The sequence below is a fragment of the Corynebacterium rouxii genome, from assembly GCF_902702935.1.
In the GTDB taxonomy this organism is placed as follows: domain Bacteria; phylum Actinomycetota; class Actinomycetes; order Mycobacteriales; family Mycobacteriaceae; genus Corynebacterium; species Corynebacterium rouxii.
This window is the reverse complement of sequence record NZ_LR738855.1, coordinates 744,812-802,251: the sequence shown is the minus strand read 5'-3', so window position 1 is coordinate 802,251 and position 57,440 is coordinate 744,812. Positions and strand designations below refer to the sequence as shown.

Below are 57,440 nucleotides of genomic sequence, written 5' to 3'. Positions count from 1 at the left end.
GTGCAGCGATTTCCCGCAGAAATCCCACATTTTCGGTCGCCCAACACATATCCACATCACCCCCGACCTACCGCGTGCAGACACCCAGACAATCACCAAATCCCCGCAGCGCATAAGCACGCAAACACTATAACCGGCGTCACATAAGCAGAAGTTTTCACCCCTGCTGCAACTGTACTTCCTCCTCCGTGGGGAAACTCCCCAACACCCCCTTCCATCACCAATCGAGTCTTCGTTGGACACCCAAACCTCGTAGACTAAACCGCGTGACTTCTCATTCGGCTCCGGATACCGCCAAGGCCCAACCACGCAGTCGCCTCGTAGCAGCGCTGACTAGGAGGCGTCGATACGCGCCCCGCTTCCCCAGCGCCACCTACCCGCACGCGCCTCACGCGCTGCAATGGTCGCGATACGACACCATCTCGACCGCGATCATCACCATCGCAGCATTTCTCATGCGTGCCATCGGAATTACCTCAGCAACCTCCGCACATACCCCCGTGTTCGACGAGAAACACTACGTGCCACAAGCCTGGGACATGGTCGAATCATGGATCAACCCCATTACCGGAGGTATCGAATCGAACCCAGGCTACGGACTTGTCGTCCATCCCCCGCTCGCCAAACAACTCATCGCCTATGGTGAAGCACTATTTGGGTACACCCCACTCGGCTGGCGGGCAGTGACCGCTCTATGCGGCACCTTGACCATTGTGGCCATCATGGCTCTGACCCGACGCGTGACCTTATCTTCACGGGCAGCAACTATCGCCGGCATCATCGCGATTTTCGACGGCGTCCTCCTCGTCACATCCCGATTCGGAATGCTCGACATTATCCAAGTGCTCTTCATTGTCACCGCCGCTTGGACGCTATGCCGTGACCACCAGCAAGTCTATGCCCGCATGTATAACGCCTGGTCGCAACAACTACTCGACACAGATCTTGGACCTCGAATAGGCTTTCGTTGGTGGCGTTTCGCCACGGGAGTGTTCCTCGGCTGCGCGGTATCCGTGAAATGGTCCGGCCTGTACTACATCATGTTCTTCGGCATCCTAGCCGTAGTACTCGATGCTTGGCGACGCCACATCTTCGGTGCTCGTAACGCCACGCTGGGCATGCTAGTCAAAGATGCCTTCCCCGCTTTTGCGTCCCTCGTTCTCGTTCCGCTGGCCGTTTATACGTGGAGCTGGCGCGCGTGGTTTGCTTCAGAAACCTCTGTGTTTAGGCATGCTGTTGCCACTGGAGATGTGGAGAACAACAGCATTCTTCGGCTGTTTCCAGACACGGTAGCAAGCTGGCTTTACTATCACGCTGAGGTCTTAGAGTTTCACGCTTCTTTGACAACGTCCTCCGGGCACAGTCATCCGTGGGATTCCAAACCATGGTCTTGGCTAGCCGCTACTCGCCCGATTCTCTATTACTCCAGTACGGATATTTCTTGCGCGTTTGGCTCATGCCGACGCATGATATATCTCTTTGGCACTCCTGCGATTTGGTGGCTCACCGTACCCGTAGTGTGCTGGGCACTGTGGGAAATGATCATTCATCGCCGCGCAGCATATCTCATCCCATGGGTCAGCTTCATGGCCGGTTTTTTGCCGTGGCTGGTAACTTATGACCGCCAAATGTATTTCTTCTACGCGACTGCGCTCGTCCCATTCACCATCGTCATGCTGGCTATAGCCCTTAACTATCTCATGGACGCAGGAGCGTATCGACGCCTCCGCCCGGCCGCATTCTGGAAAGGCCGAGTTTTCCCCACGGGGAGAATTCTTGCCATTTGCTATCTCGCGATCGTGATCGCAATGTTCTTTTACTTCTCACCACTGCTGTATGGGTTTGTAATTCCAGACGCATGGTTTAACGCCATGATGTGGTTACCAAGCTGGCGTTAACGAGGACTTACCGTGGATCGGACGATAAGCTGCGCACCATCTCTCGCACGATGACCCAGCCTTTGTCCGATATCCACAGCCACGACAATGTCACCACTGCGAGAAATAGCAGCCCGAGTTGGATCATGATGTCGCCGGCTTCCGGAGCTAAGAAGATGTCACGAATTCCAAAGCCTACTTCGAAAGTCCACACGGCAGCGACAACAGGCAAAAGTCCGCCCACCACACGAGGCTGCCAAGCAGCAAAAAAGAGGCTGAAAGCTATAGCGAACCGAAGAGATGCCGCCTCCATGGAAACTCGGTTTACTAGCGGATCTATTTCCGTCGATGTGATGGCAATAAGGTTTATCGCCCACGCGAGCCACAACAGCCCCACGACCACAATGCTTACCCGAGATAGTGCGGTATTCCATGCACGCGTAGCAGCTTGTTTGCGCCACTGGGGTTCTACATTCGCGAGGATGTCGTCGATAAGATCAGGTGCCTCGGTATCGGCCGCCTCGGGAATCCTAAACGCAAGCGATCGGTTAAGAGCTACGGCCTGATCAAAATATGCTTGGCAGTCGGGACACGAGTCCAGATGCGTATCAATGACATCGTCGTCAATGCCTGGTGTTTCCCCGTCAAGCCGCGCCGATAGCGCAGCCTGGATTGTGCTACAAGTCAGCACGGCTGAGTACTCCATCTATGCTGGCGCGTCCTGCACCAAAAACGACGATCATCAACAACGCCACCACCATGACCAAGGGATATTCCATTCCAGAATCGGCCACAAAGAAGCCATGATCAAGGTGAACAAAGTAGATTGCAGCCACAACTAACAAAGCCAGTGCGCCGGCAACAAAGGTGGTCAGTATCCCCACCACAAGTAACGAACCGCCGAGGAGTTCTCCCGTGGCAGTGAGGTAAGCAGAAAGCTTGGGCTGGGGCACTCCCATAGCGCTAAATTGTCCGGTTGTTTCTACCAACCCAGTACGAAAAAACCGCTCGAAGCCATGTGCAACAAACACGATGCCCAACACCGCACGAAAAACTAGCAGGGCAATATCACGCACTATGGGCTGATCCATGAATCCCGTTTCCCCTTGTCAGTTGAACTAAACAACACCTTAGCCCACGCGACGGTGATGATCAGCACCGTCAAAGTGTGGTGTTTGCCCGTCGCGTCGGGAATCAGCAACTACGTCAAGATATTCAAAATCAGGAGACTCGTCGTCGATCTCTAGCACTACTGCCCCTGGACGACGCAACCGGTTCGGGATACCAAGTTCCTCATCAGCCGAGTTGCGCACGCCCCAACGCGCACGACGCAACTGCTGAATACGACGACGGCGCAGCGCTTGCTCCGCAATAACTTGACGACGCAATGCCCACAGGTACAATGCCAGCAATCCTGCGCAACCACCTGCGCCCGCCCAAGCCCAGCCGCCAAACACGACCGCAGCAACCAACGAGACGATCACTGCGGCACCGAGCCCCATGACTGTCCGCTGACGACGCTGCTGACGGGTTGCTACCGCCTGAGCCTCAGATTCTGGGTCCCAGCTACCGCGATGGCTGCGTCGTTCTGCAAACGCACGCTCCTCATCGGTGAGATCAGAGTCATCATCGAGCACAGGTTCCGCTGTGGCCTCGCTGCGATCGAGAGAGGTAACCATATCGTCATCGGAGGGGTACATCAAATCATCAGGACCGACGTAAGCATCATCGAAGTCATAACGCGCGATCTCATCGTCGCCATCAACCACATCAAGGCTTGCCTCGTCGCGAACATCGTCTTCGTCCGCTACAACCTGAGGTGCTGGTAGCTCTGCAACAATTTCGCCTTCAACGACCTGTGGCATCACAGAAGCATGCGGAGTTTCCCCACGGGAGCGTTTAGCTCCAATCTTTTCTTTTGCGTGTGCGAATACATCACCCAACGTGGTTGCTGGATCTTGATCGATCAGTGGTCCTTGAGTGTCTTCTTCCTCGACTTCGGCAGATTGGTCAATAACCTCAGTTACTTCGGCGTATTCCAACTCATGTTCAGCCGAATCGGCCTCATATCCAGTGTGCACATCGTGGGGACCAACCTTTGGGTGATGGCGTGGTTGCAGCTGTTCACTGCCGCCTTCATACACCACGCGGGTGTCATCGAATCCCTCACCGGCTTTACGGATCGGCTTTTGGCCACGCAGCAGCCATGGTGCGAGCACGAAGAGCCACACCAAGACGATCAGGACGATCACGACGGTTCCGGACACGTTGTAGGCCTTTCCGGGTTGTTGTACTTGTGATGAGCGTAAAGCACTGAGGCTTAACTCGTCTAGTGAGTTAAGAGTCAAACACTGTAATTTTCTAAGGCTATCCCCCGTCTGTTACGGATGGGGTCAGGCGCGCCGCAAAAATCTTGATGCGATCAAGCGATCAACGCACGGTGAGGTGAACTCATCGTTAGTTTGCGCCATAAGGTAATGATCCCGCCACATTCCATTGATGTGCAAGTTTCGTTCCAAATATCCTTCGTGCCTAAACCCGCAGCGCTCCAGAACTATCTGGGAGCCAATATTGTGAGGCAAATAGGTCGCCGTCAAACGGTGCACACGAACGCGTCGAAACGCATGATCCACGCCTAACGCGCACGCGGCCGTGGCAATACCTTGGCCAGTAACGGAACTATGCACCCAATAGCCAATCCATGCGTCAGAGCTGATGCCATGTTGGATTGAGCCAATTGTCAGCTGCCCGACAAATTGCCCATTCGCCTCAATACTCATAGGTACCAAAGCCCCTGCAAACGCGGCTTCTCTTAACGAGAATATATAAGAACGCCAGGCAGCAGAAGAATGCGCGGATTGCCACGTATCCTCAACCGTAGGTTCTACCGGCTCCAAAAATCGCTGGTCAGAAAGCCGCATCATACGCCATGCCGATTTATCGTTCTTATCAAGCGGGCGGAGGCGAACATGAACATCTGCGGAAGTAAACACCGCAGGGGTGGCCTCTGGCCAACCAGGATGGCGTGGATGGATAGCAACGCGATCAGAGCGCATCTCCTTGACCCGAGAAAACAAGCGAGACATACGCGCTAGCGACCTTGGGACATAAACAGAACTTCGACGATGTCTCCTGGGCGGACCTCATTGACGTCCTCCGGAATCTTGATCATCGCATTTGCCTCGGCCAAGCCCGCCAGCAAGTGGGCCGGTGCACCGTTCGCACCACCTAAGCCTTCCACCAAATAATCCTGAGTCTGGGCATCACGCATCAATCGAGCACGAATATAGCCACGACGCCCCACCTTCGAGCCCACATGGTTAAGCGCACGCGCACGCACCAAACGGCGTTGCGACGATCGCTTACCCAAACTCATGCGCACGACTGGACGGATGAACATTTCAAAAATGACCAACGACGACACAGTATTACTAGGAAGCAAGAAGACGGGGGTCTGATTTTCTCCCAGCAGTCCAAAACCTTGGACAGAACCGGGGTGCATAGCAACGCGTGTGGTATCAATTTCTCCCAAATCCGACAAAATACGACGAATCTCCTCGGATCCAGAACCACCAACTGCTCCAGCGATAACAATGATCTCACTGCGTAGAAGCTGAGATTCCACAATTTCGCGGAGGCGACGTGGTTCACCAGCTGCGATACCAACACGGTGCACATCGGCACCAGCATCACGTCCTGCAGCCGCTAACGCATAGGAGTTCACATCAAATACTTGCCCCAAACTAGGCTCACGGTCAATATCTACTAACTCATGTCCTACGGAGATCACCGACATGCGCGGACGCGGATACACCAACACCTTGGAACGACCAACAGCTGCCAGCAAGCCAATATGGGCAGGGCTTAGAATTGCACCATCGCTTACCGCAACATCGCCGGGACGAATGTCATCGCCAACATGACGCACAAACTCTCCAGAGCGCACCGGCCGATGCGCCGTCATGCGCTTACGGCCACAATCTGTCCACTCCAGTGGGATAACAGCATCAGATAGCGTGGGCAACGGCGCACCCGTATGTACTCGCACAGCTTGTTTGGGTTGCAGACGCAACGGACGCTGCGACCCCGCAGGGACCTCACCGACAACTGGCAAGGAGGTTTCAATCGGACCAATAGGGGCGTCGATAGGCCGGCCAAGGCCACGTTCACCGCCGACGTCGACCGCACGGACCGCATATCCGTCAATCGCAGCCTGGTCGAAGCCGGGAAGCGCACGCGATGCCTGCACTTCCTCAGCACACATAAGCCCCAGTGCCTCAGCGATAGCGATGCGCACAGGCTCTGGCGCTACCGCAGATTGGGTGACAAGGGCTAGCTGCTGCTCCACTGAGCGCACGTCCGACTCCTTTAAAACTGGTAAACTTCTCTCCTAGGCAGTGTGCCCTTTCTCACGAAAACACACAACAACCGCGCTTACCCCGCAGGGTAAATCTTAAGCGCCGTGCTCTTCCAAAATGGTACGCAGCACCTTCTTCAAATGTGGGCCATACGTCGGATCCGACAAACCAAAATCCACCACTGCTGGGATATAACCGCCAGGATTACCCAAATCATGACGCTTACCGTCATGGACCAAGATGTGGACTGGATGGCCTTCATCAATAAGCAGAGCAATAGCATCAGTAAGCTGCAATTCGCCACCAGCACCAGGAGTTATGCGACGAAGCGCATCAAAAATCGCACAATCTAAAAGATAACGACCCGTTGCAACAAACGTCGAAGGTGCATCTTCAACGGCTGGCTTTTCCACCATGCCTTTCACGCTCTTGACCTGGTAAGGGCCGTCGTAATCGCACTCCTCAATGTCAAAAACACCGTAGTTATACACATCTTCCCGAGGAACATCGAAAGCGCACAGCACCGATCCCCCCAGCTGGCGACGCACCTCCACCATCTTTTCCACAACGCCCATGGGCAGCACCAAGTCATCCGGAAGCATGACGGCCACAACATCTTCATCGTCATCCAACACGCTTTCCGCCAACCCCACTGCATGCCCTAGACCAAGCGGGGTCTCTTGAACCACAGAAACCGGCTGAATCAGTTCAGCAGCACGCACAACCTTTGCCAGCTGATCCTTCTTGCCACGACTTTCCAACGTTGCTTCCAGCTCTGGGAACCTGTTGAAGTGATCCAACACTTCCTGCTTTTTCGGTGCCGTAATCACAGCCAAACGCGTTGCCCCCAACTGCGCGGCCTCCTCAGCAATCAGCTCGATACCTGGCGTATCGACGACCGGAAGAAGCTCCTTAGGGACGGTCTTTGTGGCAGGGAGAAACCGTGTACCCAAACCAGCAGCTGGGACGATCACGGTTTTGACGGCACACGAATTACCACTCTTGGGTGAAGTCATAAAGAAAACAGTACCGCGAACTACGCCCCAGATAGGTTTCGGCACCAAGGAAAACCGAAATTAAAAGTCACATTCTGAGCCCCTCCCCGTGGGGAAACGACCATAAACACCCTCTAAGCTGGTGGCTATGTCTGACACCGCAACGCTCACTGCCGCCAAAAAAAATGCCAGAAATCGCATACGTACTGCTCGATTAGCCCGTACCACAGCCGATTTGCACGTCGATAACGCTGCCATCCTTGCTCATCTGACAGCCCTCATCCGCGCCATTAATGCCACACGCGCCGCAGCATATATGCCCGAAGTCACAGAACCTGGCGGGGCTGATTTTGCCGACAATCTCGCAGGTATACTGTCCGAACTGTGGATACCCAAATCCCTCCCCAACCGCCAATTAGCATGGGGACGCTACTCCGGCGCTGATTCAGTTGAACGTGGCACATTCGAAATATTAGAACCCACCACGCCATCACACAGCAGCGATATCCTTCACGACTTAGATCTCATCATCGTCCCAGCTCTTGGCATAACACCCGGCGGGCGACGGCTCGGTCAAGGAGCCGGCTATTACGACCGCGCACTAGCCGGAGTTGATACCCCTACTGTTGCAATACTCTTCGATACCGAAGTCAACAGCGCTATTCCCTTCGAGCCTCACGACGCCACCTGTAATTGGATCGTCACCCCCGAGGGAACCAAACAGGTTACTTAATACGTCGAAACTTACGTGACCTCCATTAGATCTATCCTGCGCACTCCAGGAAGGCGCAGAGAAACATTTCTCCGACGAAGCCTTGCATTAAGCCTGATCATTCTTGCCGTGGCACTCGCAGTTTTTCCCCGCACCGAATCCACAACAGAAGTGTTGCGCTACGCCACTACCATCCAAGCCGGCACCGCCGTCAACCGCACACATTTCACCACCGCCCACGTCCCCGAGCACTTAGTACCCGAAAACGCATTGCACCCTGACGATCTTTTATCATCAGACCCCAACGAGCGCATCACTATTTCTGCGCACACCGCCGGCAGCATCGCCACGGCGGTTGATTTTCTCGATTCCAGTCACACGCTTTCCTCCGTAGGGAACCAGTTGCCTTTCGCCGGAAACCAACCCATCAACATCGTCCCTATCCGCCTTGCTGAACAATCCGTCTCGCGTGTGTTGCATCCAGGAGATGTGGTTGATGTTATTGCTGCTAACGATGCTCACGACCCGCATGTTGTCGCCGCCGGTGGCGTCATAGTTTTTATACCTGTGTCAGAGAAAAATACCTCAAGTTACGGTTCTGACGCTGTCTTATCGCACTTCCAGCTGATCAAGCACGAATCGTTGCCGCCCAATCTCTCGCTATTCCGCTCACAGTTGTTATCGCTGGAGCACGAGTGCGCTTACCAAAGGCGGAGTAGATTAAATGGCCTGTTGAAAAAAGAATACCTCAATAGTTTTGCATTGGAACTGTAACAATAATTCCGGTAGCATGACTGGCGCACATTTATAGAAAGAGGTTGTAAACCATGCTCAAAGGCTTTAAAGACTTTATCCTACGCGGCAACGTTGTCGAACTCGCCGTCGCAGTCGTTATCGGTACTGCTTTCACCGCTATCGTGACAGCGTTTTCCCAGCATCTGATCAACCCAATGATCGCTGCCCTTGGCGGCGCTGATGTCTCCGGTCTAGGCTTCTACCTGCGCTCTGGCAACGACGCTACCTTCATGGACTTCGGCGCCGTTATCACCGCTGCACTGAACTTCCTGATTATCGCAGCAGTTGTGTACTTTATCCTCGTTGCGCCTATGAACAAGCTCAACGAAATGGCAGCACGCCGCAAGGGCGTTGTTGAGGAAAAAGACGCACCAGCTTCCATCGAAGCAGAACTCTTGGAAGAAATTCGCGACCTGCTTAAAAACCGCAATATGTAATTAATTTCAGCGGAAAATAGCAGCCGCCTTCTCTCCCCCGACGTTACGACCTTTCTAGGGCGCAGCAAGGGAAAGAAGGCGGTTTTTTGTTATGAAGCACCATAATGCGGCGGCATCTGGTCCTTCCAAAAAGCTAATCCTTGAAGTTGGTCTTCTTCTCCGTCTTCCAACGGGACTACAACGTCAGGGATAGCTGAGATGAACTCGTCTGTATCTGCTCTACGATCGTAATCTTCCGCATCAGACAGCCTTACTACTCTCCTACGCGATTTTTTCACTGTAAAGTGTCATCCCCTTGAATCATTCATCAACACGGTATTCACGCAGCTGGTCGATCACATGATGAACAAGGGGCGTAACAGTTGCCATTCCATCACGAATTGCCGAACGCGATGCTGCCATGTTCACAACCACGGTCGATGCAGATACACCCGAGATGCCACGCGATGTACACGCATCGATCACACCACACGCCAGACCAGAAGCACGAATGGCTTGCGCAATACCTGGCACTTCTTGGTCGAGAACCTCGCGTGTCGCTTCAGGGGCGCGATCCCTAGGCCCTACTCCCGTTGCGCCGATAGTCAGCACTAGGTCCACGCCGCCAACGACTGCCGTTTCGATGGCATGACGGATGAGGTATTGATCCGCACGTACATCGACCACCGCGTCGACGGTAAAACCGCCTTCGCCAAGAAGCTCTGCAACAACCGTCGCCGTGTTATCTGCAGCATCTTCAGAATGATCTCGGATGAGTACTGCAAGGGCACGACGCGGACCTTCCAGAGTCGAGCTATTCTCTGCTGCTTCAGTGGCGCGGAAAAACTCGGGATCGGGTTCGACATAATCAAACATGCTATCCATCTGGGTGGTATCCATAGCGCCTCTTCTCGTGATAGATGTTTTGTTTTAGCAGTCTATTCGCCTGTGAGGGTTACGTCGACCTGCCGCTCGTTTTGGCCGTTTTCCCCACGGACGGTGAGCTTAACTGTTTGACCAAAATCGCTGCTTCGTACTGCAGCGATCAAAGCATCGGCACTATCAACATAGCGGTTGTTAATCTTAGTGATCACTTCTCCTGCCCGCAGCCCAGCATGAGCACCGGGGCCATCAGGCTGTACATCGGCAATCACAGCACCTTTAGCGTTAGCGTTCGAGATGAGCTGAATGCCGATCATAGGCTGGGTGGCATGGCCCTTCTCAATGAGCTGGCTAGCCACGCGTCGAGCAAAGTTGGAAGGGATAGCAAAGCCTAGGCCGATGGATCCAGATTCCGACTTGCCGCCTGCGCTGAGCGAAGCGATCACGGAGTTCATGCCTATGAGGGCTCCGTTGGCATCAACCAAGGGACCACCGGAGTTGCCTGGGTTGATTGCTGCGTCGGTTTGGACGGCGTCGATAAGCGAGGATTGGCCGGTCTCCGATCCGCCTGCACGCACCGGACGGTTCAGCGCTGACACGATGCCGGAAGTAACCGTAGCGGAAAGCCCCAGCGGCGAACCCACGGCCACCACTTGTTGCCCGACGGTGAGGTTGTTGGAATCACCGAACTTCATGACAGGCAAGCCACTGACGTCCTTAATCTTGATCACTGCAACGTCTGTGTTTGGGTCGCCAGCGATCAGTTCAGCAGGATGCTCAGAGCCATCGTTCAGAGTCACAGATACTCGTGCTGCCCCCTGCTCAGCCCCTGCCACCACGTGATTGTTGGTCATCACGTAGCCGTCTTCGGAAATAATGGAGCCAGACCCTTCAGCGGAGCCGTTTCGGGTAGACACCAAAATCGATACGACAGAAGGCAATACCTTTGCTGCGACGTCTTCAACCGATCCCTCAACGGGAGCTGGATGATCTTGAGATACTGGCTGACGCAAGGATTCCGCTACTTGCGTGCGAGTAGCGGAGCCGGAATTACCCGCACGGTTTGCGGAATAAACCCCAGTCAACGTGCCGGAAGCAATCGCAGCAACTAGCGTCATAGCAACAGCGGTGCCGATGCTGACGCGTCGCTTTTCGCGTTTCGACGTTTCCGGCTCCAGCGGTACCGGGGGTTCCTGAGCCCCCAACGGCTGCGATTGCTCAGTTAGTTGTTCTTCTTGCACGTTGTGAGCATTTCCGTAAGGATTCTCCACCCGATCAAACGCTGCGGTCTGATTGGTGGTGGGTGCAGTGCGGGCGTCATCATGGTTCTGTGGATTTGTCATAGTAAATACTATCGAACCATATACTGGTGACGTTCTGGAACCTCACTGCGGGTAGCGTCGTGAATCGCTGGGAGATTCCTGTGAACGTATTATTTGCCGTTACGACGATCCTCGCGACGTTGGCGTGCCAGATCAAGGCGCTCTGCAGTGCTGCTTGGCTGAACCACACGAGTCTTTGCTGAAGAATGGAGTTCTTCATCCGTAACAGATCCTGGCAACTCGACGCGCATGCGCGCACCTCCGTCGTCGGATTCTCCAGCTGTGACAGTTCCCCCGTGTCGAACGATCGTGGAATGCACAATGGCAAGTCCCAAGCCAGAACCTGGGGTTGAACGCGCGCTCACCGATCTATAGAAGCGATCAAAAACTTTTTCACGATCTTCGACCGGAATACCTGGACCAGAATCAGAAATGTCCATATGCAAGACGCGATCGCCGTCTTCACGCTCTACGACCTGCATGGTGAAACGAACAACACCATCAGCAGGTGACCACTTTGATGCATTATCAAGGAGGTTCAAAATTGCGCGCCCCAAGGCAAAACTGTCGCCTTCGAGGTACCACGGAATCGTCTGGATTTCGAAGCGCACATCGGGACGACGACGCCGCACGCGCTCGACCGAAGAATTGACCACATCAAGCAAATCGATGGGTTCTAAAGTTTTCTCCGAGGTTTCTTGGCGTGCCAGATCGATGAGATCACCGATGAGCGTGGAAAGCTCCTCCATCTGCGCAATCACATCAGACTGCAATGCCTGCTTATCTTCTTCACTGATCGAAGCAGAATCCGCGTTGTGCATCATCATCAACAATTCAATATTGGTGCGCATAGAAGTAAGAGGCGTCTTCAGCTCATGGCCAGCATCGGCGACGAGCTCGGTTTGACGCTGACGCGAACGTCGTAACGCCTCAAGCATCTCGTTGAAACGAATCGTAAGCTCCGAAAGCTCGTCATTACCGTCTACTTGGATAGGTTTGAGATCGTCTGTTTCCGTAATATAACGAACTCGGTTGCGCAACCGCTGCAATGGACGAAGCACTGTTGTTGCTACGGCTACGCCGGTCGCAATCGCCATTAACACACCAAGACCTGCTACTAGCAACAGCGTGATCGCCAAGCTGGTAATCATCTTGTGGGTGGCTTCCATTCCACGCGCCAAAATCACGGTGGCACCGGAATCCGACACCTTAGTTAAGACTCGCTCACCGTTGATCGTGGCGGCACTGTACCCCTCAACATCGTCGCCGCCACCCTTGACCGTCGGCAAATCATCGCCGACAGAATAGTTCCAGCCAGGCATTCGCAACGAGATACGGGTATCCGCGTTATACTCACGAAACTTGTCGATCTCGTGCTGAGAACGGAAGAAAAAATCAGGCTGATCCATCCGACTAATCAACGCCGTTGCCTTGGCATTCAAAGTACGGTCCATCGAACTACGCAGCGTGCCAGAAACGGACCAATACGACACGATAAGCATCATGCCCACAGCGATTGCCACCATCGATGCGGTAAGCAGCGAGATTCGTGATTTAAGCGACGCACGCGAAAAGTGCGAAGTGCGGGCATCCCCAGACATGCCTAAAAAGCCTGCCCCTCCCGGCAGGCTTTCGCGGAAACGGCGCAGCATCACGGCGCAGTTTCCCTCAGCACGTAGCCAACACCGCGAACGGTATGGATCAAACGTGGCTCCCCTTCTGATTCAGTCTTGCGACGCAAATAGCCAATGTAGACTTCCAGCGCGTTTCCAGAAGTTGGGAAGTCATATCCCCACACTTCTTCCAAGATAGACGCACGCGACAGTACGCGACGAGAATTCGCCATGAGCAACTGAAGCAGCGCAAACTCAGTACGCGTCAAGCTAATGGGGCGACCACCGCGGGTGACGTCGCGCGTATCTGGGTTAAGGCGAAGGTCCTCGAAGGAAAGCTCACCTTGGCTGCCCGAACCCACAGACTCTGCAGCGGCACGGCGAAGCAAGGAACGCACACGAGCGAGTAGCTCCTCAAGTGCGAATGGCTTAGGAAGGTAGTCGTCAGCACCAGCGTCAAGGCCGGCAACACGATCAGACACACCATCGCGAGCGGTCAGAACCAAGATCGGACGGTCGTCACCGCTACCGCGCAGGGTACGGCAGACCTCAAGACCATCCATGCGTGGCATCATTACATCAAGGATGACCAGCTCTGGTTGTTCACGTTCAATTACTTCAAGTGCCTCGACTCCATCTTGAGCCAGATGCACTTCATATCCGTTAAAGGACAACGAACGACGAAGCGACTCGCGCACCGCCTGCTCATCATCTACGACCACAATCTTCATTCAGTCTATTCTGCCTTGTCCCGCCGAAACCGACCCTCAAGCAACGCCCAGAGTCAGCTATGAATAATTACATTTAGTGCAACAATTTTATAGTGCGTTAAATGTTGACAATAGCAGCCAACCGAAACACACTCCGAAAGAAGTCTTCTGAATTACAAATGAATGAAGGCTGACTTCGATCTAACCGAAATCAGCCTTCATTCATAGTGGAATCATATCCACAAGAGCTTAGAACTGCTCAACCTCAACGAGACCAAGCTGAGCTGCCTTAACTAGACGACGTGGGATACGAACGGTCTGACCGTTGATCTTCACTTCTTGGAGGGCAACGTTATCTGCCTTCCACTGGGAACGACGTGCGTGGGTGTTTGCACGCGACATACGACGCTTTGGAACTGCCATTTTTGTTTCCCTCCTTTATTACTTGTTCTTCTTACGGCGAGCGAGTGCACCGTAACGCTGGTTGAACTTCTCAACACGGCCTGCGGTGTCCATGACACGCTGTGCACCGGTCCAGAATGGGTGAGATTCACTGGTAACGTCAACGACGATCAGTGGGTACTCGTTGCCATCTTCCCATGCAACCGTGCGGTCACTGGTAGCGGTTGACTTGGTGAGGAACTGGTGGCCAGTACCTGCATCCTGGAATACCACTGGGTGGTAATCAGGGTGGATATCTTTCTTCATATTCTCTCGATTTCCCTCAGGATTGATACTTCGAGTCGGTTCTCCACACCACGGTGAAGATCGTGCTCGAGTTGGGTTTCGCGATGCTCGCCGACACTATATAAGTGTAAGCAACCTGACAAAGTGTACACCCAACTCTTCCTTTGAGAAAATCCACCCCTCCTCCACCCCAACAAATGACGCGTTAGCAATACTTTTATATAGAGGTATTTCACCACCTCTCGAATCACATTCGAGCAGCACACATACCTTCTCGCACGACATTTTCCGACAACACACGCAACAAATCTAAATTTTTTTCGGAATTGATTAGGATTTTCGCCCCACCACAGGTATGGTTGTCTCTTGCTGTTGTCGAAATTGTTCGTTTATCGCCCCGTCAGCACTTGCAGCACAGGCAGTTCCACACACCGTGGCCCTGTTACTGCAGCAGCAGGTTTGAATGTGGGCGGCTAGGAGAAAGAAACCTATGTCGGCTATTTGCCAGGTTACGGGACGCCAGCCGGGTTACGGCAAGTCTGTCTCGCACTCGCACCGACGCACGTCTCGCCGTTGGAACCCCAACGTGCAGCGTCGTAAGTTTTACCTGCCCTCTGAGGGCCGTACCATCACCCTGAACGTATCCACCAAGGGCCTGAAGGTCATTGACCGCGACGGCATCGAGTCCGTTGTGGCCAAGATTCGCGCACGTGGGGAGAAGATTTAAAAGATGGCACGTAACGATATCCGCCCAATCATCAAGCTCAAGTCTACGGCTGGCACCGGTTACACCTACGTCACCCGCAAGAACAAGCGCAACAACCCAGACCGCATTTCTTTGAAGAAGTACGATCCGGTAGTCCGCAAGCACGTCGAATTCCGCGAGGAGCGTTAATCTATGGCTAAGAAGTCCAAGATCGCCAAGAATGAGCAGCGCAAGGAAGTCGTCGCCCGCTTTGCGGAGCGCCGTAACGAGCTCAAGGCAATCATCAAGAACCCGAACACCTCTGATGAGGATCGTCTCGATGCACAGTTCGAACTGAACCGCCAGCCTCGTGACGCTTCCCCAGTTCGCGTCCGTAACCGTGACTCCCACGATGGTCGCCCACGTGGCTTCCTACGTAAGTTCGGTGTTTCCCGTGTCCGCATGCGCGAGATGGCTCACCGCGGTGAGCTTCCGGGCGTCCGTAAGTCCAGCTGGTAATCAGGGAGTTTTCAATGAAGCGCAATAACATTAAGAAGGCGCGGATGGAGCAGTCCCGCCGCCCCAAGAAGAACCCTCTTAAGGCCGCAGGCATCGAGAAGGTTGACTACAAGGACATCAACACCCTTCGTCAGTTCATCTCCGATCGCCACAAGATTCGCTCTCGCCGCGTAACCGGTCTGACGCCGCAGCAGCAGCGCCAGGTTGCAACCGCAGTGAAGAACGCCCGCGAGATGGCTCTCCTGCCGTTCACCAGCCGCTAAATCGACTGGGAGAACAAACAACGCCTTCGAAAGTTAACTTCGAAGTGCGATGACAGCACAAGGCACCCACTCTTGTAAAAAGAGATGGGTGCTTCGTCATATTCTGGATAGTTTTCTGCTGGTAAGTGGCATGTTTACCGCGTGCGCCACGAGGCTGGTAGCTTAGGTACTTGTATATTTCATCTGACGGGAAGGCAAGTGACCTTGTTGCATGAGTCTTTAACTGAGCTCGCCGAGCTCGCACCTCAGTGCTCAGACACCCCCACTGTTCGCGGTGTCCTCGCCGAAAGCCAAGATCTAGTACGTAATGCCATCGATCACGGCGAACGCCCACAAGCACTCGTCGAATGGTTTTCCCGTCTCGTCACCGATGTCTTACACAGCGAAGCAATCGCCGACATGACTGGCGGTGCGCAACTAGTGCTTACAGGGGCAATCGGACGCGGCGATGCCCTTCCGTCATCACCAATCAAATGGCTTACCGTCGGAGAAAGTCATGTAGATACCACTCCGGTATCTGACCTGATTACGAGCGTGGGGCTTGTCGCCGAACACACCCATCTTGGGCCTACTGCACGCACGAAACAAGAGTGGTTATCGATGATTGGCACAGCACAAGGATCCGACCTTGCGGTTTTTGCCGATGCTGGAACGTGGTGCCTCGAGGAGGTAGTAGCTCTCCCCGACCACAGACCACTGCTTATCGACGCCATCGAACATCGCCCACCAACGTTGCGGATCCACGATGGTTTACCGTCACGCGACATGGCCGTTGACATCCGTAAAGACCTGCTCTACCCCATCATTGCAATCGCCCGCTGGGCTGGTGTGGCAGCTCACTCCACGGACTTTTCCACGCGTCGTAGAATCCCAGCTGCTGTGGCGGCAGGAATACTGACCACATCGCAAGCTGACTTCCTGCGCCAAGCATGGGATGCTGGTTTACAGTTGCAGTTCCGGCGCTGGACTGACCGCGTGCATTCTCACGCGGCCACGGCAGAAAGCCTTCCTGCCATCCAGCGCAGCATCTACGGCGCATCGTCTCGTTTGGTTTCTGATGTCATCCGAGCGCTCGCTCAACAGTATGACATTCCCCTAAAATCCTAAGGTTTCTAGGTTTTAGTGGCCGTCGATAGTAGGCTTTGAGCCCACGTCGTATAACATTTATTCGTTCATGGCGCTTTGCGCGCATATTTAAGGTTTTGTGAAAGGAAAGGGGCAGGTACTCGTTATGGCAGGAGCTGTAGGTCGTCCCCGTAAAAATAGTCCTCGGCGACGTGGAAGTACCGCCCGTGAGGAAATCCTTGATGCCTCAGCGGAGCTGTTTACTACACAAGGTTTTGCTACCACGTCTACCCATCAAATTGCCGATGCCGTAGGAATTCGGCAAGCCTCGCTGTACTACCACTTCCCGTCCAAGACGGAAATCTTTCTCACTCTGCTTCAGTCCACCGTGGCGCCTTCAACTGCTCTTGCAGAGGCCTTCGTGGATAATGAGGCACCAGCACCGTTACGCTTGTGGGCATTAACGGCCACAGAATGCCGCCTGTTGCTTTCGACGCGTTGGAATGTCGGGCGCCTCTACCAGTTACCGGTTGCGGCTTCCGCGGAATTCGCTTCCTACCAAACACAGCGCGATCAGCTACGCCAGACGTTTAAAAACATTGCTTCCGAGATCCTCAACCCCGATGATCCACGTACAGATCTGCCATTCCACATCGCACTATCGGTGATTGAAATGCGCAGCAACGATGGTGTTGTACCCGAACCATTGCGCGATGAGGAACTTCCTGCTCTAGCAATCATGCTTGCCGACGCCGCACTCGCTGTCGTAGGTGCGGAACTGCCCGATGACCGCGTGGAATGGACACTGAACCTGATCCGCACTCTAAACGACTAATCTACTGCGGCGTGGCGCTGCAGCAATCGATGCGCCAACGCAATAAGCGGCGTATCTACCATCTCCCCGTCGAGCTGAAAAGCTCCGGGGTGTTTTTTCGTTTCCTCAGCAATACGCTGCGCCCACTCCAACTGCTCTGCGCTAGGAGTGAAAGCCCGCCGAACCACATCAACTTGGTTCGGATGAATACATGGATATGCAGCAAATCCCATACGTGCAGAGTCCAAAGCCTCTGTATAGAGGCCATCTAGGTCTTTGAAATCCTGATAGACCGCATCCAATGCCCATTTACCATTCGCAGCAGCGTGCAGCAGAGTCTGCACGCGTGCATACTCGATGGGTGCCCTGTAGGAGGAAGGCTGGGGTTCGTCGATACGCCGACGCGAGTACAACCCGCCGAGCGCGATCGTAAGATCATCGGCACCCCAGTACAACCCGACCACGTGGGGATCCACAGCAATCGAGGCTATATTGATAACAGCCAATGGGGTTTCAATAATCGGTACAACATTGAGGCCATCAAGGCCTTCGGGAAGAACAGCGCCGATCTTCGGCACGATCACGTTGTAATACTCTGTGGTCTTAACAAACGCGAGATCCGCAGCATGGTGAGGATCTTCCGGTCCCACAATCCGAACAAATGTTGTTGTCGGATCCAAACCCGCGTTACGAATATTGGCATACGCTTGGTTGCGATCAATAGAGCCCGCCCCATCCTCTAAATCTAGGATGACCATATCTGCACGAGCGGCAGCCTTGGGAATAATCTCAGGCCTATTCGCTGGGGCAAACAGGACCGCGGGCCGTAATGTCAGCTCTCGATTCGTCATAACGACAATTCTAGCGACGAACCGTTAGCCAATGATGCCCAAAAAGATCACACACATTCCGCTGACGGAACACTTCCATTAAATCTAGCAAGCTTGGTCGCCATCCGAGTAAGAAGCTGCTGTACGTCATAAGAACCCGCAAGATTAGGCCCCCTCCCGCCTTTAAAACGAGAACCAGGAATCGATCCCAAACCATAGCGTTGGCTACTTGCGATCTCACCCATGGCATCCAACACTGGCCCAGAACCGGCAACGCATCCCATATGCCGTGCAAACATTACCTGAGGCCCTAACGCCCATTGCGTTTGGCCGAAAACACTGAATTCAGGCCGGACAGGCTGATCGTTAACCTGAGTTTGCGGATCACCGCCTTGTGCTAGGATAGCCCCAACTTTCCCGTGGGGAACCAAGCGAATCCCACAAAGCACAAGCTGCATCATTATCCGAGACTGTGATAGCTTGGCGCATCAATACATCGTTGCCGGAATTGGCACGCAACGCAGCAATACTGATGGGTACTTTTATGGTCGACCATGCCGGAACGCCTGCCTGAGTGCCGGCCGTCACTACGCCTTCTGGGCCCGCAATAGCGATACCTACACCCCACCCAACTCGTTTTGGGTATCAGTAACAATGCTTTCTAGGGCCGCAGCAAGATCACTTGGCAGGACTGTTGCATTCGACCCAGGGGCAGGTGCCGGAGCTGGCGGTACGTTGAGCTGTTGGGGTGCCACATAGTTCGAGGCATAAGCATCACGAACCGCACGAGCATATTGGGGACTGGTTACTGACGATCCGATCCAAACATTGTTGAAGTTACCTGCAGGTTCTCCAGCTTTTGCTGCGCCATTAGCAGACATGGCGCCTGCTGGCAGTGTTGGGTATTGGGGACGCGCAGCCGCCTGCTCAGGTGCATCGTTTTCTTGAATTCTGGTGCGCTAGCTGCTGTAGCAGGAGTTTTGTCATTGATGCAGGGACATCGGCGTCTGCAGCGGGGGTTGCGGATCGTAAGAATTTGATGGCTGCTGAGAGATCACGGTGGCAACAATCACCAAAAATTGGAAAGAGGGGCAATAGAAAAAGGATGCAGAAAGTCGTTCAAGGGGTCAGCTGATATAGACCACGGCATTATCGCCGCCAGTGCACGTTGTGGTGTCACCGCTGTAACCACACCACATGTCGTAATAGCCTCCAGTTACTGGACTATAGGCACGTATGCGGAGTACACATTTGCAGCGAATGCTGAAGAAGTATTTCGGTTACCAGCCCAGTAGGTAGAAAAACACGCCACGGTGCAGTCGTGCATCGTGGCGTGTTGATAAGAAATTAGTGAGCGAAGTGACGTGCACCTGTAAGATACATGGTCACACCAGCCTTGTTAGCGGCCTCGATCACTTCAGCATCACGGATAGATCCACCAGGCTGAACCACAGCACGAACACCAGCTTGTGCTAGCACCTCGAAACCGTCAGCGAATGGGAAGAATGCATCAGATGCTGCAACCGACCCATTGGCACGCTGCTCGTCGCCGGCAAGAGAGTTAGCGCGCTCGACAGCAAGCTTGGCTGCGTCGACACGGTTAACCTGCCCCATGCCAACACCTACCGTTGCCCCACCTTGTGCGAGCAAAATAGCGTTAGACTTCACGGCACGCACAGCACGCCATGCGAACTCCAGCTCTGCCAGCAATTCCTCAGATGCGGCTTCACCGGCAGCGAGTGTCCAGTTAGCTGGGTTATCACCTTCGGCATCGACGAGGTCGCGTCGCTGAACAAGGACGCCACCGGAAATCTGACGTTGTTCGAGTTCGTCGCGCTGTGGCTGAGGAGCCACAAGGATTCGGATGTTCTTCTTCTGCGAAAGAATATCCACTGCACCATCTTCGTAGGAAGGGGCGATGATGACCTCGGTGAAGATCTCGGAGACCTGCTTTGCCATATCTACGCTAACTTCGCGGTTGGAAGCGATCACGCCGCCAAATGCGGAGACTGGGTCACAAGCGTGTGCAGTGCGGTGAGCTTCAGCAATGGAGACGTCGGAAACTGCGATACCGCAGGGGTTTGCGTGCTTGATGATGGCCACACATGGGCGCTCGTGATCCCATGCAGCACGCCAAGCTGCGTCGGAGTCCGTGTAGTTGTTGTAGCTCATTTCCTTGCCGTGTAGCTGCGTTGCTTGCGCAAGGCCAGCGGGTGCTGCTGGGTCAGTGTAGAGGGCCGCCGCTTGATGTGGGTTTTCGCCGTAACGCAGGATGTTAGCGCGTTCGTAGCTAGCCCCGATCCACTCGGCGAATGGTTCATCGGCGTCCGCGATTTGCTCGCCCATCCACGTTGCTACGGCGACGTCGTAAGAAGCGGTGTGTCGGAAAGCGTCGACAGCCAAAGCCGTGCGCTCAGCACGGGTAAAGCCACCGTTGCCAATTGCTGCAATGACCTCAGAGTAACGAGATGGAGATACCACGACTGCTACCGATGGGTGGTTCTTGGCCGCTGCACGGACCATGGATGGTCCTCCGATGTCGATCTGCTCGACGCAAGCGTCGAAATCGGCACCCGAGGCAACGGTCTGGGTGAATGGGTACAGGTTGACGACCACGAGCTGGAACGGCGCTACGTTGAGCTCGTCTAGTTGCTTGAGATGGTCCTCCTTACGCGTGTCAGCAAGGATTCCTGCGTGAACCATAGGGTGTAGGGTCTTCACACGGCCTTCAAGGCATTCTGGGAAGCCGGTGAGTTGCTCTACGGGAGTTACAGGGACTCCGAGATCAGCGATTTTAGCGGCGGTCGAGCCGGTGGAAACGATCTCCACACCCGCATCATTGAGGGCACGGGCCAGATCTTCCAGTCCGGTCTTGTCGTACACACTAATTAATGCGCGCTTGATCTGCTTGCGGTCATCACTCATGAGTGAAGGAAACCTCTCCTGATTCTTTCTCCGTCACGGCGGAGTTCAACACGGACACGATGAGCTGGCGCTCAACTTGTTTGATTCTTTCATGAAGATGTGACTCGTCTTCTCCCCGTTCGATGGAAACGGGCCGTTGCGCAATAATGGCGCCAGTGTCAACGCCACTGTCTACAAAGTGAACAGTGGAACCGGTGACTCTGACGCCATAGTTCAACGCATCTCGCACGGCATGTGCTCCTGGGAATGCGGGGAGCAAAGCCGGGTGCGTATTAATGGTACGACCTTCGAACGTTCGCAGGAATCCTTCGCCGAGGATCTTCATAAATCCAGCGGAGACTACGATTGTTGGCTCATAGCGTTCTACGGTGCGTGCGAGGGTGAGGTTCCATTCATGCCGATCTGCACCTTTTTCTAAGGGCACAATGTGCGTTGGTATCCCCGCTTGTTTGGCTCGTTCGAGTGCAAAACACTCGACGTCTGCCACGACAGCGACCACGCGATATCGTCCCTGATTGTCGATGATGGCCTGCAAGAGGGTTCCGGAACCTGACGCAAGCACCACGATCGGTGTTGCTTCCTCCGTACTGGATAAACTCGTCACAGCCACCATCGTAACGGTTCAAGCCCGTTATGCCCTATTCCGTGTCATCCTTTGGCTTCAAATCAGACTTCTGATCGCTTAGCGCTGTCTCTTCTTCCCCTTCACTTTCGACATTTTCGTCGTCGGCAGTAGGCGGATTGATCTCAAGAGACTCGAGCATTTCTGCGTTATCTAGGCCGTCATCAACCAGCTCGTAGGTCTCAGGCTCTTCGGCTTCCACCACATCTTGTTCTTCTTCAGGCTCGCCCGTTTCGAATTCTTCCTCTTCTTCCGGCGCGTTTTCTTCGCTCTCGTGCGCTATCACCGCAGAAGCTTCTGCTCGGTTTTTGAGGAATAGCTCCACGGCAAAAATAGCGAAGCCACAGATAAGCGTCCATGCCATCATCAACGCCACCGCAAGCCAGAGCAACACGCCCACATAACCATAAACACCCAGCTGACCACTGCTTAAAGCACCCAGCACCGCTAGAATTACTGCAGCCCACGCCGCAGTCAGAAGAATATGCGCAGGTCGTTTTACCGTCCCGCGAAGCGTGACGACGACCCCTGCAAACGGAATCACCAGAGCTCCAAGGGCATAGTGCGAGATTTCCCCAGGAATTGCCGCAAAAAGTGGTACCGCTGGCGCAGGTACCAGTCCTACGCCCATGAGCGAAACAAAACCTTCGCCAATCTCAAATGAAGCGCCCAAAAGAACCGCTAGAACGGCGATGACAGCATTTGGTAGGTAGAGCAGACTAACGATTATTACCGCCAGCATTCCAGCCGGGGTGTACCCTTCCAAGGATTTCGCCACGTCAGCGGCATGGAATCCCAGTAGTACAACAAATACGGCCAATGCGAGCAGCAATAAGTTTCGTACCAAACGAGCAGCTAAACGGGCAGCGTCGACAACGTCTTCGCTTACCCCGTAGCGTCGTGCAAGCGCCTTCCATAGTCGCGTCCGCATGCCAATGACCAATGCTGTGCCATGAACAAGAAAAGTAGTAGCCAAGGCCATGGCGACATTAGGTGAGGCAACGTCAAACACCGAAGAGGCGTCATACAGCATTGCACACGCAGTAGCAGTAAGTAGTAAAGGGAAGCCTAAAACACCGAGCGTAACAACCGCTAAATCCGCAAGGCTTACCCGTTGTTTTACCGCACGAAAAACTCTCTGTGACACAACCCACATAAAAAATATTGCAGGTACCAGAGGTAACGCCCCAATGGTCACACCCCGTCCCGTTGCTGGCCCCAGATTGAGCACTAACCAACCTTCTGCGATGGTGGCCGATAACCCTGCCATTGTTGTATTTGTAGCCAAGAGCACAACAAGGGAAGCAATGATGATAACGATTACGGCCACCACGCTCGGCAGTAACACAATAGGAAAGTAGGCCCGCACCCGAGACTTAAATGTCGGATCAGCCGGTTTTACCGCCTCATCAGTACCTTTCCGCCCAAAACGACGCAGTTTTCTGCCTGGACCTTGTACAGAATAAGAAGAGTCTTTCGGCGATTGACGTACTCCACTACTCGAGGGACGCGTACGTGGGCGACGGGTAGGACTCGATTGCGGACTGGACTTCTTGTTCATCCTTTAAACTGTGCCACGATTACACTCAGCGAGTGGCTAAGCACCCGCGCGTTTTATACTTTTGCCCCCGCCGCTAGGCAATTCACATGCGCCACATAAGTCATCTCACGGCCCGAATTTTTATGTAACTCGCCATATTTTTCTTCAAATCCCCAAAACAGGTTGCCCTCACTGTAACGACGCGCTATCGTTACCCCTCGGAACATAACGAGTTGGTTACAAAATCGAATGGGTTGTAACAACCTAGAACCGAGATGCCAACTAAGAATCGTTACACAAAGTTTTTACAGAAAGTTGAGCCTCATGCAGCAGACGCAGCGCACAACCGGTGGTAAGCATCGCAAGCAAGCATCACCAGTTAAAGGCCGCGTTGCCGTCGTCGCTTTGGCTACAGGTGCAGTTTCGAGTGCAGGCGCTACCGGCGCTTCCCTTGCACACGCTACGCACGACAATTCCACTGTAGAAATCAATCTTGCGTCGGATTCCACCACACAGACCAATAACGATTCTCCCCAAGTTCTTTCCATCGCAGAGTTTAAACCTGCAGCTTCTGATCTGAATCAGCAGCTTTCCAAAGCAATCCATTACAGCCAAGTAGTTGCGGAAAAAGATCTCGAAGCTCGTACGCCTAAGATCAGCATTCATACGCCTGCAGAGGGCACGCTTACTTCACCATTCGGTATGCGTTGGGGCACGCTACACTCCGGCGTTGACATCGCCAATGCGATGAATACCCCAATCTACTCTGTCATGGATGGCGTTGTTATCGATTCCGGCCCAGCATCCGGTTATGGTCAGTGGATCCGTATCCGTCACGAAGACGGCACTATTACCGTTTATGGCCACATGGAAACTCTTAACGTTTCTGTTGGTCAGACAGTGACTGCCGGCCAGCAAATCGCAGGCATGGGCACTCGCGGTTTCTCCACTGGCGTTCACCTCCACTTTGAAGTTCACCCAGGCGGTGGCGATGCCGTAGATCCACAGGCTTGGCTTGCAGAGCGCAATATCTTTATCTAAATAATCTAAATACTTTTGTGTGGGCGCTTACAGGACTATCTCGTAAGCGCCCACACACGTCTCCCCATTACGTTCTAAGTAGTTCCACCAGAAGGCCCCAAGGATTCATTACGTAGTCCCCTAATCGGGGCGGGTTATGTTTACTCCGTTCCCTCATTCCCTTCGGGACTGGAGGAACTAGTCGCTGGCTTCGGTATGGCTCTTATTCGCCCTGTTAAGAAAATGATCCGGGGGGTGATGCCGCCGAAGGCAGTGACATACCCCAACTAATTAACCAAATACACCCAACACTAGCCACAACCTATCCTAAGCCCGAACAAGTTCTGCGCGGGCAGGTCATCCACCGCAAATGGATACTTCAGCTACTCGCCAAGTATGGCGGCCCCACCAAGATCCGCAGACTCGGCAAAGCCAGAGTCAACGTCTTCGCTAGACGCCATCGGGCACGGAATCCAAAAACCATCGTTGATGCCATGTTCGCAGCGTTTACCAGCCAAACAGTGCAAATACCTGGGTCGGAATACGCCGAACTCGGTGTTGCGATGTCAGCCGCTGATGCTCTTGCGAAAAAGGAGCACCACAAAGAAAACAAAAAACACAACACCACAGCCATCGCCTTACCCCTAAGCACGGCTCCACGTCTTATACGCCATAACACGCAACGAAAAGCCCTACCACAAAACCACACCGGAGATCACCGCAGCAGCATAAAACCACAGATACAAAAGCCGACTGGGTAAACCCCAGTCAGCCCCTCAGCGTGCCGTTAATCAAACAAAGTCAAACACCGCGATCACCCCTGAAAACTCCACCCACGGACCTGACTAACTAAATAGCAACACCCCCATAAGACGTCCTAGAGCTTTTCCATGGGCACGGACCCGATTAGCATAAGACGCACTGTTCCTGACGAACCAAAGTCGATGGTGACAGAATCAGCGGGAGCCATCTTATCTACCTTGGTCACTGTGCCAAGCCCATACTTTTCGTGATTCACACGATCACCAATGTTGAGGGCCATTGTTGGCTTGTTGGAATGCTTAGGTAGCTTGGGAGTTCGCGGAGAGCTATAAGAGCGAGAATTCTGGGATCCATAAGAACGCGAACTAGACGAACCGTAGCCCATACCCCAGCTGTTGTCATAGGAATTTTCCGGTTCTTCCCTACGCCAATCCATTAGGTCATCAGGTATTTCTGATAAGAACCGTGACGGAGGGTTAGTCACTGGATTTCCCCACGAAGAACGAAGCATCGCTCGCGACAAGTAGAGGATTCTGCGTGCACGCGTGATACCCACATATGCTAGTCGACGCTCCTCCGCCAGCTCCTTAGGATCTCCTAGAGCACGCAGATGCGGGAACTGGCCATCTTCCCAACCGGTTAAGAATACGACGGGGAATTCAAGGCCCTTTGCGGTATGGAGCGTCATCAATGTGACCACGCCTTGTTCGTTATCTGGGATCTGATCGGCGTCGGCCACCAACGACACTCGTTCAAGGAAGGCCATGAGGCTACCTGGCGCCGCTTCGCCTTCGCTTAACTCTGGGGCTTGATTCTCAGCCCCCATGCGCTCATAGGCAACTTGGTTGGCAGCTTCTGAGGAGAATTCTCGGGCTACGGATACTAATTCGTTGAGGTTATCGAGCCTTGCACCGTCTTGGGGATCGTTGCTCTTTTCTAATTCGGCTTTGTATCCGGTGACGTCCAAGATGTAGGACACCATGTCTCCGATATCAGGCATTCCGGTCACCTCATTGACGTTGTTTGATGCCTCCTCACGAATCCTCTTCATCATGTCAACAAATCCAGTGACAGCATTTCGACCACGTGCACCCAGCATGGAAACTTTATCGTCGATGGCATCCAGCAATGCTTGGTGGAATCCCACGTTGTTATTTTCAGCATGCAATGAGAGGAATGCCACGGCTTTGTCCCCAATACCACGGCGCGGAGTATTAATGATGCGCCGCAAAGACACCGCGTCATCGGGGTTATCGATCAGACGAAGATAGGCGATGATGTCGCGAATCTCTTTACGCTCATAAAAGCGTGTACCGCCTACAACTTTGTACGGAATTCCGGTGCGCATGAACACGTCTTCTACTGCACGTGAGGAGTTATTCGTGCGATACATGACAGCAATATCGGAATATGCCACGCCTTTATCCGCCAACGCGTCTACCTCATTGGCAATAAAACGGGCTTCGTCGTGTTCATTGTCGGCGACATAGCCGACAATGGGATCACCGCTGCCGAGAGCTGTCCATAATTTCTTTTCTCGACGATTCTCATTTTGAGCGATCACCGAATTGGCAGCATTAAGAATCATTTGAGTGGAACGGTAATTTTGCTCTAGAAGAATCGTCTCAGCGTTAGGGTAATCGCGTTCGAATTCCTCAATATTTCGAATTGTGGCACCACGGAACGCATAAATTGACTGGTCCGAGTCACCAACGACGCATAACTCGCTAGCATCAGGTCCACTACCAACAAGCTCATGAATTAATGCATACTGCGCGTGGTTAGTGTCCTGGTACTCGTCGATAAGCACGTGCCGGAACCTACGCCGATAGTATTCGGTAACCGGCGGGTGCTCACGGAAAATCCGTACTGTCTCCCCAATGAGGTCATCAAAATCGACAGCATTAGATGCCCGCAGACGCTTTTGGTATTCGGCAAAAACGTTAGCGATCGTTGTCTCATAGGGATTCTTCGTGCTTTCTGCGTCAGCACAGGCTTGGTCAGCGTCGATCAGCTCATTTTTAAGATTAGAAATTCCAGTTGCGAGCAACCGTGGCGTGAACTTCTTAATATCTAGGCTGAAGTCCTTAGAGATCATGGACAATAACCGTTTGGAATCGTCCGAGTCGTAGATCGTGAAGTTAGTGTTCAGGCCTGGCACGAGCTGTGCCTGCTCGCGCAGAATACGCACGCACGTGGAGTGGAATGTCGATACCCACATGCGTTGGGCTACCGATCCCACCAAAGAGCTGACACGCTCGCGCATCTCTGCTGCTGCTTTATTGGTAAACGTAATTGCCAAGATGTTCTGCGGTTGTACACCCCGCACACGCATCAAATAGGCAATTCGCCGTGTCAGCACTGATGTCTTTCCGGATCCAGCACCTGCAACGATCAGCAGTGGGGAGCCGCAATGCTCCACTGCTGCTTTCTGCTGCGGATTAAGACCTTCGGTAAGGTCTGCACCGGTGTACTGCGATGCGGGCTGAGTCTGGCGGAGAAACGGATTCGTTTGCGATGCCATGCTCCTCGACGACGCCGCTGCAGCGTTGGTTCCAAAGGGAGACTGAGAGAAGGGTTCGTTGTTGTTCATCAACTATCCAACCTACAACGAACCCTCAACATTCCTTACCCCCGCGCCCCACCTGTAGGCTCAGCAGCGACGATGCCGAGGTGGCACAATGGTCAACCATGAGCACAGCCGATAGAGATTTTGTCGTCCGCTTCCCTACTGGAACATCCGATCCGTTGTCTGATGCGGAGATCCAGCAATACCGTGAAGAAATCGACCGACTAGACAAGGAAATCCTTGCTGCGGTGAAACGCCGTACTGAGATCTCTCGAGCCATCGGCAAGACTCGCATGGGTTCCGGTGGCACCCGCTTGGTCCATACCCGCGAGGTGGCGATTATTAACCAGTTCCGTGAGGAAATCGGTGAGGAGGGCCCAGCCCTTGCCGGTATCTTGCTCCGCATGGGGCGAGGCCGCCTCGGTGAGGCCCGCTAGAGCGGGAGCGAGATGAGCTTGGTTTCGAGGAATTCTCCTATTCCTTCGAAGCCGCCTTCTCTACCAAGACCCGATTCTTTTACGCCGCCGAAGGGTGCTGCGGGATCAGACAGCGCGCCTTTGTTCACGGCGATCATTCCAGCATCTACGCGTTCTGCCACGCTCAAGACGCGTTGGAGGTCGCTGCCAAACACATAGGCGGCGAGACCGAACTTGGTGTCGTTCGCGCGTGCGACTGCTTCATCGTCATTGTCAAAGGTCGAAATAACGACAACGGGACCGAAGATCTCTTCACGGTGAATATCGGCTTCTTCTGGGACGTCTACCAGTACCGTTGCCGGATAATAGCTGCCGTGTTCCGGCAGTCCGTCGGGAAGCTCGCCAAGGAGCTTGGTAGCCCCACGGTTAAGAGCGTCGTCGACAAGCGATGTGACGGTGCCGACTTGATCATCGCCGGATAGCGCTCCGAAGTCTACGCCCGGCGCGGTGGCTGGCCCTTGGGTAAAACCGCGCATGATGTCCACTACGCGTTGTGTAAATTCCTCCGCGATGCTGCTATGAACGAGGAACCGGTTAGCTGCAATGCAGACTTGGCCTGCGCCGCGCATTTTCGCTACTGCAACCGCTTGCGCGGCGGTGTCGATGTCAGCGTCGTCTAAGATGATGTAAGGGGCATTTCCTCCAAGTTCAAGGGATACTGCGGCGCTGTGTTCGGCGGCCATCGCAGCGAGTTTTTGTCCTACTGCAGTGGAGCCGGTAAACGTGAGCTTCCTGATGCGTGCATCGTGCAATAGGTCGGATACTACGCTGGCATTGGCGGTTGGCAGGACGGAGACAACACCGTGTGGAACTCCTGCTTCTGCTAGCAGTTGTGCCAGATACAGCATGGTCAGTGGGGTTTTCGATGCTGGTTTCAGGATCATGGTGCAGCCTGCTGCTAGTGCTGGGGCGAGTTTTCGAGCACCCATGGCAAGTGGGAAATTCCATGGGGTGATGGCAAGACAGATGCCCACTGGTTGCTGGTGGGTAATAATACGGGCATTTCCCGTGGGATTGTGGCGGTAGTCGCCGCGAATCCTTACTGCTTCTTCTGCGAACCATCGGAAGAATTCAGCGGCGTAGGTCACCTCTGCTTCGGAGTCTGGCAAAGCGCGTCCTAGTTCTAGGGACTGAATCAGGGCAAGGTCGTCTTTGTGCTCGATGACTAGGTCGTAGGCCCGACGAAGGATTTCTGAGCGTTCGCGTGCGGGCGTTGCAGCCCACGCTGGTTGGGCTTTCTCGGCGGCGTCAAGGGCTGCACGTGCCTCTTTTTCGCTTGCCGACGCCACTGTGGCAAGTTCTGAGCCGTCGGAGGGATTGGTCACGCTCAGTGTTGCGCCATTGTGGGCAGGTTGGAATTGCCCTGCGATAAAAAGCTCCGTGGGGATTCGTTGTAGTAGTTCGTGGATACGATCATCGAATGTTTGTGTTGTGTGCGTCATAGTTCCCACTATGCACCGCACTACGGTGGTTGCGCCACCATCAGGTCACGGGCTGTATCTGGGATTGCTGTGACAAAAGTCCGATCAAAAGTATTGTTGGGAATCCGACAGGACAGGCGTATTTTCGATACCGTGGGAATTGAGCAATTGCCACACTATCTGGGCACAAACTCGCATAAACCAACAGAAATGGAGCAATGCAATGTCCTTCGATGTTACGACCACTGAGCCATGGGCTACGCTCTCTGAGCGCTACAGCGCCATGAAGGCAACCACTCTTCGTGATTTGTTTGCTAGCAACCCCAACCGTGCGCAGGAGTTGAGCTTCGAGGCAGCAGGTCTTCATGTCGACTTGTCCAAAAACTTGATCGACGCCGACACCGTGGCTGCGTTTACTGAGCTGGCTAAGGCCTCTGGTATGCGCGAAAAAATCAAGGCCATGTTTGATGGTGAGCACATTAACAACACCGAAGACCGCGCTGTGCTTCACACCGCACTTCGCCTTGCAGTCGATGCAGAGCTTAGCGTTGATGGTCAAGATGTTGCCGCAGATGTGCACGAGGTACTCGGCCGTATGCGCGACTTTGCTACGTCTTTGCGTAATGGCTCTTGGCGTGGTTACTCCAATCACACCATCAAGACCATTGTGAACATCGGTATCGGTGGTTCTGACTTAGGCCCCGCGATGGCAACGAAGGCGTTGCGTACTTATGCAACCGCCGGTATCAACGCGAAGTTTGTTTCCAACGTCGACCCAGCTGATATGCATGCGGTTCTCGATGAGCTCGATCCGGAGTCCACACTTTTCGTCGTCGCATCCAAGACCTTTACCACCCAAGAGACTCTGGCTAATGCCCACGCGGCAAAGCGCTGGCTGGTTGCGGCCGCCGGTGGCGATGAGTCTGCTGTTGCTAAGCACTTCGTTGCTGTTTCGACGAACGCGGAAAAGGTCGCAGAGTTTGGTATCGACACCAAGAACATGTTCGGGTTCTGGAATTGGGTGGGCGGTCGTTACTCCGTAGACTCCGCTATTGGCTTGTCACTGATGTCTGTTATCGGCCCTATGGACTTCATGCGTTTCCTCGACGGCTTCCGCGCCATGGATGAACACTTCCGCACCGCCGAGTTCGAGTCCAACGTCCCTGTACTCATGGGTATGCTCAACGTCTTCTACAACGATTTCTTTGGTGCAGAAACCCACGCAGTTTTGCCATACTCACAAGACTTGGGCCGCTTCCCCGCTTACCTGCAGCAGCTGACCATGGAGTCCAATGGCAAGTCTGTTCGCCATGATGGTAGCGCTGTGACCACCGACACCGGTGAGATCTACTGGGGCGAGCCTGGCACCAACGGCCAGCACGCGTTCTTCCAGCTGATTCACCAAGGCACCAAGCTTATTCCTGCAGACTTCATTGGTTTTGCACGCCCGAAGGAAGACCTTCCTACTGCCAGCGGCGAAGGCTCCATGCATGATCTACTGATGAGCAACTTCTTCGCACAAACCAAGGTCTTGGCTTTTGGTAAGACTGCTGAAGAAATTGCTGCAGAAGGCGTTGCTCCAAAATTGGTAGCCCACAAAGTCATGCCAGGTAACCGTCCTACCACCACCATCATGGCTGAGGAACTCACACCTTTTGCTCTCGGCGCATTGATTGCTCTCTACGAGCACATTGTGTTTGTAGAAGGCGTGATCTGGGACATCAACTCCTTCGATCAGTGGGGCGTTGAGCTTGGCAAGCAACAGGCTAATGATCTGGCCCCAGCTGTTGCCGGTGAGGTCACTGTGGATTCTGGCGATAGTTCCACCGATGCTTTGATCTCTTGGTACCGCACCCATCGCGGCTAGGACAGCATTAGATCCCTAAAATAAAGGACCCTCACACAAGCATTATTGATGTGCTTGTGTGAGGGTCCTTTGTGGTTTCTGGAGCTACATAGAGCTCATAAGACGGTAGCCAAACGGGATGGCGTTGGAGTCGACGATGCGTTTTCCAAAGGGGAAGCATGTCACAGGAATCATCTTCAGGTTCGCGATCGCGAGTGGAATACCGATGATGGTGATTGCTTGTGCGAATGCGGTTGTGAGGTGGCCGAGTGCGAGCCAGAAGCCTGCAATAACAAACCACACCACGTTGCTGACGGCGTTGAGGGCAGATCCGCCGCCGGCTTCTTCAATAACGGTGCGACCGAATGGCCACAGCGCATAGTTGGCCATTCTGAAGCTTGCTACTCCTATGGGGATCGTAATGATCAGTGCACAGGCCACCACACCAGCCAATATGTATCCGAGAGCAAGCCAAATTCCGCCAGTGATCAACCAAATCAGGTTGAGAATTGTTTTCATAGCCTTCACCCTAATGGACCGTTGCGGGTGTTTCCCCACGGGGTGCTACCCCCGTTTTGGCCACATTGACATTTATTACCAATATGTTTTCATTTTCTGGCACGATCGACATTGTGGATATCTTCGTGACAAACCCGCTGTTGACGCTTTTTGTCATCATGGCGGTTGGATTAGCAATCGGTCAGATTAAGATTCGAGGTTTTAGCCTCGGCGTAGCAGCTGTGTTATTTACAGGCGTTGGTTTTGCCGCTGTGGAGCCAGATATTCACATCCCCCACTTGGTGTACATATTGGGCTTGTCTATTTTTGTGTACTCCATCGGTTTAGAATCAGGTCACGCCTTTTTCGCACTATTTAAGTCTCAGGGCATTAAGCAGAATCTGCTCGCTATCGCCACGTTGACGCTTGTTACTGGGTTGTCCATTGGCTTGTTTTCGCTGGTAAATCTCAACGGGGTTACTGCTTCTGGGTTGTTTACTGGTGCGGTAACAAATACACCGGCTATGGCCGCGGTGGTGGACTCCTTACCGAGCATCTTTGAGGACGCAAACAAGGTGCACGAGGTGGAATCGTTGCCGTTGGTTGCGTATTCGCTGGCCTACCCCATCGGCGTATTGGGGGTTATCGCAGCGATTGGGTTGTGTGCAAAGTGGTTTCGTATCGATCACGTTCAAGAAGCTCACGACGCAGGTATTGCTGTTGAGGATTTGTTCACCCGACAAATTAAGGTGAATCATGTTGTTGCTGGCTCGGATCTTGTGATTGATATCCACCACACGCTAGGGCTAGAGATTATCGTTTCTCGCATTGAGCGCGATGGTCAGCAGACTCTTCCTACTGCTTCTTCTCGTATTCATGTGGGAGACGTGTTGTCGGTAGTGGGTACTGCTGAGGAATTAGACAAAGCAGCCCATGTGTTGGGTGATTTGGTCCCTGGCGATCCGTTCCATGGGCATGATTTGGATTATCGTCGCATTTTCGTTTCTAACCAAGACTTGGTGGGTATTCCGCTGGCTAAGCTGCGGCCGCGGTTGTCGGGAATTCTGATTACACGTGTGCGCCGTGGCGACCATGATCATGTAGCTACCCCAGAGACCGTTCTTCAGCTTGGCGACCGTGTCCGTGTGGTTGCTGCGCATGATCGAATGAAGTCTGTTACTGCCCTCTTTGGCGATTCTTATCGCAGGCTGTCGGATTTCAACCTGTTTCCTCTGGTTGCGGGCCTTGCTCTTGGTTTGATTGTGGGCATGATTGAGGTGCCGCTTCCAGGCGGTGCCGCCTTATCGTTGGGAAGTGCTGGCGGCCCACTCGTGGTGGCGCTTGTTCTTGGAGCGGTAGGGCGTTCTGGGCGTTTCGTGTGGCAGGTTCCTTACGGGGCAAACTTGGCACTGCGGCAACTAGGAATCACGCTGTTTCTTGCGGCTATTGGCACCACTGCGGGTGCTAGTTTCCGCGCATCGCTATCAGATCCTGCGTCGTTGACCATCATTGCCGTTGGCACCATCATCACCTTGACATTGGCAATCTTTGTGCTGGTTGTAGGCTATAAGGTGATGAAGATCCCGTTCGGACAGACAGCGGGCATGCTTGCGGGTATTCAAACACACCCTGCTGTGTTGTCTTATGTTTCTGCAATGACGAAAAACGATTTGCCGGCTTTGGGCTATACGTCTGTGTACCCATTAGCGATGATTGTCAAGATTATTGCGGCACAGGTTGTACTATTCGCTTTGACATAGCGGGCACCACCAGATGATTCTTTCGAGTTCGGTGGTGGGGTCGTCGACAAGCGTGCTTTTACGTATGAGGGTGCCGCAGCGTCTGCATGGTTTGTGGCTGCGGCCAAAAACGTAGCTGGTTTCACCTGGACGACGAATACCCGTGGTAACGCGTATCGGGGAAAGCCGGTTGGCCCACATGAGGCGTCGGGTGACTGAGAGCACTTGGTCAATATCAACGTCTTTGATTCGGGTCGCGGGGTGGATTCCACAAATAAAGCAGATTTCGGCGCGGTATTCGTTTCCCACACCTGCTAGTACTTTTTGATCAAGCAACGCCAAGCCGATGGCACGTTCGGGTTGGCTAAGAAGGCGTTTTCTTGCTTCTGCTTCCCCACGGGTAGGCCAGGATTTGGCGAGGACATCCGGACCAAGGTGGGCGATTCGCTGTGAGTATTCGTGCTCTGGGAATACGCGCACGAATCCGAGTTCGTGGCCGACTACTTCGATGGGAGCGTTCGGGGCGTCGTCGAGGTGGAGAACCACACGTGCGGTATGGCCGGGTTTTCGCCACCGATCCCCCGCCCTATGTACTGCCCACGCGCCTTCCATTTTGAGATGCGTGTGCAGGACGTCCGAACCGATCCCCATAAAAAGGTGTTTGCCGTAGGGCCATACGCGTGTGATGGTGCGACCGTCGAAACGTACAGTGGCATAGGCCGGCACTCGAAGGCTCGTGTATGTGACGGTGCGGCCTTGCATAAAGCTGAGTCGCCGAGCGAGTTGAAATACGGAATCGCCTTCGGGCATGGGGTCGGTATCACGCTGCCTTTTTCTTGATATGGGGTACAACGGGTAGGTATGAGTACAGCACATCCTTCCCCATTGGGCGGGGCCAAGCCTACCCGCGATCAGCTCGCACAGTTTGCCAACGCCACGGTATCGGATCGAATTCCCGATTCTGATCTGCGATTACTCATCGTTGGTGTAAACCCCGGATTATGGACAGCCGCCGTTGACGCCCCCTTTGCACATCCCGGTAATCGTTTTTGGCCATCACTTGACCGCGCAGGCATTGTCACACCACGCTTTGACGTTTCACTCGGCATGAGCGATAAGCAAGAACAACACTTGGCACGCCTTGGCATAGGGATGACAAATCTCGTACCACGCGCTACCGCCCGCGCCGACGAACTCACCACACACGAGCTTATCGACGGCGCCCAGCGGGTCATTCACCTTGCCAACACTCTGCGCCCGCGCGTGGTAGTGGTAGTAGGTATTACTGCCTTCCGCGCCGGGTTCCGACTCCGTAAGGCGATGCTCGGCAAACAGGACCCGACCAGCATTGCCGGCTGGCCTGATGATGTGGCGTTGTGGGTCGTCCCGCAACCCAGCGGCCTCAATGCCCATGAAACTGTAGACACGCTCGCCCAGCGCTGGCGCGAAGTCTGGGACGATAGCGCACAGACCTATATCTAACGCCACCCACCCGATCGGAATCCGCCCCGGCGCGATACGGGGTCGTCGTGATCTGTCGGCGCATCTAGCTCGTTCAGTGCTTGGCTTAGCCTACGGCCTCGCCGATGAGAAGCCTGCGTTGCTTGTGCTGACGCAGATATGCGGATGCCTTGAGGCACAATATGAGCTCCAGCAGCACGTAAGATCTCACCCCATTGCGACTGAAACACCTGTTCGCCGTTAATCTTTTCCACCACGATGCGTTTCATCATGTTGCGCGCTATTGCTTCAGATAATGCGTTGACAACAATCGGCATTGCCGTGGCGTAGTCGATCCCGGTAGGAAGATCGAATAGGGTAAGCGTGCGCCCGCCGCGAGTCAGGTGCGCGATGAGGAGGCCGTCGATAAGCACGACGATGCTGCCCGCAGCTCGGGTGGGCCCTGATTCCGGCCACGGCAACGCTGCCCCGTAAGGATTCGCGGGATCAGCTGCGGCAAGAACATACACCTCAGGATCGGTGGTACCCGATGGCCAACCTGTCACATCATCGCTATCTCCTAGTCCGCGCAAGCGATCGATGACCACCGGCGTAGAAAACTGGGCAGCCCCTAAACCATCGATGAGGTAACCACGCATGGCTTTGCCGGCTTCCTCAAAACGAGAAAGCACCTTGTACGCCAAGGCGAATCCACCTAGGGTGTTTTCTGCGACCACGCTGCCACGAGTGACCACCCCATAGCGATCTAACCATGCTTCGCCGTGGGCAACGGAGCGTGCAGTTGCATCGGTATCAGCGGGGACGGTTAGCGACCACCGCCCCACCATATCGGCGGCGATCCCCGATTGCTGCGACTGTGCAAAACGAGTACGCCCCATGCGCAAACGACCGCGTGCGGGCGTGCGCTTCGCACGATGCGCGGAGCTTGCCCCGTTGCCAGTGCTAAGCCGCGCACGTATCGGTGCCATGCCATCTGGGCTTATCATCCCCAGCTCAAAAAGCTCCCAGATAGCGGAGCGCACCTCTGTATCACTGCCAAGAATCTGATCGCGGATGCTGCTTATCAAATAGCCACCACCGTTGCTTAAGATCTCCATGATCTGCTGCTGGATAGGGCTTAAAGTCTCTACATCTGGGGCATCAATAAGCTGGGCTGCATAATCGGTGGGGACGAGCATGACCCACGGATCAGAGCTACCAGCGCTACCCGCGCCAATGACTGCCACCTCCCCGTTTGCAGTCAGCTCATCGAGGTCACTTGGCTGATAGCCGCTTACCCGCTGTGGCAGCACCATCGTCTCCCAAGCCGATGCCGGTAGCCGCACACCGGCGAGCTGCTCTACCACAGCAAACACCCCATCAGCACCGCGCAGTTGCGGCTGTTGCCCCATTGGAGCAACCTGCTGCCACTGTGGCAAAAACCGGCCCAACGCCGACTGCGATACAGGCTGGGTTTCCGCTCGCGCCGCCGCCAACGAACGCTGTCGAATGATCTTTAAAACCTCAGGTGCCACATACTCCGATTGGTCAACACCAGCCCGAAAACGCCCCATCGTCACCACACCGCTCTTGTGCAGCGTATCGACGACCCCATGTGCCACCCCAGCGGCCAGCCCGAAGGCACTTTGAACATCTGCGAGCACAAACGGCCCGCGTGCCCTAGCCCAACGAGTTACCAACTGTGCCACCGCATCAGTAATCGTATCTACCTGTGCTGGTATTCCCGGCGGAACCGGCACACCTAGCGCATCCCGAAGCAACGCAGCATCATCAGCCAACGCAAAATGCGCCACCCCAGCAATACGTACCTCCATGACTCTGCGCCCAAGCTGCTCTACCGCACCAGCAACCTCAACATCGCAGATCGCAGGAACCTCGGCAACTGGCACCGGGCCTAACATCCGCAATGCATCAACCAACTGCTCAGCAGTATGCGCACGCCGCCGCTGCGAACGCCGCCGCATGTCCTGATCCACCTCAGCAATAATCGCCGGATCCAACAAATCCCGCAGCTCCACCGTGCCCAACAATTTGGCCAACAATGATGGATCCAACGCCAACGCAGCTGCACGCTTTTCCGCCAGCGGGCTATCGCCCTCATACATAAAAGCGCCCGTGTAACTAAACAAAATAGACGTAGCAAACGGACTCGGCTGCTGCGTCGTCACCTCAGCAATACGCACCTTACGCAGCTTCAATGCAGCAGCTAGCTCCACCAACGCATCGAGATCATAAACATCGTGCAAACATTCCCGCACAGTTTCCAACACGATAGGAAAACTCGGGTACTTTCGCGCCACATCCAACAACTGCGCAGCACGCTGACGCTGCTGCCACAACGGAGCACGCTTGCCTGGCGAACGACTAGGCAACAACAACGCCCGCGCCGCACATTCCCTAAACCGCGCTGCGAAAAGCGCAGAGTTTCCCACCTGCTGGGCCACTAACTCTTCAACCGTGTCCGGATCAATCTCAAACAGATCCGCACTAGGTTCTGCATCGGACTCCGGAACCCGCAACACAATGCCATCATCAGAGGCCACCGGCTGCGCATCCATACCAGTACGCTGTGAAAATGCCGCACCAGCCACCAGCGCCCACGCAGCGTTCACACCCCTGCCATACGGCGAATGCAACACCACCCGCCAATCACCTAACTCATCCCGAAAGCGTTCTAGCACCAACGTCACCTCGTCAGGTACTACTCCCGTGGCCTCTTGCTGTTGCTGAATAAACGCCACCACATTCGACCGCGCACGAACGTCCAGCCCCATGCCCTCAACCACACTGGGATTAGAGACTAGGGCGCGTCGAAAAGCCCCCAACGCCTTACCCAACTCAGCCGGACGCCCCGCCTGATCTCCCGTCCAAAACGGCAACCTACCCGTATGTCCCGGCGCAGGCGTAACCAGAACCTGATCCTTATTAATCTCCTCAATACGCCAACTCGACGCCCCCAACGTAAACACGTCCCCCACCCTGGACTCATACACCATCTCCTCATCAAGCTCACCCACCCTGCGAGGCACACCAGATTCACCGCTACCGACCAAAAACACACCAAACATGCCGCGGTCAGGAATCGTTCCACCATTAATAACCGCAGTACGCTGCGCGCCGGGGCGTGCACTCAGCATTCCGGTAATGCGGTCGTAGATGACCTTCGGACGAAGCTCAGCAAAGTCCGTGGACGGATACACCCCTGCGGTGAGATCAATTGCCGCGTCGAAAGCCTCACGGGGAAGATCACGGTATGGATAGGCCCGCACCACCGTTGCGTACCAATCTTCAACATCAAGATCTTCCATGGCTACCGCAGCGACCGTGTGCTGAACCAACACATCAAGGGCATTGGTAGGAACGTGGAGTTCCTCGATAAGCCCCTCGGCCATCCGGCCTATGGTAACGGTGGTTTGGACAAGATCTGCGCGATGTTTCGGGTAAAACGAACCATGCGATACCGCGCCCACCACGTGACCGGCACGCCCCACGCGTTGGAGCCCCGAGGCTACCGAAGGGGGCGATTCAACTTGAATCACCTTATCTACTGCCCCCATGTCAATACCTAGCTCCAGTGAACTGGTCGACACCACAGCGCGCAACTCACCTTGCTTCAACATTTTCTCGGTAAAGGCGCGCTCGTCTTTAGACACCGATCCGTGATGTGCACGAGCAATTATCGCTGTGGCTTCGCCGGCGATATCGGTGCTTTTCATCAGCTGCGCAGGTGGGCGTCGTAACGCAGGCGATAACTCCTCAGGTTGGAAACGCTGCGCATACAGCTCATTAAGCCTGCTGGTCAGGCGTTCCGCAGTCCGTCTGGAGTTAACAAAAACCAAGGTAGAACGGTGCTGCATCACCTCATCGAAGACGTCTTGCTCGATAAACGGCCAAATGGAGCCCTGCGTGGGAAGCGCGGATTCGGCAAAACCTTCAGGTTGGGTGGTCAACCCCAACGGATCGTCGATTGTGGCTTCCCCGATCTCGCTTACCGGTTCGGGCGTGGGCAAATCGCTCATGTCATCGACAGGAACGTGTACCGCTAGCTGCCACTTCTTCTCCAGCGGCGGATTGATAATCTCCACAGGGCGATCCCCGCCTAAAAACCTCGCCACTACGTCGAGGGGGCGCACGGTTGCAGAAAGCCCAATTCGTTGCACTGGTTGCAAAGCCAGGCGCTCAAGGCGTTCTAGACTCAATGCCAAATGCACCCCGCGTTTTGTGCCCGCCATCGCGTGGATTTCATCCACAATCACTGTGTCTACGGCGGTGAGGATGGAACGGGCTTTAGACGTCAGCATCAAATACAAAGACTCCGGCGTGGTAATCAAAATATCCGGCGGATTACGTACCTGTTTGCTGCGCTCGCTCGCAGGGGTGTCTCCAGAGCGCACACCCACGGTAATATCGCTTTGATCAATACCTAAGCGAGCCGCCACCTGATTAATCCCCGTAAGCGGCGCACGCAGATTATTTTCCACATCCACACCCAATGCCTTCAACGGAGAAATATAAACAACCTTGACCCCCTTGGCACGTGATGCCTCGGCTTGCTCAGATCCTGCAGCTTGCCTGCTAAGCAACGCCGTTTGCCCCGTGCCTTGAACAAGCTCGTTCAGTGCCCATAAAAAGGCTGCAAGCGTTTTACCCGAACCTGTGGGGGCTACAACTAACGCGTTCTCCCCCGCCGAAATAGCCGTCCACGCTTGGCGCTGCACCACCGTAGGCTGGGCAAACACATCGCTAAACCAGGTTGCTACTTGGAGAGCGAAAGTATCCGCAAGGCTGAAATCATGCGAGGAATCCATAATCACTATTAAACACGTCTCACACACAACAGATCGCTCATTGATTTCCACTACACTAGGGACTCATGACTGCTCAGTTTGACGATGCAACACTTACCAAGCGACTAGCCGAAGGCACCGGCGAGATTCTCAAAGGAGTGCGCAATGTGGGCCTCCTCCGCGGACGCGAACTCGGCGAAGCCGGCGACGACCTCGCACAAAACTGGATCGCCCGCGTACTCGAGCAGCACCGCCCCGACGACGGCTTCCTCTCCGAAGAAGCAGCCGATAACCCAGAACGCCTCGGTAAAGACCGCGTATGGATTATCGACCCCCTCGATGGCACCAAAGAGTTTGCCACCGGCCGTCAGGACTGGGCTGTTCACATCGCACTTGTAGAAAATGGCGTACCCACCCACGCCGCCGTTAACCTCCCCGACCTCGGCGTAGTATTCCATTCCTCCGAGGTTCGCGCAGTAGGCGGCCCCTACGCCAAGAAGATCGCTATCTCCCATAACCGCCCACCAGCGGTAGCCACCTACATCGCGGAATCCCTAGGCTTTGCAGCAGAACCCATGGGATCCGCAGGAGCGAAGGCCATGCACGTATTGTTAGGCGACTACGATGCTTACATTCACGCAGGTGGACAGTACGAATGGGACTCCGCTGCCCCAGTCGGCGTTAGCATCGCCGCAGGTCTGCACTGTTCGCGTCTCGACGGCACCCCGTTGAACTACAACAACAAAGACACGTATCTTCCAGATGTATTGATCTGCCGCCCCGAGCTTGCCGACGACATCCTCGCCATGGCTGCAGCTTTCCGTGAGGAAAACGGCTCCTACTAATCGTTTTTGTTTGTACCCGGCGGGGAACCTCTCGCATTAAACACTGGAGGTTTCCCACCGGAATTTCTTTGCCCGCTATCGACTTGATTGTGAATATGAGCACCAGCACCACCATAAAAACCCCGTATGAAGACCTTCTTCGCACAATCCTTGAACAGGGCTCCCATAAAGACGACCGTACCGGCACCGGTACGACCAGCCTTTTTGGCCAACAGATGCGTTTTGATCTCTCCGAATCCTTCCCTCTAATCACCACCAAGAAGGTGTATTGGAAAGGTGTTATCGGAGAACTGCTCTGGTTCCTGCAAGGCTCCTCCAATGTTCGTTGGCTCCAAGAACGCAACATTCACATTTGGGATGAATGGGCTTCCGAAAAAGGCGAACTGGGACCTGTTTATGGTGTTCAATGGCGCAGCTGGCCTACACCCGATGGACAGCATGTGGACCAGATTGCACAAGCATTAGACATGCTCAAAAACAATCCGGACTCCCGACGCAATATCGTCTCGGCGTGGAACGTAGCAGAGCTCAACAATATGGCGCTTCCACCGTGTCACTTGTTGTTCCAGCTCTATGTTGCCGATGGAAAGTTGAGCTGCCAGCTCTACCAGCGCAGTGCAGACATGTTCTTAGGTGTTCCGTTTAACATCGCCTCCTACTCCGCGCTCACGCATATGCTCGCGCAACAAGCAGGCCTCGAGGTCAGCGAGTTCATTTGGACTGGCGGCGACTGCCATATCTACGACAACCACCGCGAGCAGGTTCTCACCCAGCTCTCACGTGAGCCTCGCCCATATCCACAGTTGAAATTACGAAAAGCCTCCTCGATCTTCGACTACGACTTCGACGATTTCACCATCGAGGGCTACGATCCCCACCCTGCAATTCGCGGCGAGGTAGCAGTGTAATGCTGCGCGCTATTTGGGCCCAGTCCACTGATGGGGTGATTGGCGACGGCAACGACATGCCTTGGCACGTTCCAGAAGACCTCGCTTATTTCAAGGCCACCACTTTGGGCGCACCCGTAATTATGGGACGTACCACGTGGACGACGATTCCAGAACGCTTCCGCCCGCTGCCAGGGCGTCATAACTTTGTGCTCTCCTCCCGAGCACCCGGCGCGTGGAGCACGGGTGCCGAGGTCGTCACTGCGATCCCCGAGCTCGACTGCGATGCATGGATCATGGGCGGCGGCGCCGTCTACGCAAGCACACTACCGCTGGTAGACGAGGTAGTAGTCACGCTTATCGACGCCACCCTCGCTCCCGTACTCGGCGACGCAGCAGTATATGCACCAGCCCTCGACGATAGCTTTGAGGTTGTTGAGGAATCCCCATGGCACCAATCTGCCACTGGGACCGTGCTGGGTACTCCGGCCCGCTATAAGTTCCAAAGGTTGCGCAGGCGTTAAAAGCAAAGGAAGATGGTCACATGTCTGATAACAACCATGTGACCATCTACGCTGCCGACTGGTGTCCATTTTGCCAGCGCCTGATTAAGGCGCTCAACCGCACCGAAACTCCTTTTACCTTGGTCGATGTTGAAGCCGACGAGGCCGCTTCTGAGTGGGTTAAGTCCGTCAACAACGGCGACCGCATCGTGCCAACCGTGAAGTACTCCGACGGCACCACCGCTACTAATCCCCCAGCTTCCGACGTTCGCAAGAAGCTAGAGGAACTAGCAGGATAGTTTTTCGATGATTCCTACCTAATCGAGCTCTCTCAGCAGGTAGGTATCCATAATCCACCCGTGCTCGGCGCGCAGCTGCTGCTTCAACTGGGCAACCTGCGCGCCGATTTCATGCACATATCCCTTGCGCAGCACTTGCTGCTCGGTGCCCAAAAACGCACCCCACCACATATAGGTGTGCTCCGTGGCAACGTCTTGCCACGCAGTTTTACCGTCCAGCATGACCACACAGTTGCGACGATCCTTCGCCGATGTTTCGGGGAGGTTTCGGCCCGTCGTAATGTGAATGGCCTCGCCAATGCGGTTAACCAAAATACCGTGCTCCGCGGTGAGAACCTGGACAGCGGTAATACCTGGGATCACCTTGACGTCCGCGTGGAGACCCTCGAGGTTACGCATATGTTCGATAATGCGCAGCGTGGAATCGTAGAGCGAAGGGTCGCCCCACACTAAAAACGCCACGGCGCCGTCGTCAGGCGTGTGCTCACGGATTGTTGAGGCCAACAGATGGGCGCGCTCTGCATGCCACAGTTGCACCTCCTCCTCATAGTTGTCAGGATTGCGGTCGCGCTCCGGATCCGTGACAGCATAAATGGGGGTACCTGGTGCATGAGTATCGACAATCTGCTGGCGAAGCGCCAGAAGATCGGACTTCTGCTCGCCCTTATCTAGGGCTACTACTGCTTGTGCATGACGAAGCCCCGAGATCGCCTGAAGAGTCAGGAACTCGGGGCTGCCAGCACCAATTCCAATTACATAAATGGTGCGCATTGATTCTTAGTCTTCGTCGTCCACGTGAAGGTTATGGCGGTCAATATCAGTCAGCAACGTATTCACATTGGCAAAGTCAATGGAATTCTGCTGGTGCAAATAGCGATCACACGCAGCGGAAAGCTGCTTGGAGTCAAACTTGTTCAGAGTCAAGACACGAGTAGTCGAACCATCCTCAGCGATCTGATCCAGAGCCAGCACCGTGGTGCCATTTTCCTCTACAACAGTCGCAGTAATCGGACGACGCTCAACATCATGAAAAATAGGTTGTTTCGAAGCCATGAGAGTACCTCCACAAGAAACTTGCAAATACAGCTTGGATAGAGTTTCCTCCAGCATAGTTGGATAACCATCGACGTGTGGCGAATCAGCAAACTTCGCTGCCCGCCAGCCCGATTCCCACCTACTCCCCTTCGTGCGGTACTCTATTGACTCAGAAAGCAATCCCGCCGCTTATCGACGAATTGTTTTTGCTGCCCTAGTAGCTCAGTGGATAGAGCACGGCTCTCCTAAAGCCGGTGTCGGAGGTTCGATTCCTCTCTGGGGCACTTTTTTATGCCGTCACGACGCCGTGAGTAGTTCGTGCCAACTTTCACTTTTTCTTATATCTCCGACCTGCGGAAATGCTGCGAGCCTCAAAAAGTTTTGGCACGAACTACTCACGGTGACGTGTCAACACGTTTTCGCATAGCAAGAAAAACTCAGAGCACCAGTATTATTCTTCCTCATGCTTCTTGATGCTGATCCGCTTGTGTCTTTTGCATGGATTATGGGCGTGGCCCTTCTTGCTCCGTTGTTGTCATACGCCACTGGGAAACGTTTACCGGCGGTGGTGTTGCTTATTGGTTTTGGCCTCGCGATCGGTCCTAATGTGCTTGGTTTAGCTTCCCTAGACGGTGGCGTTGGGCTGATTAAAGAGATCGGCCTAGGAATGCTATTTTTGCTGGCTGGTTATGAGATTGAACCTGAAACCCTGCGTGGCAAAGAGGGCCGCGCAGGGTTGGCTACGTGGCTGATGTGTGCGGTGTTGAGTTTCCTCGGCGCAGTGAGCATTGTGGGCTTCCACAGCTCCTCGACGGCGATTGTGTTGGCGATCGCGCTGACGTCGACAGCTATTGGCACTTTGCTTCCTATTATGAAGCAGCACGATATGTTGGATACTCCTGTAGGAAGGTCGTTGTTGATCCACGGTGCTATCGGTGAGATTGCCCCGATTCTTGCGATGGCGTTGTTGTTGTCTTCGCGTTCGACGCGGCTTACAACGGCCGTGTTGTTGGCGTTCTTCTTAGTGGCGGCGGTTGTTGCGATTGTGCCGCGGACGGTGAAGTTCTTTTTGCCGTGGATGGGGCGTGCCATGGTTGATGGTGCTGGTTCGACAAATCAGACGGTGCTGCGACTGGTGTTGCTTATGCTGGCGGTTTTGATGGCTGTTGCCGCGGTGTTTGAGCTTGATGTTGTGTTGGGCGCGTTTGCGACTGGGTTTATTTTGCGCCAGATGGTTCCGGAAAAATATCGCACTCCTTTGGAACAGCGGCTCGATATTGTGGGATATAGCTTGTTTATTCCGGTGTTCTTTGTGTGTTCCGGTATGGCGATTAATCCGCAGGCTGTTGCCGAAAAGCCGTGGTTGTTGGTGACGCTGGTGCCCCTGTTTTATGTCACTCGTGGATTACCGATTTTCCTTCGTGAGATGTTCTTTTCAACTGGTTCTGAGGTATCTGGCTGGAAGGAAAGTTTGCAGTTGTCGTTGTATGCGGCAACAGCGCTTCCGATTATCGTGGCGGTAACTGAGGTGGCTACGCATTCGAAGCTGTTGAGTGCGGATAATGCTTCTATTTTGGTTGCGGCGGGTTCTGTGACGGTGTTGCTGTTTCCACTTGTTGGCAGCTTGATTACGCAGGGGCGTCGTAGCGCTGCGAAGGGTTAGATTGCGCAGAATGTAGTCTCGATTTTCCAAGTCACCACTGTTACTGTTGTGCCTTGAAATATCTTCCGAGGCTTATCTTGACTCATGATTCACGTGAGCCTCTCCCCTTCTCAAGGAACGCACACCTCATGAACCATTCCATCTCCCGTAGGAGTTTCCTCACAGGGGCAGTCGCTGCGCTTGGCGGAACCGCCCTCGCCGTCGCTACCGCCGGCACCGCACACGCAGCCCCTGGACCTATCCGCGGCACTGTTATCGACTTCGCCGCGGGTGTTCCCTCCGCGCAAGGCATCAAAAATGCTGGTCACTTGGGTTCGGTGCGCTATGTGTCGCGTCGCCGCCCAGGCACGGAATCGTGGATGACGGGCAAGCCGGTCACAGCTGCGGAAACTCATGCGGCTGGTGCTGCTGGTTTGTTCACGGCGTCGGTGTATCAGTTTGGTAAGGATGCGACTGCCGATTGGAAGCAAGGCGCTGCGGGCGCTGCGGTGCATGTTCCGCAGGCGATTGCGTTGCATGTTGCTGCAGGTGGCCCTACTCGTCGCCCGATTTACATGGCGATCGACGATAACCCCACGCGCCAGCAGTATGACACGCAGATTCGTCCGTATCTTCAGGCCAGCGCTGCCGCTTTGAATGCCGCCGGCTACCAGCTGGGCATTTACGGTAACTACAACGTGATCGATTGGGCAATTGCCGACGGCCTCGGCGAGTTTTTCTGGCAGCATGATTGGGGTTCTCAAGGCCATATTCACCCACGGACCACGATTCACCAAAAGGCTGGCTACCAGCGGGTTATCGACGGCGTCACCGTGGATGTGAACAATGTTTATGCCACAGACTGGGGTCAGTGGCTCCCAAGCGTAGCTCAGCCAGCAGCCCCCATCCGTGTTCCGGTACCGCTATCGGATCCGTCGGTGATTCAGAACCTGCAGCAGAATCTGCCACCGCTTCCGGCTGGGATGCCTCCGGTAGATCAGATTATTCGCGATATTTCTAGACTATCTAGCTAGACGTAGTACGAACCTGACCTGAAAGTTGCGTTTTTACTAGTTGGGTGAGGTCGTCGGCGGAGCCCATGCTGGATACCGCTACAACAAAATCCTCGCCGAAGCTGACCGATGAGTGCAGTTCTCCATCGGTGGACCACCCAAATTTACTCCCCTGCACCCCTGGCAAAATGGCGGTTCCGAAGTCTTGATCGGTTCCGTCTGCTGCTTGGGGTGCAACGTTTCGCATGGCTTCTAGCACTGGGGAATCTGGGGCCGTGCGCAGCAAAGAGACGATAAAGTGCACAACGTCGTATGTGGATGTGTAGGAATATCCCCAGCGCCCGTAAGTCCGGGTGGCCTCAAGCTGGTATTTCTTAGCGACGGAGTCGATACAGTTGGGGTAGGCGTCGAAAAGCTTGTCGGCGATGTCATCGTCTGATTTCCGAATCATCTCGACTGCTTGTTCTTTTTCTTTCTGTGTTCCGTGGTCGAACACATAATCCGCAATGTAGAGCTTACTCAAGCTTAACGACGCCCGCGCTAGCCGTTCCGCACCGGATCCCAGGTGAGCTCCAGTCTTTAAATCAATGTAGGTGATCTGAGTGTGCTCCCACGCTTGTTCTACCTCATCGTTTTTCAACGGCGTGGTGTTTTCGAATGTGGATAATGCGATTTGATCGATGGGCCTGTGATGCACAACGGGCGAAGTAGATTGCGAGGAATAACGATCTTGAGAATCCCCTCCGGCAACAAAAGGAAGTGCTACTACGCCGAGTGCAGATACCACCAGCGGTAACGCCTTCCACCTCGGCAAATAGGGGGCGGAATAGCCGAAGGGCGCCTGCCCCCTATCACTGCCATAATTCATATGCTCATAATAATGTCCGGCGCAGAATATTCCACGCCGGACACCACCAGATTTCCCCGAACACCGTGACAAGCTCTGGTGCGTGTACTTGTCACGGTAGCTTTAGTGGGATTTTTATCGGGGGCTAGTGATCCACTGGAGCTTCAACGCCTACTCCGGTAAGCGAACGGACTTCCATTTCTGCTTGTAGATGATCGAGGTTATCTGGACGACCAAGGTACGTGCCCACAATTCCGGCAATGAAGGCCAGCGGAATGGATACCAAGCCAGGGCTCGACAGTGGGAACCATGCGAAGTCTGCACCCGAAATCATCGACGTTTCCGAGCCGGACACTGCAGGCGAGAAGATGATGAGCACCAGTGCGGAGATCAAACCGGTGTAGATGGAGGCCACAGCACCTGTGGTGTTGAAGCGCTTCCAGTACAGCGAATACAAGATAGTCGGCAAGTTAGCAGAGGCGGCGATTGCGAAGGCAAGCGAGACGAGGAAGGCCACGTTTTGTTCCATTGCGAGGATTCCCAAAATGATGGCTGCTACACCAATGGCTATCACAGTGATACGAGAGACACGAACCTGCTCTTCTTCGGTGGATTTACCATCGCGAAGCACTGCATCATAAAGATCATGTGCAATGGATGCGGAGGCGGTAATGGCAAGACCTGCTACCACGGCGAGCACCGTAGCAAACGCCACTGCGGAAATTAGTGCCATAAAGACGGGACCTGCGAGTTCAAGTGCCAGCAACGGTGCTGCAGCATTAGCAGTTCCAGGAGCCTTCATAATGCGATCTGGGCCGACAAGAGCTGCTGCGCCGAAGCCCAAAACGAGGGTCATCAGGTAGAAGGAGCCGATCAAGATGATGGCCCAAACCACCGAGCGGCGAGCCTCTTTAGCTGTAGGAACGGTGTAGAAGCGCATGAGCACGTGCGGCAAACCGGCAGTACCGAGAACCAGTGCAATACCGAGCGAAATGAAATCGAGTTTCGAGGTTTCCGACTTGCCGTACTTTAGCCCTGGCTCCAAAATCTGAGAGGCCTCATAGCCCTTCTTTGCCAGGTAGTCCGACTGGGAGTGCGTGTTCACGGCAGCGTCGAAAAGCTGACTGAAACCACCTTTGACTGCGAAGAACACGAGGATCGTCATAATGGTCACACCACCAACGAGAAGCACGGCCTTGATCATCTGCACATACGTTGTGCCCTTCATGCCACCGATGAGCACATAGACGATCATGATGACGCCCACAACAGCAACAACGATTGCTTGAGCCGTGTGATCGTGGAGATCAAGCAGCACCGATACCAGCGAACCCGCACCAGCCATCTGAGCGATGAGGTAGAACAAGGACACAAACAGAGTGCCAAACGCTGCTGCCACACGAACTGGCTTCTGCTTCAAGCGGAAAGACAAAACATCCGCCATGGTAAACCGCCCCACGTTACGCAGCGGTTCTGCCACCAGCAGCAAGGCCACGAGCCATGCTACGAAGAATCCGATGGAGTACAAGAAGCCGTCATAGCCGCTGAGAGCAATAGCGCCAACAATACCCAAAAATGATGCTGCGGAAAGGTAGTCACCCGCGATAGCAAGGCCATTTTGTTTTCCGGAGAAGGATCCGCCGCCGGTATAGAAATCCGATGCTTCCTTGGTGGATTTTCCAGCGCGAAGTACCACAGCCATCGTGATCACGATAAAGGCAATGAACACAATAATGTTCAGTACTGGGTTGCCAGCAGCAGAGCCTGGAGCATCAGCTGCGAGAGTATAAATATTCATTGCTTATCCTTCCATGGACTCGCGGATCGCCGCTGCACGTGGCTCGATGTTTTTGTTGGCAAATTTGATGTAGACCCACGTGATAATGAATGTGGTGACAAACTGGGCGACTCCGAGGATTACTCCCAAATTCACGGAGCCCACCACCGCTTTACCCATGAGGTCAGGTGCATAGGTGGCAGTGACCACGAAGGCCAAGTACCACACGAAAAACGCAATGCTCATGGGGAACGTGAAGGATCGGTAGGTGCGTTTGAGATCAACAAACTGTGGGCTTGCCTGCATGGCGCGGAATTCCTCACTGGAGGGTTCCCGCCGCCGCATGGGGGTTACTGGGGCATTCATGATTGTTAATGCTCCTTTTGCTGTCTAGTTGTTCGGGGAATTGTCACGAGGTGATTCAAAGTTGTAGAACGGCACCCATACTTCCATGTGTGCTGTGCCACAAATCTTTAACAGTGAAAATTACCCAAGTCACAAAAATTCCGATAGTGAAGAACGCTCTTTTTCTCTTTTTACAACCATTCACTTACCCCCAAATTGCCGTTGAGCTAGCATAATACGCATACACCTATCACCCCCAACGCCCCCATCGAGCACTTTTGCAAAGTTTGTTAATACGATCTACACAATAAAAAATGACCCCATTGCAAGGAGCACCCTTACAAAGAGGCCATCACTTTCCTAGCCGAATCAGCGCCCAGTAAATACCGGATCTCGCTTTTGTTTTCGAGCCAACTGCCCTTCACGGGCATCCCCACTCGCCCAGCATTGCTCAAACAAATCACGCGCCTCACCACGAAGCTCATAATCAGAATCAGCACTATTCAGCGCGGCTTTAAGCTGACGTAACGCCAACGGTGCCATTCCAGCAATACGATGCGCATAGGCAATCGCAGCATCGGAATCAGCGATCTCCAGCGCAAAACCAGCTGCTACTGCCTGCGGTGCCGATAGCGTTGCACCTCCCAAGAAAATTGATCGCGCCCAACCGCCGCCCAACAAACACTGAGCTCTGTTAATAGTCCATCCGTCGAGTGCGAACCCCAGCGATGCCGCCGGCACCTTAAACCATGCAGCATGATGAACCAAACGCAGATCACAGCTCAACGCGAGTTGCATACCAGCTCCTACGACTGGTCCTTGAATATCAGCGATGACTGGCACTCCACAGGACACGACCGATTCCAACATGCTTGTAAGAGAGTCATGGAAATCCGACTGCGTTACCTCAGCTACACCATCACATTGAGCGGTACTGCCCAAATCTGCTCCGGCACAAAAGGTCGTTCCGACAGAACGGATAAGCACGGCACGGATAGCTGCAGTGCCCCGCGCCTGCTCATCTGCGTTATTAAGAGCAGCTGTAATGTCATCGCACATCCGTGCAGAAAGCGCGTTGCGAGCCTCGTGCCTATTCACGGTGACACACATCAAGGGGCCGTCGATACGCACCTCCACCTGCGCCACTACTCCACCTCGCCTGGGAAGTTGTGCGGATCAACAAACAGCCGACCACCTTGCTCGTCGAGCAACGTAATGCTGTTCATGTCTTCTGCGTTGAGCTCAAAATTGAAAATATCGAGGTTCTCGCGCTGCCGCTGAGGATTCGCCGACTTAGGCACCACAGAGCAACCCAACTGATGAATCCACCGCAATGCCACCTGCGCCGGCGTCTTCTCATAACGCTGCGCGATGGACGCGATGGCCTCCGCGTTCAGCGAATCACCCCGCCCCAACGGCGACCATGCTTCCGTAACCACTTCCAGCTCACGGTCCACGGTGCGCTGTTCAGCTTGAGAAAAACCAGGATGCAATTCCACCTGATTCAGCACAGGCGCAATACCAGTTTCCGCGACGATCTCGCGCAGAACTTCAGGATAGAAATTAGCTACCGCAACCGACTGCAGCTGCCCCAGCCCTTGAATCTTCGCCAATGCTGCAAATGACTCAACATAAAGGCCCTTTTGCGGCCATGGCCAGTGCACCATGCAGCAATCGATGTAATCCAGACCGAGTCGCTGGAGGGATTCTTGGAAGGAGCGTTGCGTGAGCTGATCTCCGTGCATGTCGTTCCAGACCTTGGTGGTGATAAAAAGCTCTTCACGAGTCACATCACCTGCAGCGATCGCGTCGGCCACCGCACGGCCTACCTCCTCTTCGTTCTTATACAACGATGCGGTATCGATGTGACGGTAACCCACTTCAATGGCACTACGCACAGCCTCATAAGCCTCGTTATCGTGCAGCTTGTAAGTGCCAAAACCAATGGCGGGCATTTCCGTGCCATCGTTGAGAGTGATGGTAGGAATAACGTTCTCGTGTTGTTTCATGATCACCATTCAACACCGAAAATCCACCCTATGCACCCCCTATTGGCAATTTTTTTACACAGTTTCTGCACTAACCACCCGCGTTCTTTATAGGGTGGTGCCATGACCCGAACGACCGCACACGAGCTCATAGCCCAGGTTCTCGACGCTAATTCCTTTAGTAGTTGGGATACTCCACCGGTCTATGGGGACATCTCAGAAAGTTACCAACAATCCCTCGCCAAAGCCCGCGAAAAATCAGGGGTTGACGAGTCCGTTATCACAGGTGAAGGCACTATTTTCGGCCATCGCGTTGCTGTGGTCCTCAGCGAATTCAACTTCCTCGGAGGCTCCATTGGCGCGGCAACCGCCCGCCGTATTATCGCGGCAATCCATAAGGCAACCGAGCAACGTCTTCCGCTGCTTATTTCGCCATCTTCTGGCGGCACACGCATGCAGGAAGGCACCCCCGCTTTTGCTCTGATGGTGTCCATCACCACCGCCGTGTACCGACACAAAGACGCACACCTGCCCTACCTGGTGTATCTTCGCAATCCCACAACTGGTGGGGTTATGGCCTCGTGGGGATCCGCAGGTCACTTCACATTCGCTGAACCCGATGCACTATTGGGATTTTTGGGTCCGCGTGTCGTTGAGCTCACCACTGGTCGCCCGCTTACCCAAGGTGTGCAGTCGGGTGAAAATCTGGCCGAAAAAGGAGTGATCGACGGCGTTATTTCCCCACGAGAACTACGCTCGTCGTTAAAAAAGATTGTCGAGGTCATTCTCAGCCCCGATGATGTTACCGCCACGCGTCACGACGCCCCCTGCCGCGTCGATTCCGATAGTCACAGCGTATGGGACTCGATTGAGACTACGCGGCATATTGATCGACCCGGCGCGCGCAGCATCATGCATGCCATCGGTCGCGATAATTATGTCCAGCTTTTTGGCAGTGGCGACGGCCGCCGCTCCCCTGCTGTTATCGTGGCCGTAGCTCGATTGGCTGGGCGCAGTGTAGTGATCATTGCTCAGGATCGCCATGCCCAGCCGCCTCACGCTAAGACCGAACTTGGCACCGAGGCACTGCGCTGTGCAAGGCGTGGTATCCAATTAGCGCACGAGTTGCAGCTTCCGTTGATCTCTATCATCGATACCCCCGGTGCAGAGCTTAGTGATTATGCAGAAGAGCACGGTCTGGCAGGGTCGATTGCGCGCACTCTCGGTGAGCTTGTGTCTGTTGATGTTCCTACGCTGTCCTTGATCTTGGGACAAGGTTGTGGCGGTGGCGCTTTAGCGATGCTTCCTACCGATAAGGTGCTCGCCACCTCACATGCTTGGCTCAGTCCACTGCCACCTGAAGGCGCTTCTGCAATCATTTACCGCGACACTTCCCATGCAGCACAAATGATGGAAGAACAGCAGGTATCGGCGGTAACGCTCAAAGAGGTAGGCATTATCGACGCCATTATCGACGAACCTGTCGCTGCGCATCAGTATCCCGATGCCTTCGCGGCTTTTGTTCTTGACAAGATCACTGCAGCTCTCTCCGAACTGGATAGCTCACCCGCTGTGGGCCGCGAGGCCCGTTTACAGCGTTATGAAGCGCTCGCTCACACATTGATCTAACGGTGTGTGAGGATACTGTGATGCAATAACGCCCGTAGATGGTAATACACCTACGGGCGTTATTTTTGTTCTTACTGTTGAACGTGATTAGCCGACGTTGAGCAGATCAATCACGAACACGAGGGTGCGACCGGACAGTGGGTGTCCGCCACCTGCTGGGCCGTAAGCAGCCTCTGGTGGGATGGTCAGCTGGCGACGTCCGCCGACCTTCATGCCTGGGATACCTTCTTGCCAGCCAGCGATGAGGCCAGACAATGGGAACTCGATGCTTTGGCCGCGGTCCCAAGAAGAATCAAACTCTTGGCCGTTTTCAAAGTCGACGCCAACATAGTGGACCTCAACGAGGCCGCCAGGCTGTGCTTCTGCGCCGTCGCCCTCAATGAGGTCGACGATGACGATGTCTTCTGGGGCTGGTCCTTCGGGAACCTGGATCTGGGGCTTTTCCATGGCTCTCTAACTCCTTGGATCGATGTACAAATTGCTCGGAATATTAACGTATGAACTCGGCTGCGGATCGTCGCCGAGGAGGTATATCAACACAACGAAAACCGAGCGTGTGGGTAACAGTGTACTGAAATTCCACTCGCTCGGCCGAAATTAGCAGGTCATCAGCTTAGCGCTGCTCGCGTGGAGTGACCTTTCGCAAGGTTTCGCCGGTGTAAATCTGACGTGGGCGGTTGATCTTGGTGGTGGTTGCCAACTGCTCGCGGTACTGAGCAATCCAGCCTGGCAGACGACCAATGGCAAAGAGCACGGTGAAGAAGTCCGTTGGGAATCCCATAGCGCGGTAAATCAAACCGGTGTAGAAGTCGACATTCGGGTACAGCTTGCGCGATACGAAGTAGTCGTCGTTCAATGCGATCTCTTCGAGATTCATGGCGAGATCGAGAAGCTCATCGCCACCGAGGTGTTCGAGGATTTCGTGTGCGGTTTCCTTCACGATGGCAGCGCGTGGGTCGTAGTTCTTGTACACGCGGTGACCGAAGCCCATCAGGCGAACGCCCTTTTCCTTGTTCTTCACGCGGTTCATGAAGTCGGTAGCGTCGCCGCCGTTGGCCTTGATCTCTTCGAGCATTTCCAAGACAGCCTGGTTTGCGCCACCGTGTAGAGGACCTGAAAGGGCGTTGATACCACCAGCAACAGCAACGAACATGTTGGCCTGTGCGGAACCGATCATGCGCACAGTAGAGGTGGAGCAGTTCTGCTCGTGATCTGCGTGCAGGATGAGTAGCTTATCCAGCGCCTTTGCCACTACTGGGTCCACCTCGTATGGCTCGGTTGGGTAACCAAACATCATGCGGAGGAAGTTCTCGCGAGCGTTCAAGGAGTTGTCTGGGTACATGTAAGGAGCACCCTTGGAAGCGCGGTAAGCGTAAGCTGCAAGCATTGGCACCTTGGCTAGCAGGCGAACGGTGGCCTTATCCAGCTGCTCCTCATCGAGTGGGTTGAGCTGATCCTGGTAGTAGGTGGACAAGATGTTCACGGAGGAAGCCAACACGGACATTGGGTGTGCGTCACGTGGGAAGATGTTGAACTGGCTCTTAAAATCCTCGTCCAGCAGGGTGTGGTGGCGGATTTCGTTGTTGAACTTATGAAGCTCATCAACGGTTGGCAGGTGGCCCTTAATTAGCAGGTAGGAAACTTCGTTGAAGGTTGCGTTTTCCGCCAAGTCCGCGATGTCGTAGCCACGGTGACGCAGGATGCCATTGTCGCCATCGATGTAAGTGATCTTAGATTCCGTGGAACCGGTGCTCACATAACCAGGGTCGAAAGTGACCATGCCAGTTTGGGACAGTAATTTATCCAGCACAACACCATCGTTACCCTCGGTTGCATGGATGATATCCATCTCATACTCGCCACCAGGGTAGTGAAGAACCGCCTTTTCCTTGTTTTCAGTAGCCACAAGCATCCCTTTCGATTTGTTTTTCCGTGCACTTTTGCACCGTTGCGTGAAAAGTGCACTGTTGAGATCCAAGACTGCAGTGTTATCCGCATTTCGCCCTAGGTTAGCCAGCTACCGCCGAACAGTCACCTAAAACTACAGACCATAACACCCCCGTAAAGGGGAGCTACCCCTACCACGTCTCCACAGAGGTTGTTCGCGGATACGCTCAAGGTAATAGCCATCTTGAAATCTAATGACACTTTTTAATTTTGGCCCCTCACCTTGCCGGTCACCCATGAGGGTAAGGGTGTGCTCACCATTCATACACCTTTATTCGCCGTTACGAAACTAGAAAGTTAACGCTTCCGCCAAAATTTGGGCGTGAATGCATGGAACATAACACAGTGTAACAAAATCTGTGGCACACATAACATTAGTTTGAAAACGAACATAAAATCAGCATTGCTACCTGTAAAAATGCGGCAACACTACCCATGCAACATTGCATAGAATCCCCCCATTTTTGCAACAAAATTGCCTATTTCTACCGTTCGGCAGGTGATGTCATGGCAGAAGCTTCCAACTATGCAAGCATTCGGTACTATTCCACCTCAAGGGTGGCGCTGCCACCTCACTGATGCGGACAAATCTTTTGCAACCCTTCCCTTTTGTGCGTTGTCCTACAACGAGAAAGCGTGACCCATGAGCGAGTACCCTACTCTTCCCAGTACCCTGATTCCCGCCGATCCGCGCTTCGGATGCGGCCCTTCTAAAGTGCGCCCAGCACAACTCAATGCGATTGTTAATGCTGGCGCCGACGTTATTGGCACGTCTCATCGTCAGCCAGCTGTGAAGAACATTGTTGGAAGTATTCGAGAGGGCCTTTCCTCCCTCTTTTCACTACCAGATGGCTATGAGATCGTACTTTCTTTGGGCGGCGCTACCGCCTTCTGGGATGCAGCAACCTTCGGTTTAATTGAGAAGAAGTCCGGACATCTCACTTTTGGCGAGTTCTCCGGCAAGTTTGCAAAGGCATCTGCGCAGGCACCGTGGTTGGACGAGCCTACGATTATTTCCGCCGAGCCAGGCGATGCACCAACCCCTGTGGCTATGGAGGGCTGCGACGTTATCGCTTGGGCACACAACGAGACGTCGACAGGCGCTATGGTTCCCGTTATTCGTCCAGAAAATTCTGATGGTCAGCTCGTAGCTATCGACGCCACCTCTGGTGCCGGCGGACTGCCCGTAGATATGCACAATGCCGATGTTTATTACTTTTCTCCTCAGAAGTGCTTTGCTTCCGATGGTGGGTTGTGGCTTGCAGCGATGAGCCCTGCAGCGTTGGAGCGTATTGAGAAGATCAATGCTTCGGACCGTTTCATTCCGGCATTCCTTAACCTCCAGACTGCTGTGGACAATTCCCGTAAAAACCAGACCTACAACACCCCTGCTGTGGGCACGCTTTTGATGTTGGAAAACCAAGTGGAGTGGATGAACGCCAATGGTGGCCTTGATGCCATGGTTGAACGCACCACCGCTAATTCTTCCGCATTGTACGAATGGGCAGAAAAGCGCGCTGAAACAACTCCTTATGTAGCCGATCCTGCGAAGCGTTCTCTGGTCGTGGGCACTATTGACTTTGATGATTCCATTGATGCCGCTGCGCTAGCTAAGGTGCTGCGCGCCAACGGAATTCTCGATGTCGAGCCTTATCGCAAGCTAGGACGCAACCAGCTGCGTATCGGTATGTTCCCTGCCATCGATACTGCCGATGTGGAAACACTGACCGCCGCTATCGATTACATCCTCGACAACGGTTACGCTCAAGCATAAAAATTCAGCATTTGTTATTTCTTAAAGCTCAGAGGAAGCCACGTTTTATAAACTACTTCCTCTGAGCTTTAAGAATATTGACAAGTTTGTCATTTTGTTATGGCACGCTACCTCGTCGTACAACCCGCAACCCCTCGGGCTGCGTTACAGTAGACGATAGTGATATCTGCACCTTGCAGTACCATTTCCCCAGTCGAAGGAGTATTGATGAAGGAACTAATCCTCGTCCCCACGGAATCCTCCGCAACATCGTTAGTCTTCCACGCGGCGGACAATCCCGAGGAGCAGTTTTTTCTAGAGGTCACCGACTCGCTTCGTGCGGCGCTTCTCCACCAAGAAGACCCCGAACAGCCTGCTGAATCAGAAGAAAGCGCCGAGGATGCCACAGCACAGACTCCTCAGCATGATTCTAAAGAGCACCCCGCTGACGCGGAAGCAGAAGAATCCTCCGATTCCGAGCCTGCTGAGGAAAAGTCACCTTCGCGCCCGCGCGGATCCCTTACCACCCGAGAGCCACGCCCGAGTCGAGAGGTCGATCCTCGCCTATCTACACCATTGTCTATGCGCCCTCGCGAGATCCAAGAGCGTATTCGTTCTGGTGCCACGATTGCTGAGATCGCTGAGGAAAACGGCGTCACTGAATCCCGAATCGAACCTTACGCGCACCCCGTACTTCTAGAACGCGCCCGTATCGCAGAAC

At 54.2% G+C, this 57,440-nt stretch carries 55 protein-coding genes, 1 tRNA gene and 2 pseudogenes (1 of these 58 cut by a window edge); 26 read left to right on the top strand and 32 right to left on the bottom strand.

The annotated features are described in order from the left end of the window. The first annotated feature begins 188 nt into the window (after positions 1–188). Positions 189–1,898: a dolichyl-phosphate-mannose--protein mannosyltransferase gene (locus CIP100161_RS04150; protein WP_155872109.1), complete on the top strand. Its 1,710-nt coding sequence runs from the start codon at positions 189–191 to the stop codon at positions 1,896–1,898. Between the two features lie 7 nt (positions 1,899–1,905). On the opposite strand, the gene CIP100161_RS04145 is transcribed toward CIP100161_RS04150, so the two are convergent. The 6 genes from CIP100161_RS04145 to CIP100161_RS04120 all read right to left on the bottom strand — a co-directional run bounded on the left by CIP100161_RS04145 (position 1,906) and on the right by CIP100161_RS04120 (position 7,251). Further along, positions 1,906–2,568 carry a zf-HC2 domain-containing protein gene (locus CIP100161_RS04145; protein WP_155872107.1) on the bottom strand — a complete coding sequence of 221 codons (663 nt, stop codon included), beginning with the start codon at positions 2,566–2,568 and terminating at the stop codon, positions 1,906–1,908. Next, a complete protein-coding gene (locus CIP100161_RS04140; RefSeq protein WP_155872105.1) occupies positions 2,555–2,968 on the bottom strand; it encodes a DoxX family protein in 414 nt (137 codons plus the stop codon). The genes CIP100161_RS04145 and CIP100161_RS04140 overlap by 14 nt, the downstream gene beginning before the upstream one ends. Positions 2,969–3,007: 39 nt before the next feature. Continuing rightward, complete coding sequence (gene sepX, locus CIP100161_RS04135; protein ID WP_155874524.1) at positions 3,008–4,144, bottom strand: divisome protein SepX/GlpR; 1,137 nt, start codon at positions 4,142–4,144, stop codon at positions 3,008–3,010. 126 nt (positions 4,145–4,270) lie between these two features. Then, a complete protein-coding gene (locus tag CIP100161_RS04130; RefSeq protein WP_155874523.1) occupies positions 4,271–4,933 on the bottom strand; it encodes a GNAT family N-acetyltransferase in 663 nt (220 codons plus the stop codon). 35 nt (positions 4,934–4,968) lie between these two features. Beyond that, positions 4,969–6,234 (bottom strand): molybdotransferase-like divisome protein Glp, encoded by a 1,266-nt coding sequence (gene glp, locus CIP100161_RS04125; protein ID WP_155872103.1) that lies wholly within the window; start codon positions 6,232–6,234, stop codon positions 4,969–4,971. Positions 6,235–6,330: 96 nt separating this feature from the next. After that, entirely contained in the window at positions 6,331–7,251 is a 921-nt protein-coding gene (locus CIP100161_RS04120) for a UTP--glucose-1-phosphate uridylyltransferase (RefSeq protein ID WP_155872101.1), read from the bottom strand. A 127-nt stretch (positions 7,252–7,378) separates the two neighbouring features. Between CIP100161_RS04120 and CIP100161_RS04115 the strand changes: the two genes are divergently transcribed. The 3 genes and pseudogenes from CIP100161_RS04115 to mscL all read left to right on the top strand — a co-directional run bounded on the left by CIP100161_RS04115 (position 7,379) and on the right by mscL (position 9,174). Then, complete coding sequence (locus CIP100161_RS04115) at positions 7,379–7,963, top strand: 5-formyltetrahydrofolate cyclo-ligase (protein ID WP_155872099.1); 585 nt, start codon at positions 7,379–7,381, stop codon at positions 7,961–7,963. Positions 7,964–7,978: 15 nt separating this feature from the next. Further along, positions 7,979–8,661: pseudogene (locus CIP100161_RS04110) on the top strand (hypothetical protein). 108 nt (positions 8,662–8,769) lie between these two features. Further along, positions 8,770–9,174 carry a large conductance mechanosensitive channel protein MscL gene (gene mscL, locus CIP100161_RS04105; RefSeq protein WP_155872097.1) on the top strand — a complete coding sequence of 135 codons (405 nt, stop codon included), beginning with the start codon at positions 8,770–8,772 and terminating at the stop codon, positions 9,172–9,174. Between the two features lie 300 nt (positions 9,175–9,474). Here mscL and CIP100161_RS04095 read toward each other — a convergent pair whose 3' ends face one another. From CIP100161_RS04095 to CIP100161_RS04070, 6 genes are all read right to left on the bottom strand, one after another. Further along, complete coding sequence (locus tag CIP100161_RS04095) at positions 9,475–10,053, bottom strand: MogA/MoaB family molybdenum cofactor biosynthesis protein (RefSeq protein ID WP_155872093.1); 579 nt, start codon at positions 10,051–10,053, stop codon at positions 9,475–9,477. 38 nt (positions 10,054–10,091) lie between these two features. Then, complete coding sequence (locus CIP100161_RS04090; protein ID WP_155872091.1) at positions 10,092–11,378, bottom strand: S1C family serine protease; 1,287 nt, start codon at positions 11,376–11,378, stop codon at positions 10,092–10,094. A gap of 89 nt (positions 11,379–11,467) precedes the next feature. Continuing rightward, positions 11,468–13,009, bottom strand: coding sequence for a HAMP domain-containing sensor histidine kinase (locus CIP100161_RS04085; protein WP_155874522.1), 1,542 nt, complete (start codon positions 13,007–13,009; stop codon positions 11,468–11,470). Beyond that, the gene (locus CIP100161_RS04080; protein ID WP_003850748.1) at positions 13,009–13,701 is read right to left on the bottom strand and encodes a response regulator transcription factor; all 693 of its coding nucleotides are present in this window, start codon (positions 13,699–13,701) and stop codon (positions 13,009–13,011) included. The genes CIP100161_RS04085 and CIP100161_RS04080 overlap by 1 nt, the downstream gene beginning before the upstream one ends. Positions 13,702–13,929: 228 nt before the next feature. Then, a complete protein-coding gene (rpmF, locus tag CIP100161_RS04075) occupies positions 13,930–14,103 on the bottom strand; it encodes a 50S ribosomal protein L32 (protein WP_003850747.1) in 174 nt (57 codons plus the stop codon). A gap of 18 nt (positions 14,104–14,121) precedes the next feature. Beyond that, complete coding sequence (locus CIP100161_RS04070) at positions 14,122–14,388, bottom strand: type B 50S ribosomal protein L31 (protein ID WP_003850746.1); 267 nt, start codon at positions 14,386–14,388, stop codon at positions 14,122–14,124. A gap of 469 nt (positions 14,389–14,857) precedes the next feature. Between CIP100161_RS04070 and rpmB the strand changes: the two genes are divergently transcribed. The 6 genes from rpmB (at position 14,858) to CIP100161_RS04040 (ending at position 17,734) form a co-directional block, all read left to right on the top strand. Further along, the gene (gene rpmB / locus CIP100161_RS04065) at positions 14,858–15,094 is read left to right on the top strand and encodes a 50S ribosomal protein L28 (RefSeq protein ID WP_003850745.1); all 237 of its coding nucleotides are present in this window, start codon (positions 14,858–14,860) and stop codon (positions 15,092–15,094) included. 3 nt (positions 15,095–15,097) lie between these two features. Then, positions 15,098–15,262: a 50S ribosomal protein L33 gene (gene rpmG / locus CIP100161_RS04060; protein WP_003850744.1), complete on the top strand. Its 165-nt coding sequence runs from the start codon at positions 15,098–15,100 to the stop codon at positions 15,260–15,262. A gap of 3 nt (positions 15,263–15,265) precedes the next feature. Beyond that, positions 15,266–15,571: a 30S ribosomal protein S14 gene (gene rpsN / locus CIP100161_RS04055; RefSeq protein ID WP_155872089.1), complete on the top strand. Its 306-nt coding sequence runs from the start codon at positions 15,266–15,268 to the stop codon at positions 15,569–15,571. 14 nt (positions 15,572–15,585) lie between these two features. After that, positions 15,586–15,834, top strand: coding sequence for a 30S ribosomal protein S18 (gene rpsR, locus CIP100161_RS04050; protein WP_010934614.1), 249 nt, complete (start codon positions 15,586–15,588; stop codon positions 15,832–15,834). Positions 15,835–16,032: 198 nt separating this feature from the next. After that, positions 16,033–16,941 carry a putative nucleotidyltransferase substrate binding domain-containing protein gene (locus CIP100161_RS04045; protein ID WP_155872087.1) on the top strand — a complete coding sequence of 303 codons (909 nt, stop codon included), beginning with the start codon at positions 16,033–16,035 and terminating at the stop codon, positions 16,939–16,941. A gap of 124 nt (positions 16,942–17,065) precedes the next feature. Then, positions 17,066–17,734, top strand: coding sequence for a TetR/AcrR family transcriptional regulator (locus CIP100161_RS04040; protein ID WP_155872085.1), 669 nt, complete (start codon positions 17,066–17,068; stop codon positions 17,732–17,734). Here the strand turns inward: CIP100161_RS04040 and CIP100161_RS04035 are convergent. The 6 genes from CIP100161_RS04035 to CIP100161_RS04005 all read right to left on the bottom strand — a co-directional run bounded on the left by CIP100161_RS04035 (position 17,731) and on the right by CIP100161_RS04005 (position 23,651). Then, on the bottom strand, positions 17,731–18,564 hold the full coding sequence (locus tag CIP100161_RS04035; RefSeq protein ID WP_155872083.1) for an HpcH/HpaI aldolase/citrate lyase family protein: 834 nt from the start codon (positions 18,562–18,564) through the stop codon (positions 17,731–17,733). The genes CIP100161_RS04040 and CIP100161_RS04035 overlap by 4 nt on opposite strands. A gap of 47 nt (positions 18,565–18,611) precedes the next feature. After that, a complete protein-coding gene (locus tag CIP100161_RS12115; RefSeq protein WP_232053085.1) occupies positions 18,612–19,004 on the bottom strand; it encodes a hypothetical protein in 393 nt (130 codons plus the stop codon). Positions 19,005–19,160: 156 nt separating this feature from the next. Further along, positions 19,161–19,424, bottom strand: coding sequence for a hypothetical protein (locus CIP100161_RS12110; protein WP_232053084.1), 264 nt, complete (start codon positions 19,422–19,424; stop codon positions 19,161–19,163). Between the two features lie 466 nt (positions 19,425–19,890). Then, positions 19,891–21,468 carry a bifunctional phosphoribosylaminoimidazolecarboxamide formyltransferase/IMP cyclohydrolase gene (purH, locus tag CIP100161_RS04015; protein ID WP_155872079.1) on the bottom strand — a complete coding sequence of 526 codons (1,578 nt, stop codon included), beginning with the start codon at positions 21,466–21,468 and terminating at the stop codon, positions 19,891–19,893. Further along, positions 21,461–22,081: a phosphoribosylglycinamide formyltransferase gene (gene purN / locus CIP100161_RS04010; protein WP_155872077.1), complete on the bottom strand. Its 621-nt coding sequence runs from the start codon at positions 22,079–22,081 to the stop codon at positions 21,461–21,463. The genes purH and purN overlap by 8 nt, the downstream gene beginning before the upstream one ends. A 25-nt stretch (positions 22,082–22,106) precedes the next feature. Beyond that, a complete protein-coding gene (locus tag CIP100161_RS04005; protein WP_155872075.1) occupies positions 22,107–23,651 on the bottom strand; it encodes a cell division protein PerM in 1,545 nt (514 codons plus the stop codon). Positions 23,652–23,954: 303 nt separating this feature from the next. Here CIP100161_RS04005 and CIP100161_RS04000 point away from each other — a divergent pair, with 303 nt between their 5' ends. Next, on the top strand, positions 23,955–24,671 hold the full coding sequence (locus tag CIP100161_RS04000; RefSeq protein WP_166443141.1) for a M23 family metallopeptidase: 717 nt from the start codon (positions 23,955–23,957) through the stop codon (positions 24,669–24,671). A gap of 263 nt (positions 24,672–24,934) precedes the next feature. Further along, positions 24,935–25,258 (top strand): annotated as a pseudogene (locus CIP100161_RS12535) (IS110 family transposase); the annotation flags it as partial. A gap of 269 nt (positions 25,259–25,527) precedes the next feature. On the opposite strand, the gene pcrA reads toward CIP100161_RS12535, so the two are convergent. Then, a complete protein-coding gene (pcrA, locus tag CIP100161_RS03990) occupies positions 25,528–28,005 on the bottom strand; it encodes a DNA helicase PcrA (RefSeq protein WP_155872071.1) in 2,478 nt (825 codons plus the stop codon). Positions 28,006–28,103: 98 nt separating this feature from the next. Here pcrA and CIP100161_RS03985 point away from each other — a divergent pair, with 98 nt between their 5' ends. Next, entirely contained in the window at positions 28,104–28,418 is a 315-nt protein-coding gene (locus CIP100161_RS03985) for a chorismate mutase (protein WP_003850709.1), read from the top strand. Here CIP100161_RS03985 and CIP100161_RS03980 read toward each other — a convergent pair. Further along, complete coding sequence (locus CIP100161_RS03980) at positions 28,415–29,899, bottom strand: NAD-dependent succinate-semialdehyde dehydrogenase (RefSeq protein ID WP_155872069.1); 1,485 nt, start codon at positions 29,897–29,899, stop codon at positions 28,415–28,417. The genes CIP100161_RS03985 and CIP100161_RS03980 overlap by 4 nt on opposite strands. 202 nt (positions 29,900–30,101) lie before the next feature. On the opposite strand from CIP100161_RS03980, the gene pgi reads away from it, so the two are divergent. Continuing rightward, a complete protein-coding gene (gene pgi / locus CIP100161_RS03975; RefSeq protein WP_155872067.1) occupies positions 30,102–31,745 on the top strand; it encodes a glucose-6-phosphate isomerase in 1,644 nt (547 codons plus the stop codon). A gap of 84 nt (positions 31,746–31,829) precedes the next feature. On the opposite strand, the gene CIP100161_RS03970 is transcribed toward pgi, so the two are convergent. Further along, positions 31,830–32,243: a YccF domain-containing protein gene (locus tag CIP100161_RS03970; RefSeq protein WP_155872065.1), complete on the bottom strand. Its 414-nt coding sequence runs from the start codon at positions 32,241–32,243 to the stop codon at positions 31,830–31,832. Between the two features lie 113 nt (positions 32,244–32,356). Here CIP100161_RS03970 and CIP100161_RS03965 point away from each other — a divergent pair, with 113 nt between their 5' ends. Then, complete coding sequence (locus tag CIP100161_RS03965) at positions 32,357–33,982, top strand: aspartate:alanine exchanger family transporter (RefSeq protein ID WP_174775786.1); 1,626 nt, start codon at positions 32,357–32,359, stop codon at positions 33,980–33,982. Here CIP100161_RS03965 and CIP100161_RS03960 read toward each other — a convergent pair. Further along, positions 33,965–34,771, bottom strand: coding sequence for a DNA-formamidopyrimidine glycosylase family protein (locus CIP100161_RS03960; RefSeq protein ID WP_155872061.1), 807 nt, complete (start codon positions 34,769–34,771; stop codon positions 33,965–33,967). The genes CIP100161_RS03965 and CIP100161_RS03960 overlap by 18 nt on opposite strands. Before the next feature lie 51 nt (positions 34,772–34,822). Here CIP100161_RS03960 and CIP100161_RS03955 point away from each other — a divergent pair, with 51 nt between their 5' ends. Then, positions 34,823–35,443 carry a mismatch-specific DNA-glycosylase gene (locus CIP100161_RS03955; RefSeq protein ID WP_155872059.1) on the top strand — a complete coding sequence of 207 codons (621 nt, stop codon included), beginning with the start codon at positions 34,823–34,825 and terminating at the stop codon, positions 35,441–35,443. Here the strand turns inward: CIP100161_RS03955 and CIP100161_RS03950 are convergent. Then, the gene (locus CIP100161_RS03950; protein ID WP_155874521.1) at positions 35,440–40,257 is read right to left on the bottom strand and encodes an ATP-dependent helicase; all 4,818 of its coding nucleotides are present in this window, start codon (positions 40,255–40,257) and stop codon (positions 35,440–35,442) included. The two genes, CIP100161_RS03955 and CIP100161_RS03950, sit on opposite strands and share 4 nt — an antisense overlap. 38 nt (positions 40,258–40,295) lie before the next feature. Between CIP100161_RS03950 and CIP100161_RS03945 the strand changes: the two genes are divergently transcribed. From CIP100161_RS03945 to CIP100161_RS03930, 4 genes are all read left to right on the top strand, one after another. Next, positions 40,296–41,054 (top strand): 3'(2'),5'-bisphosphate nucleotidase CysQ, encoded by a 759-nt coding sequence (locus CIP100161_RS03945; protein WP_155872057.1) that lies wholly within the window; start codon positions 40,296–40,298, stop codon positions 41,052–41,054. Between the two features lie 95 nt (positions 41,055–41,149). Beyond that, a complete protein-coding gene (locus tag CIP100161_RS03940) occupies positions 41,150–41,962 on the top strand; it encodes a thymidylate synthase (protein ID WP_155874520.1) in 813 nt (270 codons plus the stop codon). Further along, the gene (locus tag CIP100161_RS03935) at positions 41,962–42,465 is read left to right on the top strand and encodes a dihydrofolate reductase (protein ID WP_155872055.1); all 504 of its coding nucleotides are present in this window, start codon (positions 41,962–41,964) and stop codon (positions 42,463–42,465) included. Before CIP100161_RS03940 ends, CIP100161_RS03935 begins: the two co-directional genes overlap by 1 nt. Positions 42,466–42,485: 20 nt before the next feature. Beyond that, positions 42,486–42,743: a mycoredoxin gene (locus CIP100161_RS03930; protein ID WP_071575717.1), complete on the top strand. Its 258-nt coding sequence runs from the start codon at positions 42,486–42,488 to the stop codon at positions 42,741–42,743. A gap of 18 nt (positions 42,744–42,761) precedes the next feature. On the opposite strand, the gene cobF is transcribed toward CIP100161_RS03930, so the two are convergent. Next, the gene (cobF, locus tag CIP100161_RS03925; protein WP_155872053.1) at positions 42,762–43,514 is read right to left on the bottom strand and encodes a precorrin-6A synthase (deacetylating); all 753 of its coding nucleotides are present in this window, start codon (positions 43,512–43,514) and stop codon (positions 42,762–42,764) included. Between the two features lie 6 nt (positions 43,515–43,520). Then, on the bottom strand, positions 43,521–43,796 hold the full coding sequence (locus CIP100161_RS03920; RefSeq protein WP_155872051.1) for a hypothetical protein: 276 nt from the start codon (positions 43,794–43,796) through the stop codon (positions 43,521–43,523). A 193-nt stretch (positions 43,797–43,989) separates the two neighbouring features. Here CIP100161_RS03920 and CIP100161_RS03915 point away from each other — a divergent pair. From CIP100161_RS03915 to CIP100161_RS03905, 3 genes are all read left to right on the top strand, one after another. Continuing rightward, a tRNA-Arg gene (locus CIP100161_RS03915) sits at positions 43,990–44,062 on the top strand. A gap of 179 nt (positions 44,063–44,241) precedes the next feature. Continuing rightward, a complete protein-coding gene (locus CIP100161_RS03910; RefSeq protein WP_155872049.1) occupies positions 44,242–45,441 on the top strand; it encodes a cation:proton antiporter in 1,200 nt (399 codons plus the stop codon). Positions 45,442–45,569: 128 nt separating this feature from the next. Next, complete coding sequence (locus CIP100161_RS03905) at positions 45,570–46,454, top strand: DUF1906 domain-containing protein (RefSeq protein WP_155872047.1); 885 nt, start codon at positions 45,570–45,572, stop codon at positions 46,452–46,454. Here CIP100161_RS03905 and CIP100161_RS03900 read toward each other — a convergent pair. The 5 genes from CIP100161_RS03900 to CIP100161_RS03880 all read right to left on the bottom strand — a co-directional run bounded on the left by CIP100161_RS03900 (position 46,447) and on the right by CIP100161_RS03880 (position 51,420). Beyond that, the gene (locus CIP100161_RS03900; protein WP_155872045.1) at positions 46,447–47,301 is read right to left on the bottom strand and encodes a hypothetical protein; all 855 of its coding nucleotides are present in this window, start codon (positions 47,299–47,301) and stop codon (positions 46,447–46,449) included. The genes CIP100161_RS03905 and CIP100161_RS03900 overlap by 8 nt on opposite strands. 124 nt (positions 47,302–47,425) lie before the next feature. Next, the gene (locus CIP100161_RS03895; protein WP_155872043.1) at positions 47,426–49,078 is read right to left on the bottom strand and encodes a solute symporter family protein; all 1,653 of its coding nucleotides are present in this window, start codon (positions 49,076–49,078) and stop codon (positions 47,426–47,428) included. Positions 49,079–49,081: 3 nt separating this feature from the next. Next, positions 49,082–49,423, bottom strand: coding sequence for a DUF485 domain-containing protein (locus CIP100161_RS03890; RefSeq protein ID WP_155872041.1), 342 nt, complete (start codon positions 49,421–49,423; stop codon positions 49,082–49,084). 348 nt (positions 49,424–49,771) lie between these two features. Next, positions 49,772–50,548 (bottom strand): enoyl-CoA hydratase, encoded by a 777-nt coding sequence (locus CIP100161_RS03885; protein WP_155872039.1) that lies wholly within the window; start codon positions 50,546–50,548, stop codon positions 49,772–49,774. Next, positions 50,548–51,420: an aldo/keto reductase gene (locus CIP100161_RS03880; protein ID WP_155872037.1), complete on the bottom strand. Its 873-nt coding sequence runs from the start codon at positions 51,418–51,420 to the stop codon at positions 50,548–50,550. Before CIP100161_RS03880 ends, CIP100161_RS03885 begins: the two co-directional genes overlap by 1 nt. A gap of 93 nt (positions 51,421–51,513) precedes the next feature. On the opposite strand from CIP100161_RS03880, the gene CIP100161_RS03875 reads away from it, so the two are divergent. Continuing rightward, on the top strand, positions 51,514–53,019 hold the full coding sequence (locus CIP100161_RS03875) for a carboxyl transferase domain-containing protein (RefSeq protein ID WP_155872035.1): 1,506 nt from the start codon (positions 51,514–51,516) through the stop codon (positions 53,017–53,019). Positions 53,020–53,106: 87 nt separating this feature from the next. Here CIP100161_RS03875 and fkpA read toward each other — a convergent pair whose 3' ends face one another. Further along, positions 53,107–53,466 (bottom strand): FKBP-type peptidyl-prolyl cis-trans isomerase FkpA, encoded by a 360-nt coding sequence (fkpA, locus tag CIP100161_RS03870; RefSeq protein ID WP_003850674.1) that lies wholly within the window; start codon positions 53,464–53,466, stop codon positions 53,107–53,109. Between the two features lie 166 nt (positions 53,467–53,632). Then, positions 53,633–54,925, bottom strand: coding sequence for a citrate synthase (locus tag CIP100161_RS03865; protein WP_155872033.1), 1,293 nt, complete (start codon positions 54,923–54,925; stop codon positions 53,633–53,635). Between the two features lie 684 nt (positions 54,926–55,609). Here CIP100161_RS03865 and serC point away from each other — a divergent pair. Continuing rightward, positions 55,610–56,740: a phosphoserine transaminase gene (gene serC, locus CIP100161_RS03860; protein WP_155872031.1), complete on the top strand. Its 1,131-nt coding sequence runs from the start codon at positions 55,610–55,612 to the stop codon at positions 56,738–56,740. A 207-nt stretch (positions 56,741–56,947) separates the two neighbouring features. Further along, positions 56,948–57,440, top strand: the beginning of a protein-coding gene (gene sepH / locus CIP100161_RS03855; protein ID WP_155872029.1) for a septation protein SepH. It continues 563 nt past the right edge of the window; 493 of the gene's 1,056 nt are visible here — the first part of the coding sequence; its start codon is at positions 56,948–56,950; the stop codon falls past the right edge of the window.

Bases quoted from the DNA above. Each gene is read 5' to 3' on its own strand.
- CIP100161_RS04140 (WP_155872105.1), bottom strand. From the start codon at position 2,968: ATGGATCAGCCCATAGTGCGTGATATTGCCCTGCTAGTTTTTCGTGCG.
- CIP100161_RS04130 (WP_155874523.1), bottom strand. From the start codon at position 4,933: ATGCGCTCTGATCGCGTTGCTATCCATCCACGCCATCCTGGTTGGCCA.
- CIP100161_RS04120 (WP_155872101.1), bottom strand. From the start codon at position 7,251: ATGACTTCACCCAAGAGTGGTAATTCGTGTGCCGTCAAAACCGTGATC.
- CIP100161_RS04115 (WP_155872099.1), top strand. From the start codon at position 7,379: ATGTCTGACACCGCAACGCTCACTGCCGCCAAAAAAAATGCCAGAAAT.
- mscL (WP_155872097.1), top strand. From the start codon at position 8,770: ATGCTCAAAGGCTTTAAAGACTTTATCCTACGCGGCAACGTTGTCGAA.
- CIP100161_RS04095 (WP_155872093.1), bottom strand. From the start codon at position 10,053: ATGGATACCACCCAGATGGATAGCATGTTTGATTATGTCGAACCCGAT.
- CIP100161_RS04090 (WP_155872091.1), bottom strand. From the start codon at position 11,378: ATGACAAATCCACAGAACCATGATGACGCCCGCACTGCACCCACCACC.
- CIP100161_RS04085 (WP_155874522.1), bottom strand. From the start codon at position 13,009: ATGCTGCGCCGTTTCCGCGAAAGCCTGCCGGGAGGGGCAGGCTTTTTA.
- CIP100161_RS04080 (WP_003850748.1), bottom strand. From the start codon at position 13,701: ATGAAGATTGTGGTCGTAGATGATGAGCAGGCGGTGCGCGAGTCGCTT.
- rpmF (WP_003850747.1), bottom strand. From the start codon at position 14,103: ATGGCAGTTCCAAAGCGTCGTATGTCGCGTGCAAACACCCACGCACGT.
- CIP100161_RS04070 (WP_003850746.1), bottom strand. From the start codon at position 14,388: ATGAAGAAAGATATCCACCCTGATTACCACCCAGTGGTATTCCAGGAT.
- rpmB (WP_003850745.1), top strand. From the start codon at position 14,858: ATGTCGGCTATTTGCCAGGTTACGGGACGCCAGCCGGGTTACGGCAAG.
- rpmG (WP_003850744.1), top strand. From the start codon at position 15,098: ATGGCACGTAACGATATCCGCCCAATCATCAAGCTCAAGTCTACGGCT.
- rpsN (WP_155872089.1), top strand. From the start codon at position 15,266: ATGGCTAAGAAGTCCAAGATCGCCAAGAATGAGCAGCGCAAGGAAGTC.
- rpsR (WP_010934614.1), top strand. From the start codon at position 15,586: ATGAAGCGCAATAACATTAAGAAGGCGCGGATGGAGCAGTCCCGCCGC.
- CIP100161_RS04040 (WP_155872085.1), top strand. From the start codon at position 17,066: ATGGCAGGAGCTGTAGGTCGTCCCCGTAAAAATAGTCCTCGGCGACGT.
- CIP100161_RS04035 (WP_155872083.1), bottom strand. From the start codon at position 18,564: ATGACGAATCGAGAGCTGACATTACGGCCCGCGGTCCTGTTTGCCCCA.
- CIP100161_RS12115 (WP_232053085.1), bottom strand. From the start codon at position 19,004: ATGATGCAGCTTGTGCTTTGTGGGATTCGCTTGGTTCCCCACGGGAAA.
- CIP100161_RS12110 (WP_232053084.1), bottom strand. From the start codon at position 19,424: ATGTCTGCTAATGGCGCAGCAAAAGCTGGAGAACCTGCAGGTAACTTC.
- purH (WP_155872079.1), bottom strand. From the start codon at position 21,468: ATGAGTGATGACCGCAAGCAGATCAAGCGCGCATTAATTAGTGTGTAC.
- purN (WP_155872077.1), bottom strand. From the start codon at position 22,081: ATGGTGGCTGTGACGAGTTTATCCAGTACGGAGGAAGCAACACCGATC.
- CIP100161_RS04005 (WP_155872075.1), bottom strand. From the start codon at position 23,651: ATGAACAAGAAGTCCAGTCCGCAATCGAGTCCTACCCGTCGCCCACGT.
- CIP100161_RS04000 (WP_166443141.1), top strand. From the start codon at position 23,955: ATGCAGCAGACGCAGCGCACAACCGGTGGTAAGCATCGCAAGCAAGCA.
- pcrA (WP_155872071.1), bottom strand. From the start codon at position 28,005: ATGAACAACAACGAACCCTTCTCTCAGTCTCCCTTTGGAACCAACGCT.
- CIP100161_RS03985 (WP_003850709.1), top strand. From the start codon at position 28,104: ATGAGCACAGCCGATAGAGATTTTGTCGTCCGCTTCCCTACTGGAACA.
- CIP100161_RS03980 (WP_155872069.1), bottom strand. From the start codon at position 29,899: ATGACGCACACAACACAAACATTCGATGATCGTATCCACGAACTACTA.
- pgi (WP_155872067.1), top strand. From the start codon at position 30,102: ATGTCCTTCGATGTTACGACCACTGAGCCATGGGCTACGCTCTCTGAG.
- CIP100161_RS03970 (WP_155872065.1), bottom strand. From the start codon at position 32,243: ATGAAAACAATTCTCAACCTGATTTGGTTGATCACTGGCGGAATTTGG.
- CIP100161_RS03960 (WP_155872061.1), bottom strand. From the start codon at position 34,771: ATGCCCGAAGGCGATTCCGTATTTCAACTCGCTCGGCGACTCAGCTTT.
- CIP100161_RS03955 (WP_155872059.1), top strand. From the start codon at position 34,823: ATGAGTACAGCACATCCTTCCCCATTGGGCGGGGCCAAGCCTACCCGC.
- CIP100161_RS03945 (WP_155872057.1), top strand. From the start codon at position 40,296: ATGACTGCTCAGTTTGACGATGCAACACTTACCAAGCGACTAGCCGAA.
- CIP100161_RS03940 (WP_155874520.1), top strand. From the start codon at position 41,150: ATGAGCACCAGCACCACCATAAAAACCCCGTATGAAGACCTTCTTCGC.
- CIP100161_RS03935 (WP_155872055.1), top strand. From the start codon at position 41,962: ATGCTGCGCGCTATTTGGGCCCAGTCCACTGATGGGGTGATTGGCGAC.
- CIP100161_RS03930 (WP_071575717.1), top strand. From the start codon at position 42,486: ATGTCTGATAACAACCATGTGACCATCTACGCTGCCGACTGGTGTCCA.
- cobF (WP_155872053.1), bottom strand. From the start codon at position 43,514: ATGCGCACCATTTATGTAATTGGAATTGGTGCTGGCAGCCCCGAGTTC.
- CIP100161_RS03920 (WP_155872051.1), bottom strand. From the start codon at position 43,796: ATGGCTTCGAAACAACCTATTTTTCATGATGTTGAGCGTCGTCCGATT.
- CIP100161_RS03910 (WP_155872049.1), top strand. From the start codon at position 44,242: ATGCTTCTTGATGCTGATCCGCTTGTGTCTTTTGCATGGATTATGGGC.
- CIP100161_RS03905 (WP_155872047.1), top strand. From the start codon at position 45,570: ATGAACCATTCCATCTCCCGTAGGAGTTTCCTCACAGGGGCAGTCGCT.
- CIP100161_RS03900 (WP_155872045.1), bottom strand. From the start codon at position 47,301: ATGAATTATGGCAGTGATAGGGGGCAGGCGCCCTTCGGCTATTCCGCC.
- CIP100161_RS03895 (WP_155872043.1), bottom strand. From the start codon at position 49,078: ATGAATATTTATACTCTCGCAGCTGATGCTCCAGGCTCTGCTGCTGGC.
- CIP100161_RS03890 (WP_155872041.1), bottom strand. From the start codon at position 49,423: ATGAATGCCCCAGTAACCCCCATGCGGCGGCGGGAACCCTCCAGTGAG.
- CIP100161_RS03880 (WP_155872037.1), bottom strand. From the start codon at position 51,420: ATGGTGATCATGAAACAACACGAGAACGTTATTCCTACCATCACTCTC.
- CIP100161_RS03875 (WP_155872035.1), top strand. From the start codon at position 51,514: ATGACCCGAACGACCGCACACGAGCTCATAGCCCAGGTTCTCGACGCT.
- fkpA (WP_003850674.1), bottom strand. From the start codon at position 53,466: ATGGAAAAGCCCCAGATCCAGGTTCCCGAAGGACCAGCCCCAGAAGAC.
- serC (WP_155872031.1), top strand. From the start codon at position 55,610: ATGAGCGAGTACCCTACTCTTCCCAGTACCCTGATTCCCGCCGATCCG.